General features: G+C 69.1%; 53 protein-coding genes and 5 tRNA genes (2 of these 58 only partly in view). 41 read left to right on the forward strand and 17 right to left on the reverse strand.

The genetic code is table 11. From position 1 onward, the window contains the following. The 8 genes from AB0436_RS20310 to AB0436_RS20345 all read left to right on the forward strand — a co-directional run. On the forward strand, positions 1-814 hold the 3' portion of the coding sequence (locus AB0436_RS20310; protein WP_366469295.1) for a LacI family DNA-binding transcriptional regulator. The gene continues 161 nt to the left of window position 1, outside the view; the window shows 814 of its 975 coding nt (coding positions 162-975); the start codon falls outside the window, past its left edge; its stop codon occupies positions 812-814. Between the two features lie 57 nt (positions 815-871). Next, on the forward strand, positions 872-2,557 hold the full coding sequence (locus AB0436_RS20315; protein ID WP_366469296.1) for an ABC transporter substrate-binding protein: 1,686 nt from the start codon (positions 872-874) through the stop codon (positions 2,555-2,557). A gap of 14 nt (positions 2,558-2,571) precedes the next feature. After that, a complete protein-coding gene (locus AB0436_RS20320) occupies positions 2,572-3,660 on the forward strand; it encodes an ABC transporter ATP-binding protein (RefSeq protein ID WP_366469297.1) in 1,089 nt (362 codons plus the stop codon). Continuing rightward, a complete protein-coding gene (locus tag AB0436_RS20325) occupies positions 3,657-4,637 on the forward strand; it encodes an ABC transporter permease (RefSeq protein ID WP_366469298.1) in 981 nt (326 codons plus the stop codon). The genes AB0436_RS20320 and AB0436_RS20325 overlap by 4 nt, the downstream gene beginning before the upstream one ends. A gap of 5 nt (positions 4,638-4,642) precedes the next feature. Then, on the forward strand, positions 4,643-5,692 hold the full coding sequence (locus AB0436_RS20330; protein ID WP_366469299.1) for an ABC transporter permease: 1,050 nt from the start codon (positions 4,643-4,645) through the stop codon (positions 5,690-5,692). Next, on the forward strand, positions 5,689-6,699 hold the full coding sequence (locus AB0436_RS20335; protein ID WP_366469300.1) for an ABC transporter ATP-binding protein: 1,011 nt from the start codon (positions 5,689-5,691) through the stop codon (positions 6,697-6,699). Before AB0436_RS20330 ends, AB0436_RS20335 begins: the two co-directional genes overlap by 4 nt. Before the next feature lie 115 nt (positions 6,700-6,814). Beyond that, a complete protein-coding gene (locus tag AB0436_RS20340) occupies positions 6,815-8,236 on the forward strand; it encodes a GH1 family beta-glucosidase (protein WP_366469301.1) in 1,422 nt (473 codons plus the stop codon). Between the two features lie 52 nt (positions 8,237-8,288). Next, the gene (locus tag AB0436_RS20345; RefSeq protein WP_366469302.1) at positions 8,289-11,354 is read left to right on the forward strand and encodes a glycoside hydrolase family 3 N-terminal domain-containing protein; all 3,066 of its coding nucleotides are present in this window, start codon (positions 8,289-8,291) and stop codon (positions 11,352-11,354) included. 83 nt (positions 11,355-11,437) lie between these two features. On the opposite strand, the gene AB0436_RS20350 is transcribed toward AB0436_RS20345, so the two are convergent. Next, complete coding sequence (locus AB0436_RS20350; RefSeq protein ID WP_366469303.1) at positions 11,438-12,046, reverse strand: YceI family protein; 609 nt, start codon at positions 12,044-12,046, stop codon at positions 11,438-11,440. Positions 12,047-12,357: 311 nt separating this feature from the next. Here AB0436_RS20350 and AB0436_RS20355 point away from each other — a divergent pair, with 311 nt between their 5' ends. The 3 genes from AB0436_RS20355 to AB0436_RS20365 all read left to right on the forward strand — a co-directional run bounded on the left by AB0436_RS20355 (position 12,358) and on the right by AB0436_RS20365 (position 16,622). Next, entirely contained in the window at positions 12,358-14,649 is a 2,292-nt protein-coding gene (locus AB0436_RS20355) for a polysaccharide lyase 8 family protein (protein ID WP_366469439.1), read from the forward strand. A gap of 152 nt (positions 14,650-14,801) precedes the next feature. After that, complete coding sequence (locus AB0436_RS20360; RefSeq protein WP_366469304.1) at positions 14,802-16,385, forward strand: acyl-CoA carboxylase subunit beta; 1,584 nt, start codon at positions 14,802-14,804, stop codon at positions 16,383-16,385. Positions 16,386-16,403: 18 nt separating this feature from the next. Further along, a complete protein-coding gene (locus AB0436_RS20365; protein WP_366469305.1) occupies positions 16,404-16,622 on the forward strand; it encodes an acyl-CoA carboxylase subunit epsilon in 219 nt (72 codons plus the stop codon). A gap of 115 nt (positions 16,623-16,737) precedes the next feature. On the opposite strand, the gene AB0436_RS20370 is transcribed toward AB0436_RS20365, so the two are convergent. The 8 genes from AB0436_RS20370 to AB0436_RS20405 all read right to left on the reverse strand — a co-directional run bounded on the left by AB0436_RS20370 (position 16,738) and on the right by AB0436_RS20405 (position 27,090). Then, entirely contained in the window at positions 16,738-17,319 is a 582-nt protein-coding gene (locus AB0436_RS20370) for an ATP/GTP-binding protein (protein WP_014048542.1), read from the reverse strand. Then, the gene (locus AB0436_RS20375) at positions 17,300-17,842 is read right to left on the reverse strand and encodes a DUF742 domain-containing protein (RefSeq protein WP_366469307.1); all 543 of its coding nucleotides are present in this window, start codon (positions 17,840-17,842) and stop codon (positions 17,300-17,302) included. The genes AB0436_RS20370 and AB0436_RS20375 overlap by 20 nt, the downstream gene beginning before the upstream one ends. A gap of 90 nt (positions 17,843-17,932) precedes the next feature. Further along, positions 17,933-18,346 carry a roadblock/LC7 domain-containing protein gene (locus tag AB0436_RS20380; protein WP_164260062.1) on the reverse strand — a complete coding sequence of 138 codons (414 nt, stop codon included), beginning with the start codon at positions 18,344-18,346 and terminating at the stop codon, positions 17,933-17,935. Between the two features lie 10 nt (positions 18,347-18,356). Continuing rightward, the gene (locus tag AB0436_RS20385) at positions 18,357-21,566 is read right to left on the reverse strand and encodes a nitrate- and nitrite sensing domain-containing protein (RefSeq protein WP_366469308.1); all 3,210 of its coding nucleotides are present in this window, start codon (positions 21,564-21,566) and stop codon (positions 18,357-18,359) included. A 353-nt stretch (positions 21,567-21,919) separates the two neighbouring features. Beyond that, positions 21,920-22,504, reverse strand: coding sequence for an ATP/GTP-binding protein (locus AB0436_RS20390; protein WP_365849001.1), 585 nt, complete (start codon positions 22,502-22,504; stop codon positions 21,920-21,922). Further along, a complete protein-coding gene (locus tag AB0436_RS20395) occupies positions 22,485-22,892 on the reverse strand; it encodes a DUF742 domain-containing protein (protein WP_365849000.1) in 408 nt (135 codons plus the stop codon). The genes AB0436_RS20390 and AB0436_RS20395 overlap by 20 nt, the downstream gene beginning before the upstream one ends. Positions 22,893-23,010: 118 nt before the next feature. Continuing rightward, positions 23,011-23,424 (reverse strand): roadblock/LC7 domain-containing protein, encoded by a 414-nt coding sequence (locus tag AB0436_RS20400; protein ID WP_365849840.1) that lies wholly within the window; start codon positions 23,422-23,424, stop codon positions 23,011-23,013. A 9-nt stretch (positions 23,425-23,433) separates the two neighbouring features. Next, positions 23,434-27,090: a nitrate- and nitrite sensing domain-containing protein gene (locus AB0436_RS20405; protein WP_366469309.1), complete on the reverse strand. Its 3,657-nt coding sequence runs from the start codon at positions 27,088-27,090 to the stop codon at positions 23,434-23,436. A 615-nt stretch (positions 27,091-27,705) separates the two neighbouring features. On the opposite strand from AB0436_RS20405, the gene AB0436_RS20410 reads away from it, so the two are divergent. From AB0436_RS20410 to AB0436_RS20450, 9 genes are all read left to right on the forward strand, one after another. Next, the gene (locus AB0436_RS20410) at positions 27,706-27,900 is read left to right on the forward strand and encodes a hypothetical protein (RefSeq protein WP_366469311.1); all 195 of its coding nucleotides are present in this window, start codon (positions 27,706-27,708) and stop codon (positions 27,898-27,900) included. 104 nt (positions 27,901-28,004) lie between these two features. Next, positions 28,005-28,790 (forward strand): fumarylacetoacetate hydrolase family protein, encoded by a 786-nt coding sequence (locus tag AB0436_RS20415; RefSeq protein ID WP_366469313.1) that lies wholly within the window; start codon positions 28,005-28,007, stop codon positions 28,788-28,790. Next, entirely contained in the window at positions 28,783-30,309 is a 1,527-nt protein-coding gene (gene gltX, locus AB0436_RS20420; RefSeq protein ID WP_366469314.1) for a glutamate--tRNA ligase, read from the forward strand. Before AB0436_RS20415 ends, gltX begins: the two co-directional genes overlap by 8 nt. 106 nt (positions 30,310-30,415) lie before the next feature. Then, entirely contained in the window at positions 30,416-31,135 is a 720-nt protein-coding gene (locus AB0436_RS20425) for an HAD family hydrolase (protein ID WP_366469315.1), read from the forward strand. Between the two features lie 85 nt (positions 31,136-31,220). Beyond that, positions 31,221-31,292: transfer RNA gene (locus AB0436_RS20430), tRNA-Gln, on the forward strand. Positions 31,293-31,330: 38 nt separating this feature from the next. Further along, positions 31,331-31,403 (forward strand) — tRNA-Glu (locus AB0436_RS20435). Positions 31,404-31,464: 61 nt separating this feature from the next. After that, a tRNA-Glu gene (locus AB0436_RS20440) sits at positions 31,465-31,537 on the forward strand. 8 nt (positions 31,538-31,545) lie between these two features. Next, positions 31,546-31,617: transfer RNA gene (locus tag AB0436_RS20445), tRNA-Gln, on the forward strand. 35 nt (positions 31,618-31,652) lie between these two features. Next, a tRNA-Glu gene (locus AB0436_RS20450) sits at positions 31,653-31,725 on the forward strand. A 201-nt stretch (positions 31,726-31,926) separates the two neighbouring features. Here the strand turns inward: AB0436_RS20450 and ndgR are convergent. Beyond that, entirely contained in the window at positions 31,927-32,643 is a 717-nt protein-coding gene (ndgR, locus tag AB0436_RS20455) for an IclR family transcriptional regulator NdgR (protein WP_365848990.1), read from the reverse strand. Between the two features lie 173 nt (positions 32,644-32,816). Here ndgR and leuC point away from each other — a divergent pair, with 173 nt between their 5' ends. The 4 genes from leuC to AB0436_RS20475 all read left to right on the forward strand — a co-directional run bounded on the left by leuC (position 32,817) and on the right by AB0436_RS20475 (position 35,924). Further along, positions 32,817-34,241: a 3-isopropylmalate dehydratase large subunit gene (leuC, locus tag AB0436_RS20460; RefSeq protein ID WP_366469316.1), complete on the forward strand. Its 1,425-nt coding sequence runs from the start codon at positions 32,817-32,819 to the stop codon at positions 34,239-34,241. Between the two features lie 5 nt (positions 34,242-34,246). Further along, entirely contained in the window at positions 34,247-34,840 is a 594-nt protein-coding gene (gene leuD, locus AB0436_RS20465; RefSeq protein WP_366469317.1) for a 3-isopropylmalate dehydratase small subunit, read from the forward strand. A 104-nt stretch (positions 34,841-34,944) separates the two neighbouring features. After that, entirely contained in the window at positions 34,945-35,190 is a 246-nt protein-coding gene (locus tag AB0436_RS20470; protein ID WP_365848986.1) for a hypothetical protein, read from the forward strand. A gap of 125 nt (positions 35,191-35,315) precedes the next feature. After that, positions 35,316-35,924 (forward strand): HU family DNA-binding protein, encoded by a 609-nt coding sequence (locus AB0436_RS20475; protein WP_366469318.1) that lies wholly within the window; start codon positions 35,316-35,318, stop codon positions 35,922-35,924. A 94-nt stretch (positions 35,925-36,018) separates the two neighbouring features. Here the strand turns inward: AB0436_RS20475 and AB0436_RS20480 are convergent, their stop codons facing one another. Further along, positions 36,019-36,222: a hypothetical protein gene (locus AB0436_RS20480; RefSeq protein WP_366469319.1), complete on the reverse strand. Its 204-nt coding sequence runs from the start codon at positions 36,220-36,222 to the stop codon at positions 36,019-36,021. 9 nt (positions 36,223-36,231) lie between these two features. Continuing rightward, positions 36,232-36,906, reverse strand: coding sequence for a 2-phospho-L-lactate guanylyltransferase (cofC, locus tag AB0436_RS20485; protein WP_366469320.1), 675 nt, complete (start codon positions 36,904-36,906; stop codon positions 36,232-36,234). 138 nt (positions 36,907-37,044) lie between these two features. Here cofC and AB0436_RS20490 point away from each other — a divergent pair, with 138 nt between their 5' ends. The 3 genes from AB0436_RS20490 to AB0436_RS20500 are packed head-to-tail and all read left to right on the forward strand — an operon-like array spanning position 37,045 to position 39,987. Then, positions 37,045-37,797 carry a lysophospholipid acyltransferase family protein gene (locus AB0436_RS20490; protein ID WP_366469321.1) on the forward strand — a complete coding sequence of 251 codons (753 nt, stop codon included), beginning with the start codon at positions 37,045-37,047 and terminating at the stop codon, positions 37,795-37,797. Further along, the gene (locus tag AB0436_RS20495; protein ID WP_366469322.1) at positions 37,794-38,795 is read left to right on the forward strand and encodes an NAD(P)H-dependent glycerol-3-phosphate dehydrogenase; all 1,002 of its coding nucleotides are present in this window, start codon (positions 37,794-37,796) and stop codon (positions 38,793-38,795) included. The genes AB0436_RS20490 and AB0436_RS20495 overlap by 4 nt, the downstream gene beginning before the upstream one ends. A gap of 34 nt (positions 38,796-38,829) precedes the next feature. Next, entirely contained in the window at positions 38,830-39,987 is a 1,158-nt protein-coding gene (locus AB0436_RS20500; RefSeq protein WP_366469323.1) for a D-alanine--D-alanine ligase family protein, read from the forward strand. 12 nt (positions 39,988-39,999) lie between these two features. Here the strand turns inward: AB0436_RS20500 and AB0436_RS20505 are convergent, their stop codons facing one another. Further along, positions 40,000-40,470, reverse strand: a complete 471-nt coding sequence (locus tag AB0436_RS20505; protein WP_366469324.1) for a DUF3515 domain-containing protein — start codon at positions 40,468-40,470, stop codon at positions 40,000-40,002. Between the two features lie 35 nt (positions 40,471-40,505). Beyond that, complete coding sequence (locus AB0436_RS20510) at positions 40,506-40,739, reverse strand: Lrp/AsnC ligand binding domain-containing protein (protein ID WP_366469325.1); 234 nt, start codon at positions 40,737-40,739, stop codon at positions 40,506-40,508. A gap of 222 nt (positions 40,740-40,961) precedes the next feature. Here AB0436_RS20510 and AB0436_RS20515 point away from each other — a divergent pair, with 222 nt between their 5' ends. Next, on the forward strand, positions 40,962-41,927 hold the full coding sequence (locus AB0436_RS20515) for a thiamine-phosphate kinase (RefSeq protein WP_366469326.1): 966 nt from the start codon (positions 40,962-40,964) through the stop codon (positions 41,925-41,927). Then, a complete protein-coding gene (gene thiD / locus AB0436_RS20520; RefSeq protein WP_366469327.1) occupies positions 41,924-42,712 on the forward strand; it encodes a bifunctional hydroxymethylpyrimidine kinase/phosphomethylpyrimidine kinase in 789 nt (262 codons plus the stop codon). The genes AB0436_RS20515 and thiD overlap by 4 nt, the downstream gene beginning before the upstream one ends. Positions 42,713-42,810: 98 nt before the next feature. On the opposite strand, the gene rpmB is transcribed toward thiD, so the two are convergent. Further along, positions 42,811-42,996: a 50S ribosomal protein L28 gene (gene rpmB / locus AB0436_RS20525; RefSeq protein WP_015036441.1), complete on the reverse strand. Its 186-nt coding sequence runs from the start codon at positions 42,994-42,996 to the stop codon at positions 42,811-42,813. 234 nt (positions 42,997-43,230) lie between these two features. On the opposite strand from rpmB, the gene AB0436_RS20530 reads away from it, so the two are divergent. From AB0436_RS20530 to mutM, 9 genes are all read left to right on the forward strand, one after another. Continuing rightward, positions 43,231-44,859 carry a DAK2 domain-containing protein gene (locus AB0436_RS20530; protein ID WP_366469328.1) on the forward strand — a complete coding sequence of 543 codons (1,629 nt, stop codon included), beginning with the start codon at positions 43,231-43,233 and terminating at the stop codon, positions 44,857-44,859. A gap of 52 nt (positions 44,860-44,911) precedes the next feature. Beyond that, positions 44,912-47,104: an ATP-dependent DNA helicase RecG gene (gene recG, locus AB0436_RS20535; protein WP_366469329.1), complete on the forward strand. Its 2,193-nt coding sequence runs from the start codon at positions 44,912-44,914 to the stop codon at positions 47,102-47,104. Between the two features lie 67 nt (positions 47,105-47,171). After that, positions 47,172-47,756 carry a 16S rRNA (guanine(966)-N(2))-methyltransferase RsmD gene (gene rsmD / locus AB0436_RS20540; protein ID WP_366469330.1) on the forward strand — a complete coding sequence of 195 codons (585 nt, stop codon included), beginning with the start codon at positions 47,172-47,174 and terminating at the stop codon, positions 47,754-47,756. A gap of 26 nt (positions 47,757-47,782) precedes the next feature. Then, positions 47,783-48,262, forward strand: a complete 480-nt coding sequence (coaD, locus tag AB0436_RS20545; RefSeq protein WP_366469440.1) for a pantetheine-phosphate adenylyltransferase — start codon at positions 47,783-47,785, stop codon at positions 48,260-48,262. Between the two features lie 99 nt (positions 48,263-48,361). Then, a complete protein-coding gene (locus tag AB0436_RS20550; protein ID WP_366469331.1) occupies positions 48,362-49,459 on the forward strand; it encodes a cell division initiation protein in 1,098 nt (365 codons plus the stop codon). Between the two features lie 197 nt (positions 49,460-49,656). Beyond that, a complete protein-coding gene (locus AB0436_RS20555) occupies positions 49,657-50,310 on the forward strand; it encodes a YceD family protein (RefSeq protein ID WP_366469441.1) in 654 nt (217 codons plus the stop codon). A 2-nt stretch (positions 50,311-50,312) separates the two neighbouring features. Beyond that, positions 50,313-50,486 carry a 50S ribosomal protein L32 gene (gene rpmF / locus AB0436_RS20560; protein WP_030753522.1) on the forward strand — a complete coding sequence of 58 codons (174 nt, stop codon included), beginning with the start codon at positions 50,313-50,315 and terminating at the stop codon, positions 50,484-50,486. Between the two features lie 19 nt (positions 50,487-50,505). Next, the gene (gene rnc / locus AB0436_RS20565; RefSeq protein WP_366469332.1) at positions 50,506-51,318 is read left to right on the forward strand and encodes a ribonuclease III; all 813 of its coding nucleotides are present in this window, start codon (positions 50,506-50,508) and stop codon (positions 51,316-51,318) included. A gap of 112 nt (positions 51,319-51,430) precedes the next feature. Beyond that, positions 51,431-52,291, forward strand: a complete 861-nt coding sequence (mutM, locus tag AB0436_RS20570) for a bifunctional DNA-formamidopyrimidine glycosylase/DNA-(apurinic or apyrimidinic site) lyase (RefSeq protein ID WP_366469333.1) — start codon at positions 51,431-51,433, stop codon at positions 52,289-52,291. On the opposite strand, the gene AB0436_RS20575 is transcribed toward mutM, so the two are convergent. Together AB0436_RS20575 and AB0436_RS20580 are read right to left on the reverse strand one after the other, a co-directional pair. Next, the gene (locus tag AB0436_RS20575; protein WP_366469334.1) at positions 52,264-52,710 is read right to left on the reverse strand and encodes a helix-turn-helix domain-containing protein; all 447 of its coding nucleotides are present in this window, start codon (positions 52,708-52,710) and stop codon (positions 52,264-52,266) included. The genes mutM and AB0436_RS20575 overlap by 28 nt on opposite strands. Before the next feature lie 77 nt (positions 52,711-52,787). Continuing rightward, positions 52,788-53,699 (reverse strand): CAP domain-containing protein, encoded by a 912-nt coding sequence (locus tag AB0436_RS20580; RefSeq protein WP_366469335.1) that lies wholly within the window; start codon positions 53,697-53,699, stop codon positions 52,788-52,790. A gap of 132 nt (positions 53,700-53,831) precedes the next feature. Between AB0436_RS20580 and AB0436_RS20585 the strand changes: the two genes are divergently transcribed. The 3 genes from AB0436_RS20585 to smc form a co-directional block, all read left to right on the forward strand. Next, a complete protein-coding gene (locus AB0436_RS20585) occupies positions 53,832-54,113 on the forward strand; it encodes an acylphosphatase (RefSeq protein WP_365848956.1) in 282 nt (93 codons plus the stop codon). Positions 54,114-54,491: 378 nt separating this feature from the next. Beyond that, complete coding sequence (locus AB0436_RS20590; RefSeq protein ID WP_328536446.1) at positions 54,492-54,707, forward strand: hypothetical protein; 216 nt, start codon at positions 54,492-54,494, stop codon at positions 54,705-54,707. A gap of 220 nt (positions 54,708-54,927) precedes the next feature. Continuing rightward, positions 54,928-57,501: the 5' portion of a chromosome segregation protein SMC gene (gene smc, locus AB0436_RS20595; RefSeq protein ID WP_366469336.1), read on the forward strand. 1,098 nt of this gene lie beyond the right edge of the window; only the first 2,574 of its 3,672 coding nucleotides appear in the window; it begins with the start codon at positions 54,928-54,930; its stop codon lies off the right edge, out of view.

Raw genomic sequence — 57,501 nt, forward strand, 5'->3', positions numbered from 1 at the left:
TCTGGCCCGCGGGAACAGCCGGACGGTGGGCATGCTGGTGCCCTCGCTCGCCTGGCCCTGGATGGCCGAGGTGCTCCAGGGAGTCGTCGACACCGTGGAGGCGGCGGGCTACGGGCTGTTGCTCTTCACGGTCAGCCGGGGCGCCGAGTCGGTGGAGCACTTCATCGGCCAGGTCTCGGCCCGTGCCTTCGACGGGCTCCTTGTCGTCGAACCCGAGAACACGCTGCACCGCATCACCGAACTGCACCGAAAAGGGCTGCCGGTCGTGTTGATCGACGACCGGGGGCACCACCCGGAATTCCCCTCCGTCGTGACCACCAACCGCGAGGGAGGAGCTTCCGCCGCCCGCCATCTGCTGGCCGCCGGACGCACAAAGCCCCTGGTCATCACCGGCCCGCTGCACTTCGGGTGCACGCGGGAACGCAGCGCCGGGTTCTGTGCCCTGCAGCCTGGAGCCATCGTCGCCACGGGCGACTTCACGGAACCGGTCGGCTACCGCGCGGTCGAGGAACTCATCGCGTCCGGTACCGCCTTCGACTCGGTTTTCGCGCACAACGACATCAGCGCCGCCGGGGCGCTGCGGGCGTTGCGTGCCGCGGGCCGGAGCGTTCCCGACGACGTGGCTGTCGTGGGATTCGACGACATCCCGATGGCCGAGCACACCGTGCCCCCGCTCACCACCGTCCGCCAGCCCACCCGGCGGATGGGCGAGACGGCGGCGCGGATGCTGCTCGGGCACCTCGGCGGGGTGCCCACGCCGGCCGAACCGGTCGTGCTGCCCACCGAGTTGGTCGTCCGCAGCTCGGCGCCTTAAAGCCTCGAACCTTCCTCCTTCATCTCCCTCCCTTCGCAGTCCCTCGATGGAGTCGCCATGTCCGTAATCAGGCCGAACCGGAAATTCCGGGCGCTCGCCGCAGCGATAGCCGTGGCCGCGCTTGCCGCAGGCTGCTCAGACGCCAACAGCAAGAACAACTCGAAGGGCGGGGCGGGCGCCGCATCGGGGGTCCTCACCATCGGCATGCCGAACGGACCGCAGACCGACAACAGCAACCCGTTCCTGGGCACGTCGGCCGGCGCCTCGCTCGGCTACCGCTTCCAGATCTATGAGCCGCTGGTCATGACGAACGGGATCCGCCCCAGCGAGAAGGGCCAGCCCTGGCTGGCCTCCGCCTGGAAGTGGGAGTCCAACTTCACCAAGGTCACCTTCACCATCGACGCCAGGGCCAAGTGGTCCGACGGCAAGCCGCTCACCGCCCAGGACGTGGCCTTCACCTTCAACCTGATCAAAAAGAACAAGGCGCTCAACGGCAACGCGATCCCCTACGACGGCATCCAGGCCCAGGGCGACAAGGTCGTGCTGACCTTCAAGGAATCGCAGTTCGTCAACCAGAACAAGATCGTCAACACCTTCGTCGTCCCCCAGCACATCTGGTCCACGGTCAAGGACCCGGCGACCTTCGCCAACCGCAAGCCGATCGGTTCCGGCCCGTACGTCCTCAAGTCGTTCACCCCGCAGACCACGACGCTCACTGCGGCGCCCACCTACTGGAAGGGCAAGACGCAGGTCAAGGAGTTGCGCTACACGTCGTACAACGACAACAGCGCGCAGACCACGGCGCTGGCCGGCGGCAAGTCAGAGTGGTCCTTCGTCTTCATGCCGGACTACAAGAAGCTGTACGTCGCCAAGGACCCCGAGAACAACAAGCTGTGGTTCCCCTCCGGGCTCGGCATCCACGGACTGTGGTTCAACACCGCCCGCAAGCCGTTCGACAACCCGGCGCTGCGTAAGGCCATGGCGATGGTCATCGACCGCAAGGCGATCTACGTCCAGGCCGAGTCGACGCTCTACCCGGAGATAACCAACCCGACCGGTATTCCGCTGCCCGCCGGTGCTTCCTTCCTGGCGCCGGAGTACAAGGACGCCACCACGAAGCCCGACCTCGCGGGGGCCAAGAAGCTGCTGTCCAACGCCGGGTTCAAGCTCAACGGCGGTGTGCTAAAGGACCCGAGCGGCAAGGCCGTCAAGCTGACGATGAGCGACCCGGCCGGCTGGAACGACTACATCACCGGTCTGTCGATCATCAAGGACAACGTCAAGCAGCTCGGAATCGACGCCGCGGTGAAGACCCAGACCGCCGACGCCTGGACCGCCGACGTCTCCAACGGCAACTTCGACGCCGTACTGCACTGGACCAACAGTGGTCCGACGCCCTACGACATGTACCAGAACATCATGGACGGCGCCCTGCTCCAGCCCGTCGGCAAGTCTTCGCCGCTCGGCAACTTCGGCCGCTTCGACAGCCCGGAAGCGACGAAGGCGCTCAAGGAGTACGCCAACGCGACGACCGATGCGATCCGCACCACGGCCATGAACACGCTGCAGAAGATCATGGTCGACCAGGCGCCGATGGTGCCCACCGCGGCCGCACCCATCGGGGCCGAGTACTCCACCAGGAACTGGGTGGGCTGGCCCACCGAATCCGACCCGTACGGCCCGCCGCAGCCCACCCAGCCGAACGCGCTGGACGTCGTGCTGCACCTCAAGCCCGCCAAGTAACACGGGGACCGGCCATGACCGAACAGACCGAAACAGTGCCACCGGCGCATGACGTCGCGCGTGACATCGTGCTCGAGGCGCGCGGAGTCTCCAAGCACTTCCGGGTCCGGCACAACGGCGGTGATCTCCTCGCCCGCAGGCAGCGCGCCGTCCACGCCGTCGACGATGTCTCGCTGCAGCTCCGGCGCGGCACCGTCACGGCCCTGGTGGGGGAGTCGGGCTCCGGTAAGTCCACCGTCGCCAGGCTGCTCGCGCAGTTGTATCCGCTCACCGGGGGCGAGATCCACCTGGCGGGCAAGGCGGTGAAGGCCGGAAGCGGCCGGTCCTTCCGCAGATACGTACGCCAGGTCCAGCTGATCTTCCAGGACCCCTTCGCCTCGCTGAACCCGGTGCACACCGTGCGCTACCACCTCGCCAGGTCGTTGAAGATCCACGGCAGGGCGGGCAGCGGCGAAGCGGAACTCGAAGCCGGACTGACGGCTCTGCTCGAACGCGTACAGCTCACGCCTCCCCAGCGGTTCCTGGACAAGTTCCCGCACGAGCTGTCGGGCGGTCAGCGCCAGCGCGTGGCCATCGCCCGCGCGCTGGGCGCCGATCCGCAGGTACTGCTCGCCGACGAACCGGTGTCGATGCTCGACGTCTCGATCCGTCTCGGTGTCCTCAACCTGCTCAAAGACCTCAAGGACCGGCTGCACCTCGCCATCCTCTACATCACCCACGACATCGCGTCGGCCCGCTACTTCGCGGACACCACCCTGGTGATGTACGCGGGCCGCATCGTCGAGGGCGGTGACAGCGAGACCGTCACCCAGCACCCCGCCCATCCCTACACCCAGTTGCTCATCGCATCGGCACCCGACCCGGACCGGGCCGTCGCGCCGGAGGAGCAGCAGGAGTCCGGCAGCGGCGAGCCTCCCTCGCTCATCGCCCCGCCGGCCGGCTGCCGCTTCCACCCCCGCTGCCCCCGGGCGATGGAGCGCTGCCGCACCGAACTGCCGCCGCGCTTCGACCTCGACGACGGCCAGTGGGCGGCCTGCTGGCTGTACGCAGATACGACCGTCACCACCGAGGCGACCGGTACGAAGGAGGCGACGGACAAGTGAAGTATCTGCTGCAACGGCTCGCCTTCTACACCGTCACCGCCTGGGCAGCGATCACCATCAACTTCTTCATCCCGCGGCTGATGCCCGGCGACCCCGTGCAGTCCCTGATCGCCCGCTTCCAGGGCCAGCTCGACACCAAGGCCATCGATTCGCTCCGGGCGCTCTTCGGTCTCGACAAGCACCAGACGCTCTGGCAGCAGTACACCAGCTACTGGTCGCATCTGCTCGACGGCGACCTCGGACTCTCCTTCACCTTCTTCCCGACACCGGTGAGCGACGTCATCGCGCAGTCGCTGCCCTGGACCCTGGCACTCGTCGGCGTCACCACACTGATCAGCTTCCTGCTGGGTACCGGTATCGGCGTCTTCTCCGGCTGGCGGCGCGGCTCCTGGATGGACAGCTTGCTGCCGGTCACCACCTTCATCTCCGCCATCCCGTACTTCTGGCTCGGCCTGATCGCCATCGCGCTGTTCGCGGTCAAGTGGCCGTGGTTCCCGGCGGCCGGCGGTTATGACCCCTCGCTGGTCCCCGCCTTCGACTGGCCGTTCGTCTCCAGCGCGCTCTACCACGCGGCTCTGCCCGGACTCACCATCGTGCTCAGCGCGGTGGCCGGCTGGATCCTCGGCATGCGCAACATGATGGTGACGGTGTCCTCCGAGGACTACGTGATGGTCGCCCAGGCCAAGGGGCTCCCGGAGCGACGGGTGATGTTCAGCTATGCCGCCCGCAATGCGATCCTCCCCAACATCTCCGGATTCGCGCTCTCGCTCGGCTTCATCGTCGGCGGCACCCTCCTGGTGGAGATGGTCTTCTCCTATCCGGGCATCGGCTTCCAGCTCTTCCAGGCCGTCGGCGCCAAGGACTATCCGCTCATGCAGGGCGTCTTTCTGATCATCACGCTCTCGGTCCTCGCGGCGAACCTGCTCGCCGACGTGATCTACATGGTCCTCGACCCCCGCACCCGAAGGGAGGCCTGAGGGACATGGCCGTCACCGCTGCCGAGGTCGCCGTGCTCGACGCGACCGACACCCCGGCGCCCAACAAGCGCAAGCTCCGCTTCCTGCGGGGCCGCAAGACCGTCGTCGGACTGGCCATCCTGGCCTTCTTCGTGCTGCTCGCCATCGCCGGTCCGTGGCTCGCGCCGTACGACCCGGACAAGATGAGCAACGCGATCCTGCAATCACCCTCCGGCGCCCACTGGTTCGGCACCACCCAGACCGGCCAGGACGTGCTCTCGCAGATCCTGGTCGGCACCCGCGGCGTGCTGGTGGTGGGGTTCATCGCCGGGATCTTCGCGACGGTGTTCTCGGTGCTGATCGGGGTCAGTGCCGGCTTTCTCGGAGGAGTCGCCGACGAGCTCCTCTCGGCGCTCTCCAATGTCTTCCTGGTCATCCCGGGACTGCCGCTGATCATCATCATCGCCAGCTTCGTCTCCGACGCCGGCGACCTGCTCATCGCCGGTGTCATCGCCCTGACCTCATGGGCCTGGGGGGCGCGGGTGCTGCGCGCCCAGACCCTGTCGCTGCGCCGCAGGGACTACGTCGAGGCGGCCCGCGCCACCGGGGAGTCCACCTGGCGGATCATCCTCTTCGAGATCCTGCCGAACCTGACCGCCGTCATCGCCTCCGGCTTCGTCGGCACGGTCATCTTCGCCATCCTCTCCGAGATCACCCTCGCCTTCATCGGCGTCGCCGACATCTCCGACTGGAACTGGGGGACCGTCCTCTTCTGGGCCCAGTCCAGCCAGGCCCTGGCCCAGGGCGCCTGGTGGTGGTTCGTGCCCGCCGGGCTGTGCATCGCGCTGCTCGGCATGTCGCTCGCGCTGATCAACTTCGGCATAGACGAATTCGTCAACCCGCGCCTGCGTACGGAGACCGGCGCGACGAAGCACGTGCGGATGCGGGTCGGCTTCACGCCCGTCGTGCGCGGTACGCACGACGGTCGGTCGTCCGGCCCGGCCGTGCCCGGGCCCGAACCTGATCCCGTCGCGCCCACGGTGCGCGCCACACACGACAAGGAGCCCAGCTCATGAGCGAGCCCGTCCTCACCATCAGCGACCTCCATGTCGACTACGGCACCGGCGACGACGCCGTGCACGCGCTGCGCGCCATCGACCTCACCCTGCACCGGGGTGAAGTACTGGGTCTGGCAGGGGAGTCGGGGTCGGGCAAGTCCACGCTGGCCTACGCGGTGACCCGGCTGCTGTCACCGCCGGGCGTCATCACCGGGGGCGATGTCCACTACCACCGGCGCGACGGCGAGAAGATCGACATCCTGTCGCTCTCCGCCCCCGAACTGCGGGGCTTCCGGTGGGCCGAGCTGTCGATCGTCTTCCAGGGCGCGATGAACTCGCTCAACCCGGTGCACACGGTCCGCAGCCAGCTCACGGACGTACTCAAGGCGCACCGCCCCGAGATGAAGCGGGTCGAACGTACCGACCGCGCCAGGGAGTTGCTCGCCCTGGTCGGAATATCGGCGGACCGGCTCGGCGCCTATCCACACCAGCTCTCCGGTGGCATGCGGCAGCGGGTGATGATCGCGATGGCGCTGGCCCTGGAGCCGGAGATCGTGATCATGGACGAGCCGACGACAGCCCTCGATGTCGTCATGCAGCGCCAGATCCTGCGCCAACTGGTCAAGCTGCGCGAACAACTGGGCTTCTCCGTCGTCTTCATCACGCACGACATATCGCTGCTGATCGAGTTCTCCGACCGCATCGCGATCATGTACGGCGGCCGCATCGTCGAGGAGGCCGGCGCAGCCGACATCTACCGGGACGCACGACATCCGTACAGTGACGGACTGCTGCACTCGTTCCCCGCTCTGCACGGTCCGCGCCGGGAACTCGCCGGAATCCCCGGATCACCGCCGCACCTGGCGGCGATGCCGGCCGGATGCGCGTTCCACCCCCGCTGCCCCCAGGCGTTCGATCCTTGTACGAGCCGGGTGCCGATGCTCACGCGGCCGGCCGGTGAGACGGCTCAGCCCCGCACGGTGGCGTGCTGGCTGCATCACACAGCGCCGACGGGGGTGAGGTGACCGCGGCCCGGTTTCCGTCGGATCGGTTCCTGCCCGCCCACGGGCAGTCGTTGCTCTCCGGGCTCCGGCCCGATTCGTTGCCGGGCCCGTGCCCGGCACCCATCTCAGGAGACTCATGAAGCTCATCACCCCCCAGGCCTACGCCCGCTCGATCACCCCCAGGGCGGTCACCGGTCTGCCCGCCGATTTCCGCTGGGGTGTCGCCACGGCGGCCTACCAGATCGAGGGCGCGGCCGCCGAGGACGGAAGGACCGCTTCGATCTGGGACACCTACTGCCGGGTGCCCGGCGCGGTGGTGCGCGGTGAGAACGGTGACGTCGCCTGCGACCACTACCACCGGATGCCCGAGGATGTGCAGCTCATCGCCGACCTCGGGGTCGACACCTACCGGTTCTCACTCGCCTGGCCACGCATCCAGCCCGGCGGTCGCGGGCCCGCGAACCAGCGGGGCCTCGACTTCTACAAGCGGCTGATCGACGAGCTGGACGCCAAGGGCGTCACCCCGTGGATCACCCTCTATCACTGGGACCTCCCGCAGGAGTTGGAGGACGCCGGGGGCTGGCCCGCCCGCGACACCGCGTACCGCTTCGCCGAGTACGCCCAGCTCGCCTACGACGCGCTGGGCGACCGGGTCACCCACTGGACCACGCTGAACGAGCCCTGGTGCTCCGCCATGCTCGGTTACGCCTACGGTGTCCAGGCCCCCGGCCGCAAGGACTTCGGCCAGGCGCTGGATGCCGTACACCACCTGCTGCTCGGCCACGGACTCGCCGCGCGGTGTCTGCGGGGCGCAGCGGGAGACCATCCCCTCGAACTCGGCATCACCCTCAACCTCGGCACCGCCACCCCCGAGACCGACAGCGAGGCCGACCGCGAAGCGTGCCGGCGGGCCGATGGACTCGGCAGACGGCTCTATCTGGACCCCATCGTGTACGGCCGATACCCCGAGGACGTGCTCGACGACCTGGCAGCCACGGGCAACCGACTGCCGGTGCAGGACGGTGACCTGGAGGCGATCTCCACACCACTGGACGTCCTCGGCGTCAACTTCTACCGGGGAACCCTCTTCTCCGGCGCCGACGAGAACGGTTCACCGGTGGACGCAGACGGGCGGCCCGTCACCCGGGCGGTGGAGCGGGATCTGCCGCGTACCGGCATGGGCTGGGAGATCATCCCGTCCGAACTCACCGAACTCCTGCTGCGCCTGGAGGACGACTACCACCTGCCGACCGTGATCACCGAGAACGGCGCGGCCTTCGCGGACACCGTCGCCGAGGACGGTGCGGTGCACGACGCGGACCGCACCACCTATCTCGCCGACCACATCGACGCGGTGGCTGCCGCGCGCGCCCAGGGAGCTGATGTGCGCGGCTACTTCGCCTGGTCGCTGATGGACAACTTCGAGTGGTCCTACGGCTACGACAAGCGCTTCGGCATCGTCCGCGTCGACTACGCCACCCAGGAGCGCACCCTCAAGGACAGCGCCAAGTGGTACCGCGACACCGTCCGCCTCACCAGGAACGGCGCGACCCAGTAGCTCGTCCCCGCAAGCCTTCCCGCACGTTCTCCCTGCTACCAAGGAGCCGTAAGTGCCTCGTGCCCGGACACGTACAGGAGCGAGACCCAGAACCGCGGCGCTCGCCGCAGCCGCCGTACTCGCCGCGTTGCTGCCGTTCGCCGGAGCGGGGGCGAGCGCCGCAGCCGACGACCCTGCCCCGGTGCCTGTCGACCGCTTCGAGGGTGAGGTGCCCTTCGCCGGTCAGCCCGCCGACGGCATCTTCACCTGGGGCGGCGACAGTGACGACAGCCCCACTCTGGCGCTGACGGACCGCAGCGACGCCCCCGAGGGCGCCAAGGTCCTCGAAGGCTCCTACGACATCAGCGGATACGGCGGCTTCTCGCACGACTTCGCGGCCGCCGAACCCGCCCACGACTGGTCGGCCGGCAAGGGCATCCGCTTCTGGTGGTACGGCCAGAACACCGCGCCGCTGCCGCCCGGCTCCGGCAGGAAGATCTCCTTCGAGATCAAGGACGGCGGCGCCAACGGCGAGGCGTCCGAGCTGTGGACCACGTCCTTCACCGACGACTGGGAGGGATGGCACCAGGTCGAGATCCCGTTCGCGGACTTCACCTACCGCACCGACTACCAGCCGGTCGGCGGCATCGACCAGGTACTCGGCCTCAACGAGATGTGGGGATACGCACTCACGCTGCCCACCGGCGTCAAGGGCCGGTTCGCGATGGACGACGTCGAGCTGTACGGAAAGGCCGACCCGGCGCTCTCGGCGAAGGTGACGACCGACGCGGCGGTCTACCCGGTCAAGGAGGGCGGCAGCGCCGCCGTGAAGATCGGGCTGGCCACCACGGCGTCCGCACCGATCACCGAGCCCGTCACCGTCGACTACACCACCGAGGGTGGCACCGCCGAATCCGGCACAGACTACCCGCCGGTCTCCGGCACGGTGACCTTCCCCGCCGGAACGCCGTCGGGCGCGTCGCAGACCGTCACGGTCACCACCACGAAAGACAAGGCCGCCGAACCGGCCGAGACCATCCCGGTCAAGCTCACGGTCACGGGAGCCAAGGCCCCCACGGAGACCCCGCAGGTCGTCATCGACGCCCACGGACTCCCGTACCTCAATCCCCGGCTGCCGGTGAAGAAGCGGGTCGCCGACCTGCTCTCCCGGATGTCACCCGAGGAGAAGGCCGGTCAGATGACCCAGGCGGAGCGCAACGCGCTCTCCTCGCAGGGCGACATCGCGTCCTACGGCCTCGGCTCGCTGCTCTCCGGCGGCGGCTCGGTACCCACCCCCAACACCCCCGCAGCCTGGGCCAGGATGGTCGACGGCTACCAGCTGCGCGCCCAGGCGACCCGCTTCCAGATTCCGCTGATCTACGGGGTGGACGCGGTGCACGGCCACAACAACGTGGTCGGCTCGACGATCTTCCCGCACAACATCGGCATCGGCGCGACCCGTGACCCCTCGGTCGCCGAGAAGGAGGGCGCGGTCACCGCGTCCGAAGTCCGGGCCACCGGCATCCCATGGGACTTCGCGCCCTGCCTGTGCGTCTCGCGCGACGAGCGCTGGGGCCGCACCTACGAGTCCTTCGGCGAGGACCCGGCCCTGGTCTCCTCCATGGAGACGGTGATTCAGGGCATGCAGGGCGCCGCCTCCGGCAAGGACCTGGACCGCAACGACAAGGTGCTGGCCACCGCGAAGCACTTCGTGGGTGACGGCGGCACCGAGTACGGCTCGTCCACCACCGGCTCGTACACCATCGACCAGGGCGTCACCAAGGTCACCCGGCACGAGCTGGAAGCCGTCCACCTGGCGCCCTTCGGCGACGCGGTCAAACGCGGTATCGGCACCGTGATGCCGTCCTACTCCTCGCTCGACATCATCGGCGACGGCAAGCCCGCAGTGAAGATGCACGCCGATGCGGCGATGATCAACGGCGTCCTCAAGGAGAAAATGGGCTTCAAGGGCTTCGTGATCAGCGACTACGCGGCGATCGACCAGATCCCCGGCGACTACGCGAGCGACGTCCGTACGTCGATCAACGCCGGACTCGACATGATCATGGTCCCGACCAACTACAAGAACTTCACCTCGACCCTGGAGAGCGAAGCAGCCGCGGGCCGCATCCCGCAGTCCCGCATCGACGACGCGGTCTCCCGCATCCTGACCCAGAAGTTCCAGCTCGGCCTCTTCGAGAAGCCGTACGCGGACACCTCGAACGCCGGCCGGATCGGCTCGCCCGAGCACCGCGCGGCCGCCCGTGACGCCGCCGCCAAGTCCCAGGTCCTGCTGAAGAACGCGGGCGGCGTGCTGCCGCTCAAGTCCTCGCAGAAGGTGTACGTGGCGGGTTCCAACGCCGACGACATCGGTAACCAGGCGGGCGGCTGGACCGTCTCCTGGCAGGGGTCGTCCGGCGACATCACCACCGGCACGACCATCCTGGACGGCATGAAGAAGGACGCCTCGTCGGTGACCTACTCCAAGGACGCCTCGGCCTCCACGGACGGTTACGACGTGGGCGTCGTGGTCGTCGGCGAGACCCCGTACGCGGAGGGCGTCGGTGACGTCGGCAACGGCAACGACCTGGAACTCACCCCGGCCGACAAGGCGGCGGTGGACAAGGTCTGCGCCGCGATGAAGTGCGCGGTGCTGATCGTCTCGGGCCGCCCGCAGCTCATCGGGGACCGGCTCGGCGACATCGACGCGCTCGTCGCCTCCTGGCTGCCCGGCACGGAGGGCGACGGCGTCGCCGACGTGCTGTACGGGAAGCAGCCGTTCACCGGCCAACTGCCGCTGACCTGGCCCAAGTCGGAATCGCAGCTGCCGATCAACGTCGGCGACGCGACGTACGACCCGCAGTTCCCGTTCGGCTGGGGTCTCACCACACGGGAGCCGGTCCCGCACGGCGGCCAAGCCGCCCTGACCGTACTGTCGCTGGCCGCACACCTGGTGAAGGCCGACTCGCCCGCGGGGCGGGCCATGGCAACGGCGGCCCGCCGGATCGTCCAGCAGAAGATCGGCGACCACATCACCGCCGCCTCGTCCAAGCCGTTCGCCGAGGCGGACCATCTGCTGCTGACCGGCGACCTGAAGGGAGCGATCGCCAAGCTGACAGCGGCCTACCGCGCGGCCTGACCCGCGTCCCCGGACAGCATGGGGCGGCACTCCCTCGGGAGCGCCGCCCCACCTTCTTGTGCCGGGTGACAGGTGGCCCGGTGTCAGGCAGACCTGATCGCCGAGATGTCGAAGGTGAGCTTGACCTTGTCGCTGACCATGACGCCACCGGTCTCCAGCGCGGCGTTCCAGGTCAGACCCCAGTCGGAGCGCAGGATCGCGGCAGTGCCCTCGAAGCCGACGCGCTGGTTGCCGTACACGTCGGTGGCCGCGCCGTTGAACTCGAGGTCGATGGCGAGCGGCTTGGTGACGTCCTTGATGGACAGGTCGCCCGTCATCCGGTACTTGTCGCCGCCCAGGTACTCGGCGTGCGTCGAGCGGAACCTCATGTGCGGGAACTGCTCGGCGTCGAAGAAGTCGCCGCTGCGCAGATGGCCGTCGCGGTCCGCCATACCGGTGTCGATGCTCTCGATCTTGACGTCAATGACCGCAGTGGAGTTGGCCGGGTCGGCGCCGTCGAGGTGCAGTCGGCCCTCGTGCTCGGCGAAGGAGCCGCGGACATTGGTGACCATGGCGTGCCGGACGACGAAACCGATGCTGCTGTGCGCCGCGTCGATCGTGTAGTCACCGGAGAGCGCGGCCAGTGCGGGGTCCACCTCGGGAGTGGTGGCAGTGGCCTCGGCGGTCGGGTTGCTGCGGTTGAACAGAGCCATGGCTCCTCCGTAGGTTGTTGGGCGGCCCGGGTGGCGACCGGCAAGGTTGTTTAACCTTCAATGACAGCCACCATAGACCCCTCTCGTTCAAAATTCAACAACTTCGGGAGGCGTGGACTGGCAAGCGCTTTCTAAATCCGGTGTTCGGACCATTGATCAGGCCCCGGTGCCGCTGCTAGACCGGCGGTAGCCGATCGTCGCCCCTGCGTCCCCAGGAGTCCGCTGTGCCCCTGCTGCCCCCGTGGTCCAGCCACTGGTCCCGCCGTACCTTCCTCGCCACGGCGGGGGCAGGCATCCTCACCCTCGGCGCCGTGTCGCAGGCCGCAGCCGCCCCGGGATCGGCGGCGGCTGCGGGCGACGACGCGTACGCGGCGCTGCGGGCCCGGTGGCTGGACCTCTCGCTCGGTACGGGCTACGACGCGTCCACCGAGCCGTATGCGACACGGCTCAGGGCGACCGGCGAACTCGCCACCTCGTTCCGGGACTCCATGGCCCCGGCGGCCAACTCGCTGTGGGCGGACTACCCGTTCGATCCGCCGTCCGGAATCACCCAGAGCTACAGCCGGCTGTGGACGATGACCCAGGCCTGTCTGCAGGACGGCACCGGCCTCACCGGCGACGCGGGGCTACTCGCCGACGTCATCGCCGGGATGGACCACCTCGCCGCGACGATCTACCGCCCCACGACCAAGCCGTACGGTAACTGGTGGGAATGGCAGATCGGCAGCCCCCGGCTGCTGATGGACCTGGTCACCGCGCTGTACGACCGGCTCAGCGACGCGCAGATCCAGCAGGCCTGCGCGGCCGTCGACCACTTCATCCCCGACTCGGTCCTCGCCGACTACTCGGGGACGTCGACCGGCGCCAACCGCGTCGACCTCTGCCGCTCGGTCGCCATGCGGGGCGTCAACGGGCGCGCACCGGAGAAGATCGCGCTGGCCCGCGACGCGCTGTCCCCGGTCTTCCCTTACGTGGTCACGGGGGACGGGCTCTACACCGACGGCTCCTTCATCCAGCACACGTCGATCGCCTACTCCGGTACGTACGGACAGGTCATGCTCGACGGTCTGGGCAGGCTCTTCACCCTGCTCGCCGGCTCCAGCTGGGCCGTCACCGATCCGAACCGGCAGATCATCCTCGACAGCGTCGAGCACGCCTACGCACCGATGATCTACAACGGCCTGGCGATGGACAGCGTCAACGGCCGGGCGATCAGCCGGGGTTACCTCAAGAGCGACGACCAGCACGTGATGCGCAGCGACCACTTCCACGGGAAGGCACTGATCGCCGCCATGGCCGTCATCGCAGGCGGTGCGTCCGAGGCCGAGCGACTGCGCTGGCAGGGCATGATCAAGGGCTGGATCGAGCGGGACAAGGTGACTCCGATTCTCACGTCGCCCCAGTTCGGCGTGGCGGACCTGTCCCGGCTCCAGGCGGTTGCCGACACCGCGGTGGCGCCGGCCCCCGAGCCGGTCGGGCACCGCCTCTTCGCTTCCATGGACCGGGCGGTGCACCGGCGTCCGGGCTGGGCCGCCAACATCTCCATGTGTTCGGAACGGATCTCGTACTACGAGTGCGGCAACGGTGAGAACCCGCACGGCTGGCACACCGGGGCCGGAATGCTCTACTGGTGGCCTGGCGCACAGGCCAACGACCAGTACACGGACTGGTTCTGGCCGACCGTCGACCCCTACCGGCTGCCCGGAACGACCGTATCGACCAAGCGACTCGCCGACCGGGCAGGTGGCGAGTGGGGCGCCGCCAAACCCGCCGTGCAGTGGGTGGGCGGGGCGAGCGACGGAGAGTTCGCGGCCGTCGGCCAGCACGTGAAGGGGCTGAACTCGACCCTCCAGGCCCGCAAGTCGTGGTTCTGCGCGGCAGACGCCGTGATCTGTCTCGGCGCGGGGATCACGGCTGCCGACGGGGTCCCGGTCGAGACGGTCGTCGACAATCGCAATCTCGGCGCCGGGGGGACCGGTGCGCTCACCGTCGACGAAGGCCACCGCCCGCGCTGGGCGCACCTGGAGGGGCACGGCGGCTGGGTCTTCCCCGGCGCCACCGATACCCTGCGCACGCTGCGCGACACGCGCACCGGGGCATGGAGCGACATCAACACCACCAGCTCCACCGAACGGCAGACCCGGACCTACCAGACCCTCTGGCTCGACCACGGCACGGATCCGACGGACGCGGCCTACGCGTACCTGCTGATGCCCGGCGCCGCCCGGCGTACAGTGGCTGCCCGAGCAGCCGACCGCGGCTGGTTGGAGATCCTCGCCAACACCGCGGAGCAGCAGTCCGTCGCCATCCACTCACTGGGGCTGACCGCGGCGAACTTCTGGCAGGCCGGTACGGTGGGCCCCCTCACCGCCACCGCACCGGCGAGCGTGCTGCTCAGGCGCAGCGGGCGCACAGCCACCCTGCACATCAGTGAGCCGCCCCGCACCGGCCGGCCGCTGGACATCACCTGGAATCACCCGGTGCACCGGGTGGTCAGCGCCGACCCGTCGGTACAGGTGCTGTCCACCGGACGCTCGCTGCGGCTGCGGATCACCCCGGGGACGGCAGGCGGTACCCATGGCTGTGAGGTAGCCCTCGGCTGACGTGTTGTAGGACCTCCACAACGCACACCGGCCCTGGACTGGTACTTAGGCTGAACGGCAGGGGTCTTCTGTCCATGGCTGCCAGGAAACTGGTCAGGAGACTGTGCGAAGTCCACTGCGTTTTTTCTTGGTGGAGTTCGTAAGGTCGATCCATGACCGTTTTGGACGAGACCGCGGGTGACCCCTCCGACACGCGTGGCCGGGTGGCCGAGCTGCTGGCGCTTCGCGAGCAGGCGCGCCGCGGGCCCAGCGAGCGGGCGACGGAGGCCCAGCACGCGAAGGGCAAGCTGACCGCCCGGGAGCGTATCGAGCTGTTGGTGGACCCGGGATCGTTCAAGGAGGTCGAGCAGCTGCGCCGGCACCGGGCGACCGGGTTCGGCCTGGAGGCCAAGAAGCCGTACACCGACGGTGTGATCACCGGATGGGGGACCGTCGAGGGCCGGACGGTCTTCGTCTACGCGCACGATTTCCGGATCTTCGGCGGGGCGCTGGGTGAGGCCCACGCCACGAAGATCCACAAGATCATGGACATGGCGATCTCGGCGGGTGCGCCGCTGGTGTCGCTGAACGACGGCGCGGGCGCCCGCATCCAGGAGGGCGTCTCCGCGCTGGCCGGGTACGGCGGGATCTTCCAGCGCAACACCCGCGCCTCGGGGGTGATCCCGCAGATCTCGGTGATGCTCGGCCCGTGCGCGGGCGGCGCGGCCTACAGCCCGGCGCTGACCGACTTCGTGTTCATGGTCCGCGAGACCTCGCAGATGTTCATCACCGGCCCGGACGTGGTCCGTGCGGTGACCGGTGAGGAGATCACCCAGAACGGGCTCGGCGGCGCGGATGTGCACGCCGAGACGTCGGGGGTGGCGCACTTCGCCTATGACGACGAGGAGACCTGTCTCGCCGAGGTCCGGTACCTGATCTCGATGCTGCCGTCGAACAACCGGGAGAACCCGCCCGCGCACCCCAGTGAGGACCCGGTCGACCGGCGCTCGGAGGTGCTGCTGGACCTGGTCCCGGCCGACGGGAACCGCCCGTACGACATGCACCAGGTGATCGAGGAGCTCGTCGACGACGGCGACTACCTGGAGATCCATGAGCGCTGGGCGCGGAACATCATCTGCGCGCTGGCCCGGCTGGACGGCCAGGTCGTGGGTATCGTCGCCAACCAGCCGCAGGCGCTGGCCGGGGTACTGGACATCGAGGCGTCCGAGAAGGCCGCCCGCTTCGTGCAGATGTGCGACGCGTTCAACATCCCGATCGTCACTCTTCTGGACGTACCCGGATTCCTGCCCGGCGTGGACCAGGAACACGGCGGAATCATCCGCCACGGCGCGAAACTGCTCTACGCGTACTGCAACGCCACCGTGCCCCGGATCTCGCTGATCCTGCGGAAGGCCTACGGCGGTGCTTACATCGTCATGGACTCGCAGTCCATCGGCGCCGACCTCACCTACGCCTGGCCGACCAACGAGATCGCGGTGATGGGCGCCGAGGGCGCCGCCAACGTCATCTTCCGCAAGCAGATCGCCGAGGCCGAGGACCCCGACGCCATGCGTGCCCGCATGGTCAAGGAGTACAAGGCCGAGCTGATGCACCCCTACTACGCCGCGGAACGCGGTCTCATCGACGACGTGATCGACCCGGCCGAGACCCGTGAGGTACTCATCGCCTCGCTGGCGATGCTGCGGACCAAGCACGCCGACCTGCCGTCCCGCAAACACGGCAACCCGCCCCAGTAAGTCACCGGGAGACACCCCTTGAGCATCCCCACACCTGGCGCCACCGCTTCGCTGCTGCGGGTCGAGAAGGGCCACGCGGAGCCGGAGGAACTGGCCGCGATCACCGCCATCCTGCTGGCCCGCGCCGGCAACCGGCCGGAGGCCGGGATCCCCGCCTTCTCGGTCCGCTCCACGGCGGGCTGGCGACGACTGGAGCGGACACCGGGCTTCCGGGCACCCCACTCCTGGCAGGGCTGACGGCCCAGCACGCCCGCCCGACGGTGCCCGCTCATCCGGCGGCCGTACCCGCCGACGCGAAGGCCCGCGCTCCGTAGTGAGCGCGGGCCTTCGCGTCGGCTGTGGGGGCGCGGGTCTACCGCAGGCGTGCCATCAGTGCGTGCTCGACGAGGGTGATCAGCGCGCTCTTGGCGTCCGCGCGGTGGCGTGCGTCGGTGGTGAGGATGGGGGTGTCGGGGCCGATCTGCAGGGCTTCGCGGACTTCGTCGGGGGTGTAGGGCTGGTGGCCGTCGAAGCCGTTGAGGGCGATGACGAAGGGCAGGCCCGAGTTCTCGAAGTAGTCGACCGCCGGGAAACAGTCGGCGAGGCGGCGGGTGTCGACCAGGACGACGGCGCCGATGGCGCCGCGGACCAGGTCGTCCCACATGAACCAGAAGCGGTCCTGGCCGGGGGTGCCGAACAGGTACAGGATGAGGTCCTGGTCCAGGGTGATGCGGCCGAAGTCCATGGCCACCGTCGTGGTGGTCTTGTCCCCGGTGTGCGTGAGGTCGTCGATGCCTGCTGAGGCCGACGTCATGACGGCCTCGGTACGCAGCGGGTTGATCTCCGAGACGGCGCCGACGAACGTGGTCTTGCCCACGCCGAAGCCCCCTGCCACCACGATCTTCGCGGAGGTAGTGGAGCGGGCTGCACCGCCGCTAGAGCTTGCGAAGTCCACTGAGCACCCTTTCGAGCAGTGTCACATCTGGCTGGCCGCCGGCGGCATCGTCGCCACCGGGCTGATGAATGGCGACAAGACCGGCCTCCGCCAGATCGGCGACGAGGATCCGGGCGACGCCGAGGGGAATCGTGAGAAGCGCCGAGATCTCGGCAACCGACTTGATCTCGACACAGAGACGGCAGATCCGCTGATGCTCGGGCAACTGCCCTTGCAGCCGGGACGGATCGGTGGTGGTGCTGACCAGTGCCTCGATGGCGAGCTGGTAACGCGGCCGGGTCCGGCCGCCGGTCATCGCATACGGGCGCACCAGCGGATTGTGGGTCGCCCGCTGCGGCTCCGGAGCCTGGCGGGGCTGCACGGGCATGATGCGGGGCGGTTGGTCGTACGGTGACGGCGGCTCGGGCTGCGGCCGGTAGGGCTGCTGGACCTGTCTGCCGGGCGTGGAGGGAAAGTTGAAGCGGTCCCGGTCGTATTCTCCCGGTCCACCGTGGTAGGGGTAACCGCCTGGGGGTGTTGCCACGTTTCCTCCTCCGACTGCCGATCGCTGTTCCTGTGGAGCCGCGCCACCGCACCATATGGTGCGGTGACGAGAAACGCACCGTCTGTATTGCTAGTTGAGAAGACTTCCCTGGAGCTCGGCGCGCAGGTCCGGGGTGAGGACGCTGCCCGCACGATCCACCAGAAGGGCCATTTCGTACCCAACCAGACCGATGTCGGCCTCCGGATGTGCGAGTACGGCCAGGGAGGAGCCGTCCGAGACGGACATGATGAAGAGGAATCCTCGCTCCATCTCCACAACGGTCTGATTCACATGACCGCCTTCGAAGATCCGGGACGCCCCCGCGGTGAGCGAGGTCAACCCGGAAGCAACCGCCGCCAACTGGTCGGCGCGGTCACGCGGGAACCCCTCGGACATCGCCAGAAGAAGTCCGTCGGCGGAGACCACCACGGTGTGGGACACCCCGGGGGTGTTGTCCACGAAGTTGGTGATCAACCAGTTCAGGTTCTGCGCCGCCTGGCTCATCGGGCTCACACTAACGCTCCTGGTTGTAGGTGCTGCTGTCAGGACCACCGTGGTGATTCCCCGTGGCCTGACCGTTCGTGTCACTACCTGCGTTACGCCCCCGCAGCACACCTCGGTGCAGGTTGCTCAACCTGCCCCGGACGTCCTCGGGTGCGCGGGAGACCTGGGGGCCGCCCTGGGGGGTCTGCTCGGCCTTGCCCTCGACCAGGTTGGCCTTGGGCACCCGCCGGGGGAGACCGGAGGGGGTGACCCCGCCGGCCTTCGGCTCGCGCAGCTTCTCGGCCCGGTGCCAGCGCTCGTCGTTGGACGAACGCCAGTCCTCGGGTCCGCTGCCGTTCCCGTTCGCGCTGCTGTTCCCGTTGCCGGTGCCGTCCCCGCTGCCGTTCTGCTCGGCGGGCGCCGCCTTCGGTGCCTGCGGCTGTCCGCCGCGACGGGGAAGGCCGGCGTCGGTGAGTTCGTGGGAAGTGCTCGGAGACGGTCCCGGTCGATCAAAGCCTACGCGTTCCGAGGCGTCAGCGGGAGCGCTCGGAACAGATTCCGCTTCCGGACGGTAAGCCGCCTCGTAGCCGTCCTGGTAAGCCGCCTGACCTGGCCAGTCGTCCTGGTGGGGCTGGGGGTCGAAGGCGTTCCCGTATCGCGGCTGCGAGGGCTCCCGATCCGGGTAGCCGGATTCCGGATAGGTCGGCTCGGGGTAGCCGTCAGGGGCCTGGTAGCCGTTCTGCTCGTACGACGCCTGCTGGGGCTGCGGAGTCTCCGGCGGGTACGGCGCGTACCGCTCTTCCTGGTTGTACTGCTCCGCCTGGTTGTACTGCTCGTACTCGGCCTGCCCGTAGGGCTGTCGCGACCCGGTGGGCAGTTCGTCACGGAACAGCGGCTGCTCGCCCGCCGAGGTCTGCGCGCCGAGCGCCGCCCGGCGTTCCTCGCGCATCAGCGAACGGTTGACCGGGTCCAGATCACTGGCATCGGAGTCGCCGTACTGAGTGTCGTCGAAGCCGAGTTCGGCCGCCGTGCGCAGCGGCGCGGTCTCGAAGGACGCCTGCTCGGGGATGATCGAGGAGACCGTGAAGTTGTCCGCGGGCAGCGGCTCGCCGCCGCCACCGTGGGTGATGGCGTCGGGAAGCATCACCAGCGAGGTGGTGCCCGCCTGTTCGCCCGAGGGGCGCAGCTGGACCCGTACGCCGTGCCGGTCGGCGAGGCGGCCGACCACGAAGAGGCCCATCCGCTGGGAGATGGCCGCGTCCACGGTGGGCGGATTGGCCAGCTTGTGGTTGATGTCCGCGAAGTCCTCGGCGGTGAGGCCGATGCCCTTGTCGTGGATCTCGATCATCACCCGGTTGTCGGGGAGGCGGGTCGCGGTGACGCGCACCCTGGTCTGCGGCGAGGAGAACGTCGTGGCGTTCTCCAGCAGCTCGGCCAGCAGGTGCACCAGGTCGGTCACCGCCTGGCCGTGGATCTCCGTCTCGGGCACCCCGGTCAGCTCGATGCGTTCGTACGACTCGACCTCGGAAGAGGCGGCGCGGAGCACGTCGACCAGCGGAACCGGCTGGTTCCAGCGGCGTCCCGGCTCCTCGCCGGCGAGCACCAGGAGGTTCTCGCCGTTGCGGCGCATCCGGGTCGCCAGGTGATCCAGCCGGAAGAGGCTCTCCAGCTGTTCCGGGTCGGCCTCGTTGTTCTCGAGGTCGGTGATCAGCGTCAGCTGGCCCTCGATGAGGGACTGGTTGCGACGCGACAGGTTGGTGAAGATCGCGTTGACGTTGCCCCGGAGCATGGCCTGCTCGGCGGCGAGCCTGACGGCTTCCCGGTGGACCTGGTCGAAGGCCCTGGCGACCTCGCCGATCTCGTCCTGGGTGTTGATCGGGATGGGCTGTACGCGGGTGTCCACCCGGCCCGGCTCGGTGCGCGAGAGCTGGTCGACGAGCATCGGCAGCCGCTGCTCGGCGATACCGAAGGCGGCGGTCCGCAGCTGACGCATCGCGCGGCTCATCTGCCGCGCCATCATGCCGGCCAGCACGAAGGCGGCGAGCAACGCGACCAGGACGATGGCGCCGTTGGTGATGGCGTCGTTCTTGGCGTTGCTGGAAATGGCTCCTGCGTCCGCCACCGCCTTGTTGACGAGTCCGTTCTCGATGTCGGTGTAACCGTCGAACTTGGCGGTCGCGGCGGCCATCCAGGTCTGTGGCGTGATGCCCTCGTGCATCAGGGCGTCGGGGGTCTGGCCCTTGCCGATCTCCGCGGCCATTCCGTCGAAGACCGAACCGCCCTTGGACGGCGGAGCCACGAACGGCACGCCTGCCGCCGCGGCCTTCTTCTTGGCGGCCGCGAGCTGCTTCTGGCCTGCGGCCGCCTTGCCGGCCATGACCGTCTTCAGCGTGTCGCTGTCCGCCTGCGTGCCACCCGAGACGTACTCGCCGAGGGCGATCTGCTCGAGGTAGTTGTAGGAGTTGAAGGCGACGGCCTGCGCGCGGAACTTCGTGGTGTCCTGGCTGGGCCGCACCAGCAGGTGCATGCCGATGGACCGCTGGAGCGACTCCGCGGCCTTGGCCAGCTGGATGGCGTAGACCGTACGGCCGTAACTGGTGATGTTGCCGGTGCCCAGACCGAGCTCGTTGGAGAACTCCATCAGCGAGTGCTGGACCGAGACGTAGCCCTCTTCGGTCTTCACCGGGTCGAGGGCTTCGGCGTACGCGGTCTTGCGTATCCCGGCGAGGTTGGGCTCCTCGTCGCGGAAGAGCTTCAGACGACGGGTGAGGCGCTCGGTTTTCGGGAGGTTCTTCACCGCCGCGTCGAACTTCTGCGCAGCGGCGTCGGTGTCGGCGTAGGCGTTGGTGACGACCTGGCTGTCGCGTTTGTTGGACAGCAGCGGCTGGGCGGTGAGGTCTCGCTCATTGAGCAGCGCCTGGCTGTATCCGGACGCGGCACGCACGACGAGTGCGACGCGCTCCGCGTCCTGTGCCTCGTTCCAGGTGTCGACGGAGCTCTTGACCTGGAAACCGCCCATGACCAGGCCGACGACCACGGGAATGAGCAGAATCGCGTTGAGCTTGGTCGGTACACGCCAGTTGCGTGGCGACATCCGGCTGCCGCTGCCCCTGCTGCCGGCACCGCTCGTGACGGGGGGCACGGCTCCGGTCCGGTCGGCAGGAGACGTCGTTGTCCGCGACGGCGGGGTGAAGTTACCCCTTGACTGCTCCGCCGCGGAGCTGTTTTTGCTTCGCCTCACTCGACCAACAACCTCTCGGCGTCGGCACCAACGCTGTGCCGATTTATCGTTCAGAGCCGTATCTACTCGCGGGTTCGTCGAATTCCAGCACGTCGAACGGCATCGCTCCAAACAGGTGGAGCAAGCCGTTACGAGTGGTGTACGCCTCAGATAAAACGGTCATAAAGAGCGAGCCCCGCCAAAAGCAGAGGCCGATGTGAGCACAGCGGCACCGATCGAGTGCGAGGGGTATCCGCAGCTGATGAATTCTCTGTCGAAACGTTATGAACACGGGGGCGGATCGTGTCAAACGACACAGCCCGTCCCGGTCCGCCCGCTTCGACCTGCCTATCTCAACTTCCGTAGATCAACAGCTACTTGAGGCGTGCCATCAGTGCGTGCTCGACGAGGGTGATCAGTCCGCTCTTGGCGTCCGCGCGGTGGCGTGCGTCGGTGGTGAGGATGGGGGTGTCGGGGCCGATCTGCAGGGCTTCGCGGACTTCGTCGGGGGTGTAGGGCTGGTGGCCGTCGAAGCCGTTGAGGGCGATGACGAAGGGCAGGCCCGAGTTCTCGAAGTAGTCGACCGCCGGGAAACAGTCGGACAGCCGGCGGGTGTCGACCAGGACGACGGCCCCGATGGCGCCGCGGACCAGGTCGTCCCACATGAACCAGAAACGGTCCTGGCCGGGGGTACCGAACAGGTACAGGATGAGGTCCTGGTCCAGGGTGATGCGGCCGAAGTCCATGGCCACCGTCGTGGTGGTCTTGTCCCCGGTGTGCGTGAGGTCGTCGATGCCTGCCGATGCCGACGTCATGACGGCCTCGGTACGCAGCGGGTTGATCTCCGAGACGGCGCCGACGAACGTGGTCTTGCCCACGCCGAAGCCCCCCGCCACCACGATCTTCGCCGAGGTGGTCGCTCTCGCCGCCCCGCCGTCGCTAGAGCTTGCGAAGTCCACTGAGCACCCTTTCGAGCAGTGTCACGTCCGGCGTACCGCCGGCCTCTCCATTGCCCGGCTGGTGGATGGCCACCATGCCGGCCTCGGCCAGGTCGGCGACGAGGATCCGGGCAACACCCAACGGCATCGACAACAGCGCCGACACCTCCGCCACCGACTTGACCTCACGGCACAGGTGGCATATCCGCTGGTGTTCGGGGAGCAGACCCGCGAGGTGCACCGGGTCGGCCGTGGTGCTCACCAGCGCCTCGATGGCGAGCTGGTAACGCGGCCGGGTCCGGCCGCCGGTCATGGCGTACGGACGTACCAGTGGCTGGTCGCCCTCACTGTCGTACGACGCGTCGTGCAGGGCACCGTACTGATCGTGCGAGGCGGGGGGCGGGGTCATTGATCCTCCGGGCGTGACAGCGGTTGGTCGAATGCCGTCTGAACTGGGCCGGTGGGGGGGTCGGTATGCGGCCGGGCGGTAGGTAGGAACGTACGGGCAGAAACCTGGGAGGCGCTGACTAGTGGAGCAGGCTCCCTTGGAGCTCGGCGCGCAGGTCCGGGGTGAGGACGCTGCCCGCACGGTCGACCAGGAGGGCCATCTCGTAACCCACCAGACCGATGTCGCACTCCGGGTGGGACAGAACGGCCAGGGACGAGCCGTCGGAGACCGACATCAGGAAGAGGAAACCACGCTCCATCTCGACCACGGTCTGCGCGACATCACCGCCTTCGAAGATCCGGGACGCGCCCGCGGTGAGCGAGGTCAGCCCGGAAGCAACCGCCGCCAACTGGTCGGCACGGTCCCGCGGAAAGCCTTCGGACATGGCCAGAAGGAGTCCGTCGGCGGAGACCACCACGGTGTGGGACACCCCGGGGGTGTTGTCCACGAAATTGGTGATCAACCAGTTCAGATTCTGCGCCGCCTGGCTCATCGGGCTCAACTAGTGCTCCTGCTGGTGAGAGGGGCCGGTTCCGGCTTGGCGACCCTGTTGGATACCGCGCCGGAGATTGGTCAGCCGGCCGCGTACGTCGTCGGGCGCACGCGAAACCTGCGGACCGGCCTGATGGGCCTGCTGTTGTGCGGTACCGGGCACCAGGTTGGCACGCGGTACGCGTCGGGGCAGACCGGATGTGGTGACACCACCGGCCGCGGGCTTCTTCGCCCGCTCGGCCTGCCGTACGAGTTCGTCATTGGGCGACGAGCGCCATGCGGTGCTCGGGCCGCCCTGATTGACGGGCTCACGCCGTGGTGCCTGGGGAGCGGCCGCCGTCGGCTGCTCGGGTACGGAGGGCGCCTGCGGCTCGGCGTTCCTCGCGGACTGCGCGCCGTGGAACCAGTTGGTCTCCAGCGTGTCGTACAGCGGCGTGCGACCGTCGCCCGGGTCGGACGCCGGCGGCAGCGCCTCGTAGTCCGGCTGCTGCGGCAGGCTGTGGGGAGCCGGTGGCCGCGGAGCGCCGAAGTCTGAGCCGTCGAGCCGGGGTGCGCCCCCGGGGGCGTCCGACGGGGCGGGCGGACGCGGAGCGTTGAAGTCGGGCCGCGGGAACTGCGTCGTGGACGCGGCATCCTGCGACGGGGGCTCCTGACGCTGGGGCTCCTCGTACGGCGGTTCCTGGTACCGGGGCTCCTGGTACCGGGGCTGCTGCGGGCCACGGACGTCCGGACGCTCGAACAGGTCGGACCGCTGGAACTGGCCCGGCCGCTGGAACTGGCCGGTGTCCTGCTGCGGCGGCGGTGCGTTGAAGTCCGGACGCTGGAACTCGGCGGTGGAGCCCGGTCCCTGTCGGTCGGTGCGGTCGTCGCTGCCGTTCATCGGGCGTCGCGGCTGCAGCGGCTGCCGGTACTGAGGGCTGGAACCGGAGTCCGCCTCCTCGTGGCCCCGCGGGGCGTCCGGCGACCGCGGCGGCAGGGACGGCTGCTCGCTGCCCCAGCTCGTGGTCTGCGGACGCTGGGGTGCCTGCGGCTGTGGATTGCCGCCCGGCAGTTCGGCCCGGGGGCCGGTGGGCGGCAGCTGCTGCTGGCGGCCCGCCGGGGGCGGGAAGTCGCCGCCGTGCTGCGGCTGCTGCGGGCGCGGCCGGCCGGAGCCCGGGGTGCCGGGGTTCTGGGCGTCCTGATTCTGGATTCCCGGGTTCTGGATTCCCGGGTTCTGGCGGCCCGGAGCGTCACTGCCCGGACCGGACCGGCGAGGCATGGGCGCGCCCGCGCCGAACGCGTTCATCGCGGGCGCGGGGGCCGGAGCGCCCTGCGGCAGACCGCGCTGCGGTGCGCCGCCCTGCGGCTGCGGGCCGCCGGGCTGGATCGACCGGTCGCCGTCCCGGGCAGGCAGTGCCGCACGCGGACCCGGACCGGAAACCTGGCCGTGCTGGGCGCCGGCGTTCAGCCGTCCCGCGGAACCGGCGGGCTGCTGCGGCATCTGCTGCTGTGCGGGACCGCCGGGCTTGGCGGGCGCCTTCTTGCCGCCCTGGGCGACATCCACGGGAAGCATGACCAGCGCGGTCGTACCACCGGAGTCGGACGGCCTCAGCTGGATACGGATGCCGTGTCGCAGGGACAGCCGGCCGACCACGAACAGACCCATCCGGCGCGAGACGGAAACGTCCACGGTGGGTGGCGATGCGAGCCGCTCGTTGATCGCGGCCAGGTCCTCGGGGGAGAGGCCGATACCGGTGTCGTGGATCTCGACCAGCACCCGTCCGTCGGGCAGCGCATGACCGGTGACCCGCACCTTGGTCTGCGGCGAGGAGAACGACGTCGCGTTCTCCAGCAGCTCGGCGAGCAGATGGACGAGGTCGTTGACGACGCGGCCGGCGACCTCGGTCGCGGGGACCGCGGCCAGTTCGATGCGCTCGTACTGCTCCACCTCGGACGCCGCGGCACGCAGCACGTCGACCAGCGGCACCGGTCGGGTCCACCGGCGGCCCGGCTCCTCGCCGGCGAGGACGAGGAGGTTCTCACCGTTCCGGCGCATACGGGTCGCCAGGTGGTCGAGCTTGAAGAGCGAGGACAGCTGGTCCGGGTCGGCCTCGCGCGATTCGAGTTCCGAGATGAGCGACAGCTGACGCTGGATGAGTCCCTGGCTGCGGCGCGAGAGGTTGGTGAACATCGCGTTGACGTTGCCCCGCAGCATGGCCTGCTCGGAGGCGAGCCGGACCGCCTCGCGGTGCACGTCGTCGAAAGCCGCGGCGACCTGTCCGATCTCGTCCCGGCTGTGCACACCGACGGACTCGACGGAGGTGTCGACGTCCTGCGGGTCCGAGTCGGAGAGCTGCTTGACCAGCTCGGGCAGCCGATCACCGGCGACCTTGGTCGCGGTGTCCTGCAGTCGGCGCAGCGAGCGGATCATGGACCGGGCGACAACGAAGGCACCGACCAGCGAGACACCCAGGATCAGCACGATCAGCGCGGCGTTGATGATCGCGGCGCGCTCGGCGTCGTTGCGCAGCGAACGGGCCTTCTGCTCCATCTCACCGAGCAGTGTGGCCTCGATGGTGTTCATGGCCGTGATGCGGTTGGTGTCCGCGTCGTACCAGTCCTTGTACGAACGCGGGGCCTGGCTGGCCAGCCCGTTCTTGTTCTCCAGCACGTGCTTGGCGTAAAGGCCGGCGGCGGTGATCTCCGGGTTACCGGTGTCCAGGGGGGCGGTCAGCGCCTCGGGGTCTCCCGAGTAGCGGTACACCTGGCTGAACGAGTCGAGCGCGTCGCCCTCACTCTGCAACGCGGATTCCGCGAAGAGCCGGTCACTCTCGTCGAGATGACCGTGGTCCTTCTTGTTCGGCGGCAGAGCGGCGGAGATGACCGCGCGCTGCTCCGACGCGTACTCCTTGGCGGACGAGAAGGCGGCCAGCGCACGGGTGCGCTTGATCATCTCAGGGTTGGCGGTCGCCTGTGCCATGTCCTGCGAGAGGCCGAGCAGCGAGTTGATCAACTCGCTGTACTCGGTGACCGTCTGCGAGATGGTGGCATCGCCCCGGTACGCGGTGCTGCGGATGCCCTTGAGGCGGCCGAGCTTGGTGGCGATGGCGCGGAGGCTGTTGCGGATCGACTCGATCGAGTCGTCGCGCTTGGCGTTGTCGAAGTTCGACGTGCCGTCGATGAACGAGGTGTAGGCGAGGTCGGTCTTCTTGCGCGGCTCGGCGACGTTGAAGTCGTTGACGCTCGCGCCGTGGGCCAGCGGACCGGCCGACTTGTCCCGCTCCTCCTGGAGCGCGGCGGCGAGCTCCGTCGCCTGCTTCGTCATCTGGGTGAGCAGCTGCATGTGATCCAGCTGCTGCATGTTGTTCAGCGACTCGTTGATCTTCAGGCCACCCAGGGTGGCCGAGGCGACCACGGGGAGTGTCAGCAGAGCGACGAGCTTGGTACTGATGTGCCAGTTGCGCAGCGCTATTCGGGAGCCGGTGTTCACCGGACCCGCCGGTTTCGGCGAAGCCGACGGCGCGGTCCTGGGCGCCTTGGGGGCCTTCGACTCACCGGCCCCGGCCGAGGCCGGGCCGTGGTTCTGCTGGGCCTGGGCGTGCTGGGGCGAGGAACCGCGGTCGGTCCCGCCGCGCGGCTCTTGCGCCGCAGCTTCCCCTCGGCCCTGGTGGGCCTGGGGAGGCCCCATGCCATCCCTCTTGAAACGTCCCTGCACTAGCGTCGCAACCTCTGGACCAGGCGTTCCGCCGCCGGGCGGTGGAACGGTGTCGAGTCGTGGGGCGCGGCGCGCCCCATGGTGGTCGTAGGTGACCGGCGTTGTTCCCCCTTCACCGCCGCCACTCGGCGCGGTTCTGCGCCCCTCGTGCGCCGGCCTGGCTGTGATGGTCACAACGACTGCGCGGCAGTGCGTGGAATTCCAGCACAGTGCCGGATCTCCAACAAGGCCCGTGTGCTGGCCTGTGACCTTTCTGACACGGTGTGAGCACCTTGTCACGAGCCGTAGAAAGGGTTCTTGGATGAAAGCGACATTACCTTATGAACTACTTACGGCCCGGGGGTGTCCCAGTCGGGATGATCAGGAGCGGAATGAGTAGTTCAACCGCGTAATGTCCGAATTCGAAGTCCGCATCCGACGCCAGATATGTCCGTAATATTCACCTCGTGGTGAGGAAACTCACACCTAGATCGTTGGCTTGCCCACCGGTCTGCGGGGAATCGGATGTTTAGCCTGACGGTTTACAGGGATGGCGAATCCGACAACCGGCGCTCACGGCGCCGCCGATCGACAGGACCGAACAAGCAGATGAAAACGACGCCGCTGTTCCGCAATATTGCCAACCCGCGCCGCACCACGCTGGCCCATCTCGCGGACGCCGCGAAGCTGCAGCGGCCGGCGCAGCCGGAGCACGCCGCCACTCTGCCCACCGTAACGGCCAACCCGCGCCGCACCATTCTGATGGACGTACCGGAGCAGACGCAGGTCGCCGCGGGTAAGTGACCGCCGGCGGTACCACCGAGTAATAGCGCGGCCGCCCCTCCCTGCCCGCGCTAGCCTGGAGCGTCAGACTCCAGCCAGCCAGTAAGTGAGGGGCGACAGCACTCGTGCGCATCGCCAGATTCTCCATCGACGGCAATGTCGCCTTCGGCGTGGTCGAGGACGAAGGGACCGGCGGCACCGCCGGCCCGGTCCTCGACATCATCAAGGGCATTCCGTACGCCGACTTCGAGCGCTCCGGCACGAAGGTTCCGTTGAGCAAGGTCCGGCTGCTGCCCCCGGTGCTGCCCAACAAGGTGGTGGCCTTCGGCCGTAACTACGCGGAGCACGCGGCGGAACTCGGGAACGCGGTTCCCGACGCCCCGTTCGCCTTCTTCAAGCCCACCACTTCGGTGATCGGCTCCGGCGACGCCATCGAGTACCCGACCTTCTCCGCCGAACTGCACCACGAGGCCGAGCTCGCCGTGGTCATCGGCCGGATGTGCCGGGAAGTCCCGCGCGAGCGCGTCAAGGACGTCATCTTCGGCTACACCTGCGCCAACGACGTCACCGCCCGGGACGTGCAGAAGCGTGAGAAGCAGTGGGCCAGGGCCAAGGGTTTCGACACCTCCTGCCCGCTCGGCCCCTGGGTGGAGACCGAACTCGACCCCTCCGACGTCACCATCCAGGCCACCGTCAACGGTGAACAGCGCCAGCTCGGCCGCACCAGCGAGATGATCAACTCCATCGAGGATCTGATCGTCAACATCTCCGAGGCCATGACGCTGCTCCCCGGGGACGTCGTCCTGACCGGCACTCCGGCCGGAGTCGGACCGCTCAACGTCGGCGACGAGGTCGCCGTCACCATCGAAGGCATCGGCACTCTCACCAACAAGGTTGTCAAGCGTGGCTAGCGCATCCGGCTCCCCTTCCCCCAAGTCGTCGACTCCGCTCGGACAGGGGGCGCCCCCACGCGTCCGCTTCTGTCCCTCGCCCACCGGTAACCCGCATGTGGGCCTGGTCCGCACCGCCCTGTTCAACTGGGCGTTCGCCCGGCACACCGGCGGCACCATGGTCTTCCGCATCGAGGACACCGACGCGGCCCGCGACTCCGAGGAGTCGTACCAGCAGCTGCTCGACTCCCTGCGCTGGCTCGGCCTCGACTGGGACGAGGGCCCCGACGAGGTCGGCGGTCCGCACGCGCCGTACCGCCAGTCGCAGCGGATGGACATCTACGCGGACGTCGCGAAGAAGCTCCAGGACGCGGGCCACGCGTACGACTGCTACTGCACCACCGCCGAGCTCGACGAGCGCCGTGACGCAGCGCGCAAGGCCGGCCGCCCGTCGGGCTACGACGGCCACTGCCGCGCGCTCACCACCGAGCAGACCGAGGCGTACCGAGCCGAGGGCCGTACGTCCATCGTCCGCTTCCGGATGCCCGACGAGACGATCACCTTCACGGACCTGGTCCGCGGCGACCTGAGCTTCGCCCCGGAGAACGTCCCGGACTTCGGCATCGTCCGCGCCAACGGCGCGCCCCTCTACACGCTCGTCAACCCGGTGGACGACGCGCTGATGGAGATCACCCACGTGCTGCGCGGCGAGGACCTGTTGTCCTCGACCCCGCGCCAGATCGCGCTCTACAAGGCACTGATCGAGATCGGTGTCGCCCAGGGCATCCCGCTCTTCGGTCACCTCCCGTACGTCATGGGCGAGGGCAACAAGAAGCTGTCCAAGCGCGACCCCGAGGCCTCCCTGAACCTCTACCGCGAGCGCGGCTTCCTCCCCGAGGGCCTGCTCAACTACCTGTCCCTGCTGGGCTGGTCGTTCTCCGCGGACAAGGACATCTTCACGGTGGCCGAACTGGTCGAGAAGTTCGACATCGCGGACGTCAACGCCAACCCGGCCCGCTTCGACCTGAAGAAGGCCGAGGCGATCAATGCCGACCACATCCGGCTGCTGGACGTGAAGACGTTCACCGAGGCCTGCACCCCCTGGCTGCGCGCCCCGCACGCCAACTGGCCGGAGGAGAACTTCGACCAGGCCGCCTGGGAGGCCATCGCCCCCTATGCCCAGACCCGCCTCACCGTCCTCTCCGACATCACGGTCAACGTGGACTTCCTCTTCCGCGATACGCCGGTCGACGACGAGGCGTCCTGGGCCAAGGCGATGAAGGGCGACCCGATCGCCCTCCTCACCACCGCCCGCGCCAACCTGTCCGACGCCGACTGGAGCACTCCCGAGGCGCTCAAGGCGGCCGTCCTGGCCGCAGGCGAGCAGCACGGCCTGAAGCTCGGCAAGGCCCAGGCCCCGGTCCGTGTCGCGGTCACCGGCCGCACGGTGGGCCTGCCGCTCTTCGAGTCCCTCCAGATCCTGGGCCGCGAGCGGTCACTGGCCCGGATCGACGCCGCATTGGCGAAGCTTTCCGCCTAGCCCCCCGCTCAGCCACGGAGTCCCCTGTGATGTCGCGAAGTCAGGCTGGAAGCGGCACCCCCAGGGGGCTCTGCGCGCGGCGCCCTCCCCGCGGTACGTTCGGGGTATGCCGATCCGCGCGGTCCTCTGGGACATCGACGACACGATCTTCGACTACACCAGCGCCGACCGCACCGGTATGCGCCGGCACCTGCGGGCCGAGGGGTTGCCCGACGGATACGCCTCGATCGAGGAGGCCCTCGTCCGGTGGCGCGAGATCACCGAGGTGCAGTGGGCGCGGTTCTCCGCGGGGGAGACGGACTGGGAAGGGCAGCGTCGGGAGCGGGTCCGCTCGTTCCTGGGCCGGGATCTGAGCGACGCCGAGGCCGACCGCTGGTTCGCTCGTCACCTCACGCACTACGAGGCCGCGTGGGCGCTCTTTCCCGACTTCCTGCCGGCGCTGGAGCTGCTCGCGGCCGACTACCGCCATGCGGTGCTCTCCAACTCCTCCACCCACAACCAGGACCGCAAGCTGCGCACCCTCGGCGTGCGGGACCGGTTCGAGGCCCTGCTCTGTGCGGCCGAACTCGGGGTGTCCAAGCCGGACCCGGGGGCTTTCCACGCCGCCTGTGACGCGCTTCACCTGGCGCCGGCCGAGGTGTTGTACGTAGGGGACCATCCGGACATCGACGCGGCCGGTGCGCTCGCGGCCGGGCTGTCAGCGGTCTGGCTCGACCGGGCGGGACTCGGGGGCCGGCCGGAGCTCCTCCGGATCAGCGGTCTCGACCAGCTTCCGGCCCTGTTGCGGGGCGATACTCGTTTTGGAGCGCCGTCCACCTTCAGGTAATGTTCTTCCTGCGCCGCCCGAGCGGGCCGAAAGATCCGGCCGGGAAGCGCAGACAGAAACAAAACCTCCAGGGGTTGCGTTTCAGTGGGCTATGGTGTAATTGGCAACACAACGGTTTCTGGTACCGTCATTCTAGGTTCGAGTCCTGGTAGCCCAGCGCAAGATCAGTAGTAACCCACCTTGCATGCAGTACAAGCCCCCGTTGTGTAGCGGCCTAGCACGCTGCCCTCTCACGGCAGTAGCGCCGGTTCGAATCCGGTCGGGGGTACAGATCCTTCCCGCGAGATCATCAGGGTCGCACCCGATGGACTTGATGCAGGATCGCCAGGGCCCCCGTTGTGTAGCGGCCTAGCACGCTGCCCTCTCACGGCAGTAGCGCCGGTTCGAATCCGGTCGGGGGTACTCCACCATGGGCTATGGTGTAATTGGCAACACAACGGTTTCTGGTACCGTCATTCTAGGTTCGAGTCCTGGTAGCCCAGCGCAACCTGTGTACATCTAACAGTTGTTCACACAAGCCCCCGTTGTGTAGCGGCCTAGCACGCTGCCCTCTCACGGCAGTAGCGCCGGTTCGAATCCGGTCGGGGGTACGCATACGGAAGGTCCTTCACTTCGGTGAGGGGCCTTTTCTGCGTGTGCGATGGTGCCCTGCGTGCGGAGTGCCCGGTGTGCTGTGGGGCCAAGTCAGGCTGCCGCAAGGCCCGTTGAGGCGGAAGACCGAGTGTGTTGCGGTGGAAGGGGGCCGCCACGGCGCTGGGGCGGCCTTGAGGACAGGGGAGGGAATGTCCGGGTCAGCCGGCGCGGCGAAGGGCCTCGGACAGGCGGCCGGCCGCGTCGATGACCGCCTGGGCGTGCATCCGGCCCGGGTGGCGGCTCAGCCGCTCGATCGGCCCGGAGACGGAGACGGCCGCGACCACGCGGTTCGAGGGCCCGCGCACCGGGGCGGAGACCGAGGCGACACCCGGTTCGCGCTCGCCGATCGACTGGGCCCAGCCCCTGCGCCGTACGCCGGAGAGGGCGGTCGCCGTGAAGCGGGCGCCCTGCAGGCCCCGGTGCAGTCGCTCGGGTTCCTCCCAGGCCATCAGGATCTGGGCGGAGGAGCCGGCCTTCATGGTGAGCGTGGAGCCGACCGGCACGGTGTCCCGCAGGCCCGACAGCCGCTCGGCCGCCGCCACACAGATCCGCATGTCGCCCTGGCGCCGGTAGAGCTGGGCGCTCTCACCCGTGACATCGCGCAGATGCGTCAATACCGGCCCTGCGGTGGCCAGCAGCCGGTCCTCACCCGCCGCGGCGGCGAGTTCCGAAAGCCGCGGGCCGAGAATGAACCGGCCCTGCATGTCCCTCGCCACCAGTCGGTGGTGTTCCAGTGCCACGGCAAGCCGATGTGCCGTGGGTCGTGCGAGCCCGGTCGCCGCGACCAGCCCGGCGAGGGTGGCCGGGCCGGACTCCAGAGCGCTCAGTACCAGAGCTGCCTTGTCGAGAACGCCGACGCCGCTAGAGTTGTCCATGCAACGATACTCGCGTCTCACTCTGTGAAACGCAAGTTCAATTTTCCACGGACCTTGCGACCCTGTAGGGGCGGCCGTACAACGGCCCGCAGTTTTCCGCCCGGTACGGGGGTTCGGACGGGAACGCCCGACGTCTAGTTGGGTCGGCGAGCATGCCGGCCGGAGGGAAAGCGATGGGTAGGACACTCGCGGAGAAGGTCTGGGACGACCATGTCGTCAGGCGCGCCGAAGGCGAGCCGGACCTCCTCTTCATCGATCTGCACCTGCTGCACGAGGTGACCAGCCCGCAGGCGTTCGACGGCCTGCGTCAGAACGGCCGGCCGGTGCGGCGCCTCGACCTCACCATCGCCACCGAGGATCACAACACCCCGACGCTCGACATCGACAAGCCGATCGCGGACCCGGTCTCCCGGGCTCAGCTGGAGACGCTGCGCAAGAACTGCGCGGAGTTCGGTGTCCGGCTGCACCCGCTCGGCGACGTGGAGCAGGGTGTCGTGCATGTCGTGGGACCGCAGCTGGGCCTCACCCAGCCGGGCACCACGGTGGTCTGCGGCGACAGCCACACGTCCACCCACGGCGCCTTCGGCGCGCTGGCGTTCGGCATCGGCACCTCGCAGGTCGAGCACGTGCTGGCCACCCAGACGCTGACGCTGGACCGCCCCAAGACGATGGCCATCACGGTGGAGGGTGAGCTGCCCGATTCCGTCACCGCCAAGGACCTGATTCTGGCGATCATCGCCCGGATCGGTACCGGCGGCGGCCAGGGCTACATCCTGGAGTACCGCGGATCCGCCATCGAGAAGCTCTCGATGGAAGCCCGCATGACCATCTGCAACATGTCGATCGAGGCCGGCGCGCGGGCGGGCATGATCGCTCCCGACCGGACCACCTTCGACTACCTGGAGGGGCGCGACCACGCCCCGAAGGGCGCCGAGTGGGATGCGGCGGTCGAGTACTGGAAGACCCTGCGCACCGACGACGACGCGGTCTTCGACGCCGAGGTGTTCATCGACGGCGCCGAACTGGCCCCGTTCGTCACCTGGGGCACCAACCCCGGCCAGGGCGCACCGCTCACCGCCAGCGTCCCCGACCCGGCTTCCTACGAAGACGCTTCGGAGCGCCTGGCCGCCGAGAAGGCCCTGGAATACATGGGGTTGACGGCCGGACAGCCGCTGCGTGACATCAAGGTCGACACGGTCTTCGTAGGTTCCTGCACCAACGGCCGTATCGAGGACCTGCGCAACGCCGCCGCCCTGCTCGAGGGCCGCAAAGTGGCCGACGGCGTGCGGATGCTCGTCGTCCCCGGCTCGGTGCGGGTGGCGCTGCAGGCCGTGGCGGAGGGGCTGGACAAGGTCTTCACCGCTGCGGGCGCCGAATGGCGGCACGCGGGCTGCTCGATGTGCCTGGGCATGAACCCCGACCAACTCGCGCCCGGCGAGCGTTCCGCCTCCACCTCCAACCGTAACTTCGAGGGCAGGCAGGGCAAGGGCGGCCGTACGCACCTGGTCTCCCCGCAGGTGGCCGCGGCCACCGCGGTGCTGGGTCATCTGGCCTCGCCGGCCGACCTGTCCGACGCTCCGTCCCTCGTGGAGGCCTGATCACCATGGAAGCTTTCACCAAGCACACCGGCCGAGTCGTTCCGCTGCGCCGCTCGAACGTCGACACCGACCAGATCATCCCGGCGCACTGGCTGAAGAAGGTCACCCGGGACGGCTTCGAGGACGGGCTCTTCGAGGCCTGGCGCAAGGACCCGCAGTTCGTCCTCAACCGCCCGGAGCGCGAGGGCGCATCGGTGCTGGTCGCAGGGCCCGACTTCGGTACGGGTTCGTCCCGCGAGCACGCTGTCTGGGCTCTGCAGAACTACGGCTTCAAGACCGTCATCTCGTCCCGGTTCGCCGACATCTTCCGCGGCAACTCGCTGAAGAACGGTCTGCTGACGGTGGTCCTCGACCAGAAGTCCGTGGACGCCATCTGGGAGCTGACCGAAGCCGACCCCACCGCGGAGATCACCGTGGACCTGGAGCAGCGGAAGGTGCTGGCGGAGGGAATCAGCGCGGACTTCGACCTCGACGAGAACGCCCGCTGGCGGCTGCTGAACGGTCTGGACGACATCAGCCTCACCCTTCAGAACGAAGCGGACATCACGGCTTACGAGGCGGCGCGCCCCGCCTTCAAGCCGCGTACAATTGACGCCTGAGCAGCGCTTTTTCAGGACTGCGCCCCCTGCCGACCGGCAGGGGGCGCAGTCGCTTGTTGAGCCCCCGTCGGGCGACAACTCGCCCCAGATGGCACAATCGGTGCATGGGAAGCGACAACCAACTCAAGCTCTACGCGGAAGTCGCCGAACAACTGAAACAAGCACACACACGGGTGCGTGAACTGCAAGTCCCGGAGGGCGTAAGGATGGCGCTGTCCCGGAAGCTGTTGGTCATCACGGCCGCGGCGAAGCACGATCTCACCGATGCGGCAACGCGGCTGGATCGGTTGATGAAGGACCTCGACGAGGGTCGATTCCCCGATGGCAACTCCCTTGATGGGTCTCCGTAACGGTTCAGTTCGTTGCGGCACAAGGGTGATTAGACCGTTTCGTGTTTGATTTGCGGTATATATCTGCCTAACGTGCGAAAAAGCCTGAACAGTTTCGTTCTGGCAATGTCTCCGAAGGGGAAGACGTGAACAAGGCGCAGCTCGTAGAGGCCATTGCCGACAAGCTCGGTGGCCGTCAGCAGGCCGCAGACGCGGTGGACGCGGTACTGGACGCGCTCGTCCGTGCGGTGGTCGCCGGCGACCGGGTCTCGGTCACCGGCTTCGGTTCGTTCGAGAAGGTCGACCGCCCGGCCCGTTACGCCCGCAACCCGCAGACGGGCGAGCGGGTGCGGGTCAAGAAGACCTCGGTGCCGCGGTTCCGTGCGGGTCAGGGCTTCAAGGACCTGGTGAGCGGCTCGAAGAAGCTCCCGAAGAACGATGTGGCCGTGAAGAAGGCTCCCAAGGGCAGCCTCTCCGGGCCTCCCCCCACCATCTCCAAGTCGGCGGCCAAGAAGGCGGCGACCAAGAAGGCGGCGGCCAAGAAGACGACGGCGAAGAAGGCCACGCCGGCCAAGACGGCCGCTGCGAAGAAGACCACGGCCAAGAAGACCACGGCGAAGAAGGCCACGCCGGCCAAGACGGCCGCTGCGAAGAAGACCACGGCCAAGAAGACAGCCCCGGCCAAGAAGGCGCCTGCGAAGAAGACCACGGCGCGCACGACCACCGCCAAGAAGGCCACCGCGCGGAAGAAGTAAGCGGCACGGCCACCAACGCGTCGGGCCGGTCTCCCCTGGGGAGCCCGGCCCGCGGTGCGTTCGGTGCGCTGTTCCGAGTGTTTCGTGATCCAGGTCAGAACGTCTGCAGGGTCACCAGGGTGATCTGCCGGGTATCGCCCTCGCCGGAGATCTCGATCCGTACCCGCTGACCGGGCCGCAGCAGTCGCAGCCCCCCCGCATCGAAGGCCGGGGCGTCGAAATCCACCGGGGTGCCGTCGTCGAGCAGCACGCTGCCGCTGCGGGTATCGGGGTCGTACGTGTACGCGGTCGCCTGCATGACGGCAGCTTACGGCCTGGCGGGCGGCAGCCGGAGTCCGGCGACCACCGGGTACCGCCGGGAGGTGTACCGGCCGAGCCCGAGCACGGCAGCGGCCCGCAGATCGTCGCCGGTGTCCACGTCCTGGCGTACCGAAGCGACACCGTCGAGCACGATTTCCACCGCCCCCGACGCGGAATGCCGGGCCCGTGATCTGCCGCCGAAAGCGGGGCGCAATTCCACCCCGGGTCCGGACGTCAGCAAAGTGGTGCCGATTCCGGTGGCGTCCGCCAGGAATGCCCGCGGAAAATCAACTGCCCGCTCGAGCACCCGTCGCAATTCGGCGGGGCGCAGCGCGGGAAGATCCGCATTGAGTGCGGCCACCGGCGCTCCGGGGCGCCGGGCGCGGACCGCGCGGGCACCGTGCGCCAGCGCGCCGTTGAGGCCGGTCTCGGAAAGATCGGGCACAATCCGGGCACCCAGTGCCGCCAGTTCCTCCGAGGCGCGTACGTCATTGGTGACTACGGCCACATCGCCAACGACAGAACAAGCCAGTGCTGCGGCCACGGTGTCCTGGGCGAATGCGAGGGCCAGCCCGGGGCGTACCGCGTCGTCCGCCGTCGGAGCGAGTCTGCTCTTCGCCAGCGCCAAGGGCTTCAGGGGTACGACCAGGGACCAGTTGGCGTCCCGATCCATGTTCCGCATCGGTCCTATTGTGGCCCGAGCCCGCGATACCGGCCGGGCCGGGCCGGGCGTACGGTGTTGTCGACAGCGCAGGGGCCTGGGGCCGGACTTGACGTTCGGTAACCGGGCGGCCATGTGGTCCTAGAGGAAGGTGTCCGAGTGTCCCGCCGCAGAATCGGCTTCTGGTACCGCCTGGCGGCGGTCATCGCAAAACCGCCGTTGCTGGTTCTGTTCAAGCGGGACTGGAGCGGAATGGAACACATTCCGGCGGACGGCGGATTTATCACCGCCGTCAACCACAATTCCTATCTGGACATGTTTTCGTACGGACACTTCCAGTACAACACGGGCAAGGTCCCCCGCTTCCTGGCCAAGGCCGCGCTCTTCGACGTGCCGGTCGTCGGGGCGCTGCTGCGCGGGACCGGGCAGATTCCGGTGTACCGCGAGTCGTCCAACGCGTTCGGTGCCTTTCGGGCCGCCGTTGACGCGGTCGAGCGCGGTCAGTGTGTCGCCTTCTACCCCGAAGGCACCCTGACCCGCGATCCCGGACAGTGGCCGATGACCGCCAAGAGCGGAGTCGCGCGGGCCGCGCTGCTCACCAAGGCCCCGGTGATCCCCGTGGCCCAGTGGGGCGCCAACCTGGCGATGCCGCCGTACGCCAAGGAGAAGAAGTTCCGCTTCTTTCCGCGCAAAACCCTTCAGGTCAAGGCGGGGCCACCGGTCGACCTCGCGCGCTTCTACGGCATGGAGCCGACACCCGAGGTGCTGCGCGAGGCGACCGCGGTCATCATGGCCGCTGTCACCTCCCTGTTGGAGGAGTTGCGCGGAGAGCAGGCCCCCGCCGAGCCCTACGATCACCGCAAGGCCCGGACGGAAGAGCGGCGCAGGGCCGCAGGGGAGGGCACCAAGTGACGCGAGCAGCCATCTTCGGCAATGGATCCTGGGGCACGGCATTCGCCATGGTCCTCGCCGACGCGGGATGCGAGGTGACCCTCTGGGGCCGCCGCGCCGGGCTCGTGGACACCATCAACACCACCCGTACCAACCCGGACTATCTGCCCGGGATCGTGCTTCCCGCCTCGGTGCGTGCCACCACCGATGCTGCCGAGGCCGCGCGCGACGCCGATTTCACGGTGCTCGCCGTGCCGTCGCAGACAGTGCGTGCCAACCTCGCCGACTGGGCGGAACTGCTGGCGGCCGACACCGTGCTGGTCTCGCTGATGAAGGGCGTCGAACTCGGCACGGCGAAGCGGATGAGCGAGGTGATCGAGGAGGTCGCCAAGGTCCCCGCCGATCGCGTCGCCGTCCTCACCGGGCCCAACCTGGCCAAGGAGATCGCCGGCCGGATGCCGGCCGCGGCCGTGGTCGCCTGCCGGGACGAGGCGGTCGCCCAGCGCCTCCAGGCCGCCTGCCACACCTCGTACTTCCGCCCCTACACCAACACCGACGTGGTCGGCTGCGAGCTGGGCGGCGCCGTCAAGAACGTGATCGGGCTCGCCGTCGGCATCGCGGACGGCATGGGCCTCGGCGACAACGCCAAAGGATCACTGATCACCCGTGGTCTGGCCGAAACCACCCGGCTCGGCCTGGCGATGGGGGCGGACCCGCTGACCTTCTCCGGTCTCGCCGGTCTGGGCGACCTGGTCGCCACCTGCTCCTCACCGCTCTCGCGCAACCACACCTTCGGCACGAACCTCGGCCGGGGCATGACCCTCTCGCAGACCATCGCGGCCACCAGCCAGACGGCCGAAGGCGTCAAATCCTGCGAATCGGTGGCCGATCTGGCCCGTCGGCACCACGTCGAAATGCCCATCACCGAAACCGTCGTGGACATCGTGCACAACGGGAAGGCGCCGGTCGTCGCGCTGAAGGAGCTCATGGCGCGCAGCGCCAAGGCCGAGCGTCGCTGACTGAATTCGTACCAGCAGGTACGCTCAACGCGATATGAGCAGCGAGAACTCCCCCCAGAACCCTGAGCAGCAGCGTCGTAAGCCGCGTGTGGCGGTTGTCTTCGGCGGACGCAGCTCCGAACACGCCATCTCGGTGGTCACCGCGGGCGCGATCCTGCGCGCCATCGACCGCACCAAGTACGACGTGCTGCCCATCGGCATCACCACGGACGGCCGCTGGGCGCTGACCGCGGATGATCCCGAGCGGATGGCGATCCAGGACCGCACACTGCCGACCGTGGCCGCGCTCGCCGAGCGCACCGACGGCACCGTGGTGCTCTCCGTCGACCCCGGCAACCGTGAAGTCGTCTACAGCGAGCCGGGATCGGTGCCCAAGGCGCTGGGCGACGTCGACGTCGTCTTCCCGGTGCTGCACGGTCCCTACGGTGAGGACGGCACGCTGCAGGGGCTCCTCGAACTCTCCGGTGTGCCCTACGTCGGCGCGGGCGTGCTGGCGTCGGCCGTCGGCCAGGACAAGGAGTACATGAAGCGGGTGTTCATCTCCTACGGGCTGCCGGTCGGCCCGTACGAGGTGATCCGCCCCCGCGAGTGGAACCGCGACCCGGCTGCCGCACGCAAACGGATCGTGGACTTCGCCGGCGAGCACGGCTGGCCGCTCTTCATCAAGCCCGCACGTGGCGGCTCCTCGATGGGCATCTCCAAGGTCGACTCGCTCGCGGGTCTCGACGAGGCCGTCGAGGAGGCGCAGCGCCACGACCCGAAGATTCTCGTCGAGTCGCTGCTGCGCGGCCGGGAGATCGAATGCGGGGTGCTGGAGTTCGACGACGGGCCGCGGGCGAGCGTGCCCGCCGAGATCCCGCCGGTCACCTCCTGCGACTTCTACGACTTCGAGGCGAAGTACATCGACGCGGCGAACGGCATGGTGCCGGCGCCGCTGACCCCGGAGCAAACCGCGGAGGTGCAGCGTCTGGCGGTGGCCGCGTTCGACGCGACCTCCTGCGAGGGCCTGGTGCGCGCCGACTTCTTCCTCACCGAGGACGGCGGGTTCGTCATCAACGAGATCAACACGATGCCGGGCTTCACACCGATCTCGATGTACCCGCGGATGTGGCAGGAGAGCGGGATCGGTTACCCGGAACTGGTGGACCGGCTGATCCAGGCAGCGCTGCACCGGCCGACGGGGCTGCGCTGAGCAAGCTGCCCTTCACAGGACGGACGGGTCCGTCCTCTTGACGGCGTTCGCGAAGTCGGAGAGCGGGGTGACGTCATGGGCGTACTCCGGGCCCATGGTCACCTCGACGTAGGCCTTGCGATAGGTGGTCGTGAACCGGGGGCCGCTCTTCCGCTGCTCCACCATCCAGTTCACGCCGTTCGCGTCGACCGCCTGCGCGTTCGGGTCGTCCATCTTGTCGGGCCGGGGGACGCCGCAGCGCAGTACGATCGCCGCGTCCCCCCATCCGGCGGTGAGTTCCGAAGCGGGCGAGGGATCGCTGCGAGCATGCCCGGCCACGGTCTTCGGCAGTTTCTTGTCGAGCGCCTTGCACACGGCGACCTGGTCCGCGGGCGGCTCGGGAACCGCGACGGAGGCCGCGTCGTCCCCCGACGAGCAGCCCGCGGCGGCCAGCAGCAACGCGCAGACGGGCACAGGCAGGAACCGGTGGCGGGAGGACTTCACCGGCTCAGCGTAGACGGGTCGGTTTCGGACGGGAGCTACAGGTGCACGACCGGGCAGGTCAGGGTGCGGGTGATGCCCTCCACTTGCTGGATTGTCGCGACCACCATCCGGCCGAGTTCGTCAACGGTGTCGGACTGGGCGCGCACGATCACGTCGTAGGGTCCTGTCACGTCTTCGGCCTGGATGACTCCGGGAATCTTGCCGACGAGCTCGGCGACGGTTGTCGCCTTGCCCACTTCGGTCTGGATAAGGATGTACGCCTGTACCACGGAACCTCCAAGGCGGCCACGAGGATCATGTGGGGACAAGATCAGGTGGGGGACGAAGGGACGCCACGGTATCGCGTCGTTCCGCGCCACGGGGAGACCCGCGCATCCGGCAGTCGCCGCGTTCGGGGCGTATGAGGAACAGAGTTGACGTACGTATTGACGGTACCTACAGCAGTGATGGCTCGCGACCGCAAGCGCACTGGGGCAGAAGGGGCAACAACCATGAAGGGCACCGTGGGGGAACTCGGAGAGTTCGGGCTGATCAGAGAGCTCACCTCCCGGCTCACCACCACCCCGGCGGTACGACTGGGACCGGGCGACGACGCCGCGGTCGTGGCCGCACCCGACCGGCGGGTGGTGGCGAGTACGGACATCCTGCTCGAGGGCCGGCACTTCCGCCGCGACTGGTCCACGGCATACGACGTGGGCCGCAAAGCCGCAGCGCAGAACCTCGCGGACATCGCGGCGATGGGCGCAGTCCCCACGGCGATACTTCTGGGCCTCGTCGTGCCCGCCGAACTCCCGGTCACCTGGCCGACCGAGCTGATGGACGGGATCCGCGACGAGTGCCAGGTCGCGGGGGCGGCCGTGGTCGGCGGCGACGTCGTACGCGGGGAGACCATCACCGTCTCCATCACCGCACTCGGCGATCTGCGCAACCACGAGCCGGTCACCAGGGCCGGCGCCCAGCCCGGCGATGTCGTCGCCGTCACCGGATGGCTGGGCTGGTCCGCAGCCGGATACGCCGTGCTCTCCCGGGGTTTCCGCTCGCCGCGCGCCTTCGTCGAGGCCCACCGCCGCCCCGAACCGCCGTACCACGCCGGCCCCGCCGCCGCCGGGCTCGGCGCCACCGCCATGACGGATGTCAGCGACGGTCTGGTGGCCGACCTGGGGCACATCGCCGAAGCGAGCAAGGTACGTATCGATCTGCGGGCCGGACTCATCGAGATCCCCACCCAGATGAACGACATCGGGCAGGCGGTCGGTGTCGATCCGCTGCAGTGGGTGCTCACCGGCGGAGAGGACCACGCGATGGTCGCCACCTTCCCCCCCGACGCGAAACTGCCCGCCCGCTGGAAGGTGATCGGCGAGGTGCTCAACCCCTCGGCGCTGCCCCAGGTGACCGTCGACGGAGCGCCGTGGACCAGCAAGGGCGGCTGGGACCACTTCGGGGAGGACCCGGCATGACACCGCCCCTGGTCCTGACCGTGGCCGGCTCCGACTCCGGTGGCGGCGCCGGCATTCAGGCCGACCTCAAGACGATGCTGGCGCTCGGCGTGCACGGAATGAGCGTGCTCACCGCCGTCACCGCGCAGAACTCCCTGGGGGTGCACGGGGCCTGGGAGCTGCCCGCCGACGCCGTACGGGCCCAGTACCGTGCCGTCGTCGACGACATCGGTGTGCAGGCCGTGAAGACCGGCATGCTGTCGTCGGTGGAACTCGTGGAGACCGTCGCCGCCCTGCTCGCCGAGACGGATGCGCCGGTGGTCGTCGACCCGGTGGGCGTCTCCAAGCACGGCGACCCGCTGCTCGCCGCCTCCGCACTCGACGCCGTACGGACGAAGCTGCTGCCGAGAGCCACCGTCGCGACACCGAACCTCGACGAAGTCGCCCAGCTCACCGGTGTACAAGTGCGGACCGAGACCGATCTGCCGCGGGCGGCGGCCGCGGTGCTGTCGTACGGACCGCGCTGGGCGCTGATCAAGGGCGGTCACCTGACGGGCGAGGCGGTGGACCTGCTGACCGACGGCACCGAACAACACTGGCTGCGCGCCCCCCGGCACGACAACCGTCACACCCATGGCACCGGATGCACCCTGGCCTCTGCGGTGGCCTCCTACCTGGCCCGCGGGCTCACCGTGCCGGAGGCGGTCACTGCGGCCAAGGAGTATGTGACCGGCGCCATCGCTGCGGGCTTCGCGCTGGGCGGCGGCATCGGCCCGGTCGACCACGGCTGGCGCTTCCGCCCCTAGGACGGTGCCGGCCGGGCATGCGAAAAAGCCGGTCCACCGAGGTGGACCGGCTTTTCAAGGCAACCGCAAGGGGCTGCGCAACGACGAAACGTCCGGCGTTAGCGCGAGACCTTGCCGGCCTTGATGCACGAGGTGCAGACGTTGAGCCGCTTCGGCGTCCGACCGACCACGGCACGCACGCGCTGGATGTTGGGATTCCAGCGACGGGGCGTACGGCGGTGCGAGTGCGAAATGTTGTTGCCGAAGCCCGGCCCCTTGCCGCAGACGTCGCAGTTGGCAGCCACGGGTCACTCCAAAGACTTCAGGTGCACTTACAGTGAAATCCGGCGCGCCGGAATCATTATCTGAAGTGGCGAACCGGGGGAATGGCCCGATTCTCATCGGGCAACCGAAGCAGCATACAACGACTGCTTCGGAGATACGAAACTACCATGGCCGCCGCTGCCCCCTTCCCGGCCCCCGGCCCCCGGGCCGGGTCTACCCTGCGGTGCAACCCCGCTGTTCAAGGAGGACGCCAGGTGCCGCAGCCCCCCGACGATATCGACGCCGTCGCGGTGCGCACCTGGTGCTCACTGGCCCTGGAGGCACTGGGCAGGGACCGCGAGGCGATCGACGCGATCAACGTCTATCCGGTCGCCGACGGGGACACCGGCACCAACCTCTATCTGACGGTGGAGTCGGCGGCCGCCGCGGTGGAAGCGGTCTTCGCCGCACACGAGACCGTCCGCGGAGCCTCGGCCCCGGCGCTCGCCGACGCGGTCCGGGCCATGGCGCACGGTGCGCTGATCGGAGCCCGCGGCAATTCGGGCACGATCCTCGCTCAATTGCTGCGCGGCATGGCCGAGGTGTTCGGCGCCGCATCAGGTGACGATGATCACGCCGAGCTGCTGCGCGAAGCCCTGCGCCGGGCGGCCGAATCGGCCTACCGGGCGGTCGCTCGCCCCGTGGAGGGAACCGTGCTCACGGTGGCCACCGCGGCGGCGGACGCCGCCGCGGCAGACCCGGGCCCCGGCAGCACGGCCGTCGCGCGCGCGGCGTACGCGGGGGCGTGCACGGCGCTGGACGCGACTCCGGGGCAGTTGTCCGTACTCGGCCGGGCCGGGGTGGTCGACGCGGGCGGGCGCGGTCTGGTCGACGTCCTCGCCGCGCTGGTCGGCGCGCTTTCCGGGGAGGTGCCGGCGGCCGTCCGGCGGCGGACCGCCCCCGTGCTGCCGCCGCACTTCACCGACGAGTGCCCGGCCGACGGCGGTCCGGCCTTCGAGGTGATCTACCTCCTGGAGGCGGACGAGGATGCGGTGACCCGGCTGCGTACCCGGCTCGATGGGCTCGGAGACTCCCTGGTGGTCGTCGGCGGCGACGGCCTGTGGAACGTCCATGTGCATGTGGACGACGCCGGTGCGGCCGTCGAGGCGGGTCTCGAGGCGGGGCGGCCGCACCGGATCCGGATCACCCACTTCGGGCCGGCGACCCGGCCGGCGGAGCAGGCGCAGCGCGCGGTGGTCGCCGTGGTCCCCGGCGAAGGCCTCGCGGGCCTCTGCGCGGAGGCCGGTGCGACGACCGTGCTCGCGCGCCCGGGTGAGCTGCCGGCCAGCGGAGAACTGGTCGACGCGATCAGGCGGGCGCACGCCCGGGAGGTGGTGCTGCTCCCCAACGACGCGGAGCTCCGGCACACGGCAGCGGCGGCGGCCGAGCAGGCCAGAGTGGAAGGCGTACGGGTCGCGCTGATCCCCACCCGCTCTGCCGTCCAGGGCATCGCGGCGCTGGCCGTCCACGAACCGGAGCGCCGTTTCGACGAGGACGTGGTCGCGATGACAGCGGCCGCGGGCGCCACCCGTTACGGCGAACTCGCCGCGGCCGAGCGGCAGTCCTGGACGACCGCCGGTGTCTGTCAGGCGGGCGATGTGCTCGGCCTGATCGACGGCGACGTGGCGGTGATCGGCACGGACCTGGCCGGCACGGCGGAGACGGTGCTCCAGCGGATGCTGGCGGCCGGAGGCGAACTGGTCACCCTGGTGCTGGGGGACGGCGCCCCCTCCACGCTCGCCGACCGGCTGGAGGCGTTCGTCAGGGAGGGGCATCTGGCCGTGGACACGGTGGTCTATCGCGGCGGCAGCCAGGCGGCGCCGCTGCTGATCGGCGTGGAGTAGCTCCGCACCGGACAGACCATCGCCCCGCAGTCGGACCCGTGCTGTCGGACCCATGGTGTGCAATGGTTCCGTGGCCGCTCTTGACGCACCCCTGAAGAACACGCTCGGCGCCCCCACCGCCAAGGTGCTGGCCGAGCAGCTCGACCTGCAAACGGTCGGCGATCTGCTGCACCACTACCCCCGCAGATACGCCGAGCGGGGCGAGCTGACGCCCCTCGCCGAACTGCCGCAGGACGAGCACGTCACGGTCTTCGCCCGGGTGGCCGACGCCCGCGTCCTGACGTTCAACCAGGGCCGCGGCAAACGCCTCGAGGTCAACATCACCGACGGCAGCGGCCGGCTGCAGCTGGTGTTCTTCGGCAAGGGCATCCACAAACCGCACAAGGACCTGCTGCCCGGCCGCCGCGCGATGTTCGCCGGCAAGGTGTCGAGGTTCAATCAGAAGCTGCAGCTGGCCCACCCGACGTACGAGTTGCTGGACGACGACACCGAGGCGGGGACCGTCGAGGCCTGGGCGAACGAACTGATCCCGGTCTACCCCGCCTGCAAGGGGCTGGAGTCCTGGAAGATCGCCAAGGCGGTCGACGCGGTACTGCCGAGCGCCCCGGAGGCCGCCGACCCCCTGCCGCCCGCGCTGCGGGAGGGCCGCGGGCTGACCACGCTGCCCGACGCGCTGCGGAAGGTGCACCGCCCGCAGACCAAGGCGGACATCGGGACGGCGCGGGACCGGCTGAAATGGGACGAGGCGTTCGTCCTGCAGGTCGCCCTCGCCAGGCGGCGGCACGCGGAGACCCAACTCCCCGCGGTGGCAAGGAAACCCGTACCGGGCGGCTTGCTCGACGCCTTCGACGCGACGCTGCCGTTCACCCTCACCGAGGGCCAGCAGAAGGTCTCTAAGGAGATCTTCGACGAATTGGCGACCGAGCATCCGATGCACCGGCTGCTCCAGGGCGAGGTGGGCAGCGGCAAGACGCTGGTCGCACTGCGGGCCATGCTCGCGGTCGTCGACGCCGGCGGTCAGGGAGCGATGCTCGCGCCCACCGAGGTGCTCGCCCAGCAGCATCACCGGTCCATCACCGAGATGATGGGCGAGCTCGCCGAGGGCGGCATGATCGGCGGCTCGGAGCTGGGCACCAAGGTGGTCCTGCTCACCGGTTCCATGGGGGTTGCCGCCCGCCGCCGAGCGCTGCTGGACCTGGCCACCGGCGAGGCCGGTCTGGTGATCGGCACCCATGCGCTCATCGAGGACAAGGTGCAGTTCCACGACCTCGGGCTTGTCGTCGTCGACGAGCAGCACCGGTTCGGCGTGGAGCAGCGCGACGCCCTGCGCGGCAAGGGCAAGCAGCCCCCGCACTTGCTGGTCATGACCGCGACCCCCATCCCGCGTACGGTCGCGATGACCGTCTTCGGCGATCTGGAGACCTCGGTCCTGGACCAGCTCCCCGCCGGCCGCTCGCCGATCGCCACCCATGTCGTACCGGCCCGGGACAAGCCGCACTTCCTGTCCCGGGCGTGGGAGCGAGTGCGGGAGGAGGTCGACCAGGGCCACCAGGCGTACGTCGTGTGCCCGCGTATCGGGGACGGCGAGGACGAGCCGAAGAAGAAGCAGGCGGCGGAGGAGGCGGACAAGCGGCCGCCGCTGGCCGTGGTGGAGATCACCGAGCAGCTCACCAGGGGTCCGCTGGCCGGCCTCCGCATCGAGATGCTGCACGGCCGGATGACGCCCGACGACAAGGACGCGGTGATGCGCCGCTTCACGGCGGGCGAAGTGGACGTTCTGGTCGCCACGACGGTCATCGAGGTGGGCGTCAACGTGCCCAATGCGACCGTCATGGTGATCATGGATGCTGACCGGTTCGGCGTATCGCAGCTGCACCAGTTGCGCGGCCGGGTGGGCCGTGGTGCGGCGCCCGGTCTCTGCCTGCTGGTCAGCGAGGCCCACGAGGCCGGTCCGGCGCGAGCCAGACTCGGCGCGGTGGCCGACACGCTGGACGGCTTCGAGCTCTCCCGTATCGATCTCGAACAGCGGCGGGAGGGCGACGTGCTGGGCCAGGCCCAGTCCGGTGTGCGGTCGTCGCTGCGGATGCTCGCCGTCATCGACGATGAGGAGGTCATCGCGGCCGCCCGCGAGGAGGCCGCCGCGGTCGTCGCGGCGGACCCCGGGCTCACGCACCTGCCGGAGCTGCGGATCGCGCTGGACGCCTTGCTGGACCAGGAGCGCGAGCAGTATCTCGACAAGGGCTGAGAGACTGACCGGGACAGACCCGATCGCACAGCGCTACGAATCGCTCAGCTCACCGAGAAGGATCGAGATGACCCGCGTGATCGCCGGCACGGCAGGCGGACGGCGTCTGGCCGTCCCGCCGGGCAATGGCACCCGCCCCACGTCCGACCGTGCGCGCGAGGGGCTCTTCTCGACCTGGGAGTCACTTCTCGGGACACTCCGGGGGACCAGGATCGCCGACCTGTACGCGGGGTCCGGCGCCGTCGGCCTGGAGGCGCTGTCCCGCGGTTCGGTGCACGCTCTGCTGGTCGAGGCGGACAGCCGGGCCGCCGCCACAGTCCGTGCCAACGTGCGCACGCTCGGTCTCCCCGGCGCGGAAGTGCGGACCGGCAAAGCGGAACAGATCGTGACAGGTCCCCCGCCCTACGAGCCGTACGACGTGGTTTTCCTCGATCCGCCCTACGCCGTCACCGACGAAGATCTCTGCGAGATCCTGCTCACACTCCGCGCCCAGGGGTGGCTGACGGACGATGCCGTCGCCACGGTGGAACGGAGCACGAGAAGCGGAGAATTCAAGTGGCCCAAGGGTTTTGAGCCTTTGCGGGCCCGTCGTTACGGCGAGGGCACGCTTTGGTACGGTCGCGCCGCCTCTACGTGCGAAGACGCACGATGACCGGACCCGGGAGCGAGGGACTTCAGTTGCGCCGCGCCGTATGTCCGGGGTCATTCGACCCCATCACCAATGGCCACCTCGACATCATCGGCAGGGCCTCGAAGCTGTACGACGTCGTACACGTGGCCGTGATGATCAACCAGTCGAAGCGGGGCCTGTTCTCCGTCGAGGAGCGGCTCGACCTGATCCGTCAGGTCACCGCCGATTTCGGAAACGTCGAGGTCGAGTCGTTCCACGGCCTGCTCGTCGACTTCTGCAAGCAGCGCGACATCCCGGCCATCGTGAAGGGCCTGCGGGCGGTCAGCGACTTCGACTACGAGCTGCAGATGGCCCAGATGAACAATGGCCTCTCGGGGGTCGAGACACTGTTCGTACCGACCAATCCGACCTACAGCTTTCTCTCCTCGAGCCTGGTCAAGGAGGTCGCGACCTGGGGCGGAGACGTCGCGCATCTGCTGCCACCGGTGGTCCACGACGCCTTGACGCAGCGGCTCGGCGAGAAGTGACGAACTGACTGGCCGTCACCAGGTGTCGGGCGGGCGCCGACTGGCCGTACAGTCGTCCCCGTCCGTCTCCAGGCCGGAAGAACAGGTGGCGAGCTCACGGTGGACGTGCAGAAGAAGATCGACGAGATCGTCGACACGGTCGGCAGCGCCAGGTCCATGCCCATGTCGGCCTCCTGCGTGGTCAACCGCGCCGAGTTGCTGGCGATGCTCGAAGACGTGCGGCAGGCCCTGCCGGGATCGCTGGCGCAGGCCCAGGAACTGATCGGCGGCCGTGAGCAGCTGGTCGAGGAGGCCCGGGCCGAGGCCGAGCAGATCATCGAGGCCGCTCATGCCCAGCGCGGTTCGCTGATCTCCGACACCGAGGTCGCCCGGCAGTCCCAGGACGAGGCGGACCGGCTGCTCGCCGAAGCCCGCCGGGAAGCCGACGAGATCCGCGCCGAGGCGGACGATTACGTCGACTCGAAGCTGGCGAACTTCGAGGTCGTCCTCACCAAGACCATCGGATCCGTCGACCGCGGCCGCGAAAAGCTGCTCGGCCGTGGCCCCGGACTGGACGACCAGGGATACGAGGACCCCGAGGCGCCGGAACGGAGCCACGATCCGGAGACACTGCGGGTCCGGGCCGACGAATACGTCGACACCAAACTGGGCGCCTTCGAGGCCGTGCTGGCCAAGACGCTGGAAGCGGTCGGGCGCGGCAGGCAGAAGCTGCACGGCCGGGTGGCCACGGACGAGCTCGGCGTGCACATGGCCGAGCAGGACGAGCTGGGCCGGCAGCACAGCAGCGACGCCGACTTCCTCGCGGATCTGGCCGAGCCGCAGGTGCCGATGATGCGGGCCCCGATGGCGCAGTCCGCGCTGCATCCCGATGCCGTCCGGCCCGAGACCGTGCAGTCCGAGGCCATGCAGCAGCCCGGGGTGCCGGTCCAGCAGGGTTACGACCCGTACGGCTATCAGCAGCCCCAGCAGCAGGATCCGTACGGCTACCAGGATCCGTACGGATATCAGCAGGACCCCTACGCGTATCAGCAGCCGCTGGACGCCTACGGGTACCCGCCGCAGCCCGACGGGTTCCCGCCGCAGGCACAGCAACAGCAGCAGCCCCAGCCTCAGCAGAGTGCCCTGGACGAGACGAGTCTCTTCGACACCAGCATGATCAACCTCGATCAGCTGCGTGAATACGAGCAGGGCCGCTAGCGGACCGAGTCGCGGCCCGGGCGCCGCAGGGCCGGCGGAGGGCCGAAGGGGCCGATTGGGTCTACGGCGGCCGGTCCAGTATCCTGGCTCTTCGGTCGCCTTGTATCCGCGATCATCGCTGCCCGTTTTGAACGTTTCCGATGTGGTAGCGCCCACATTCCCAGCAGTTTCCCAGTGATCCGAAAGCAGGAAGAGCCCTGAACGCCCGCCTCGACCACCGCAACCCCCTCGTGTTCGACACGCACGAGCTGGGTCGGCGTCCCGGTGCGCTCCAGCGGCTGACCCGCTCGGTCGCGGCCCCCAGGGACCTCGGCCTCGACGGGATCATCGGAGTGCCGGAAGGCACCCCCGTGGAACTGCAGCTCCGCCTCGAGTCGGTCATGGACGGGGTGCTTGTCACAGGCACCGCCCGTTCGACCGCCCAGGGGGAGTGCGTAAGGTGTCTGGAGCCGCTGGAGCGCGAGCTCGAAGCGGATTTCCAGGAGATGTTCTCGTACCCCGACGCCGATGACCGGGGCCGCAGCAAGAAGGCGGACCCCATCGACAGCGCCGACGACGAGGACGAGGAAATCACCCCCCTCGAGGACGGCTTGTTCGACCTCGAACCCGTGCTGCGTGATGCGGTGGTGCTCGCACTGCCGATGCAGCCGGTGTGCCGGGAGGATTGTGCCGGTCTGTGTTCCGAATGCGGAATCAGGCTGGACGACGAACCGGGCCACCACCATGACGCCGTCGACGCTCGATGGGCGGCGCTGCAGGGACTCGTCGGGACCGGCCAGGTCGACGAGAAGGACAACGTGAACGACGCTGCGTCTCAAGTGGAGCGCGGCGCCGAGAAGCAGGAGAAGTAGCCGTGGCTGTTCCGAAGCGGAAGATGTCGCGCAGCAACACGCGCCACCGCCGGTCGCAGTGGAAGGCTGCGGTCCCCACCCTGGTTGCGTGCGAGCGCTGCCAGGAGCCGAAGCTCCAGCACATCGCGTGCCCGAGCTGCGGCACCTACAACAAGCGCCAGGTCCTCGAGGTCTGAGCGGCTGGTGAGAGGCGCAATGTCTGACGTCAACAAGACGGACAATGCCTCGTCCCACACGCTTCTGGAAGGGCGGCTCGGGTACAGACTCGAGTCCGCCCTTCTGGTGCGTGCACTGACCCACCGTTCCTACGCATACGAGAACGGCGGTCTGCCCACCAACGAGCGACTGGAGTTCCTCGGGGACTCCGTGCTCGGTCTGGTGGTCACGGACACGCTGTATCGCATCCACCCTGATCTTCCGGAGGGCCAACTGGCCAAGCTCCGGGCCGCGGTGGTCAACTCGCGTGCGCTCGCAGGGGTGAGCCGTGGGCTCGAACTCGGTCTCTTCATCCGGCTCGGCCGGGGCGAAGAAGGCACGGGCGGCCGGGACAAGGCGTCCATTCTCGCCGACACGCTGGAAGCGGTGATCGGCGCCGTTTATCTCGATCAGGGCCTTGAAGCGGCATCGGAGCTGGTGCACCGGCTCTTCGACCCGTTGATCGAGATGTCATCCAACCTCGGTGCGGGCCTGGACTGGAAGACCAGTCTTCAGGAACTCACCGCGAGCGAAGGTCTCGGGGTCCCGGAGTACCTGGTCAGCGAGACCGGACCGGACCACGAGAAGACCTTCACTGCTGCTGCCCGCGTCGGTGGTGTCTCGTACGGCACCGGCACCGGCCGCAGCAAGAAGGAAGCGGAACAGCAGGCCGCGGAATCCGCCTGGCGTGAGATCAGCGCCGCGGCGGAGCAGCGCGCGGTGGTGGCCGATGGAGTCACCGGAGCATCCGCGGAGCCCGAAGAGGACGCCGACGCCCCTTCGGCCCCGGCTGCCGACACGGCTTCGGCCTGACGCCGCCCGTCCCCTCCGGGGGCGGGCGGTCCCCGTTCGCCGGCCGTCCCGCACTGTCGGCTGCCCGAACCACCGGCCGTCCCCACCCCTGGCCGCCCTGCCGAGGAGTACCGTGCCCGAGTTGCCCGAGGTCGAAGTCGTCCGGCGTGGACTCGAGCGCTGGGTGACCGGCCGCACCGTCGCCGACGTGCAGGTGTTGCATCCTCGTGCGGTGCGCCGCCACACCGCCGGCGGGGCGGACTTCGCGGCTGCCCTCAAGGGCCATCGGTTCGGCGCCGCCCGCCGGCGGGGCAAGTATCTCTGGCTGCCGCTGGCGGACAGCACCTTCTCGGTCCTCGGTCACCTCGGCATGAGCGGCCAACTGCTCGTCCAGCCGGAAACGGCACCGGACGAGAAGCACCTGCGGATCCGTATCGGCTTCGACGACGCCGAGGGCACCGAACTGCGCTTCGTCGACCAGCGGACCTTCGGCGGGCTCTCGCTGCACACGAACACCGCCGACGGGCTGCCCGACGTCATCGCTCATATCGCGCGTGACCCGCTGGACCCGGCCTTCGACGACGACGCGTTCCACTCGGCGCTGCGGTTGCGCCGTACCACCATCAAACGCGCGCTGCTCGACCAGTCGCTCATCAGCGGGGTGGGCAACATCTACGCCGATGAGGCGCTCTGGCGCGCCAGGCTGCACTACGAGCGCCCCACCGCGTCCTTCACCCGCCCGCGCACCGCCGAACTCCTCGGTCATGTACGCGACGTCATGAACGCAGCGCTGGCGGTCGGCGGCACCAGCTTCGACAGCCTCTACGTCAATGTGAACGGCGAATCGGGTTACTTCGACCGGTCACTGGACGCCTACGGGCGCGAGGACGAGCCCTGCCGCCGCTGCGGCACCGCGATGCGCCGACGCCCCTGGATGAACCGCTCCAGCTACTTCTGCCCCCGCTGTCAGCGACCGCCGCGCGCCGCGTCGTAACGCTCGCGGGCCCGGAGCACCTCGTCCATCCGCCCCTCGACGAGATGGATCAGCTGCAGCAGTCGCTCCGCGACCTCGCTCCCCAGCGGGGTGAGTTCGTAATCGACGCGGGGTGGATTGGTGAGCTGTGCTTCCCGGTGCACCAGACCGTCACGTTCCAGTGCGTGCAGTGTCTGGGAGAGCATCTTCTCGCTGACGCCGTCGACGCGCCGGCGCAGTTCGTTGAAGCGCAGTGTGCCGTCGTACAGGGCGCCCAGCGTCAGGCTGCCCCAGCGTCCGGTGGCGTGTGCCAGCGTGGCGCGCGACGGGCAGGCCTTGGCGAACACGTCGAACGCGAGCTCTTCGACGCAGTCGGCCCGCTCGGTGGCGGGCTTCTCGGCTGAGGCCTGCTGGCCGTCGGTCGGCGCGGTGGAGTCCATGAACCGAGCGTACTGCGGCGCAGCGCCGACCTTTCGGTTGCGCTGTCGCCAGGTCAGCGCACTCCCGGCGGGACGGTTCAGAAGCCGAAGTCCTGCGTCCACCAGGGGCCGCCGCTACCGAAGTGCACGCCGACGCCCAGTGTCCGGTAGTCGCAGTTGAGGATGTTGGCGCGGTGACCCGGGCTGTTCATCCAGGCCTGCATCACGGCCGCCGCATCGGCCTGGCCGCGCGCTATGTTCTCGCCGCCCAGTCCCTTCACGCCCGCCTGGTCGGCCCGGTCCCATGGGGTGTCCCCGTCGGGATCCGTGTGGTCGAAGAAATCGCGGGCGGCCATATCGTCGCTGAACGCGCGGGCCAGCGCCGCAAGATCGGCGTTCGCCTGCACCGGCCGGCAACCGGCGGTCGCCCGTTGCTGGTTGACCAGGCTCAGCACCGCGGCTGCCGCCGCGGTCTCGGAGCTGGTGGCGGGTGACGTCCGTGCGGAGCCCGAGCGCTCGGGGGTCGCGGTGGCCGTGGCGGTACGGGTCGGCGACACGCTTCGGGTGGCGCCGCGGTCCGCCGGTGCCGTTGCCCGGTCCGACGTCGGAGCGGAGGCCTTCGGCTTGCTCTTCGACGCGTGGCCCGATCGGCCGGGGGAGGGCGAGACCGACGGGGCGTGCGCCGGCGCGGGGGCGGAGCCCGTGGGGGCCGCCGAGGTGTCCGCGGTGGGGGTGACCGACGCACCGCCCTGGGTCTGCAGATCCGGCACCCCGTCCGCGCGTATCCGGTCGCCGTCGACCGAACCACCGACCGTGTACTGGTTCCCGCCGGGCACCAGACCCGAGGCCATCGCCACAGCTCCCACCGCGACGGCGGCGGAGACACCCAGCAGGCCGGTGCGCACCGGCGCTGCCACACCGCGCCTGCGGCGGCCCCGGTGCCTGCGCTCCGGCACCGCTTCCCGGGAAAGGGCGGCAGGTACGGCGGCGGAGCGACCGTGGCGTCCCATGTGCGGTGCCTTCCTCATGCTCGACAACAACGAAATTCACCCGTAAGGGTGAGGTTTATTGGGTCGGGACTGTAGCCCATGGGGCCTGAGGGCGACGTGCCTCGCGAGCAATTGGCCAGTTAGCGTGCACACATGAAAGAAGATGTACGTCTCACCGCCTGGGTACGAGGCCAGGTCCAGGGTGTCGGCTTCCGCTGGTTCACCAGGGCAAACGCCTTGCAGATCGGTGGACTCAGCGGCTTCGCCCTCAATCTCGAGGACGGCAGGGTGCAGATCGTCGCCGAGGGCCGCCGAGAGAACTGCCACCTTCTGCTGGAGTGGCTGAGATCCTCCGACACACCCGGGCGCGTCGACGGTGTCACTGAGATCTGGGACACTCCGCGCGGTGGTTATCAGGGCTTCGCGATCCGCTGACGGAGCAGTCGGAAAGAGCTGCAGAACGGTCATGTGATGCGCTTCTGGCATATGCGTTCGGCAGAAAGGGCCTGGTGGTTGCCAAGAAACGCGCTCCGTGCCAGGCTGCCCCGTAGCGATGATCTCCACGCCCCCGGGCCCCGCAGGAGAGTCGCACCGCAGGGTCCTCTGCTGTGCGCCCCCGGGTCTGCCCGTCGATACGGGGTGTGATCGTGTTGACCGTCAAACTTTTTGGTGAGACTCTGGAAGCCCCGCGCACCTCAGCTGTTCGGCAGTGGAAAACGCAGTGAAATCCGGGGCTGCCGAGCACCGCGGGTGCGATTCCCCCTACGACCACCACCTCGTCGGTCGGTCACTCAGTGTGGAGGACCATCCATCATGGCAAAGGCGCTTCTCGGTTACGTCGGCGGTTCCGACCCGCGACTTCTCTCCGAGATGCGACGGCTTCAGCAGCGCGTCCAGGACCTCGAGTCCGAGCTTGTACGGATTCAGTCCGAGAACGACGCGCTGGCCGCCGCTGTTCAGCACCACGGAGACTCGCTGCTCGACGGTATCGACATGGACGTACCCCACGCGGAGCCTGCGCTCACCTGACCTCAGCCCCCACAAGGGACCGGTCGGGCTGATCCGTCAGCCGCTTGAGATCCAATGCGCAAGGATATGCAAGGGACGCTTCTGCGTCCCTTCTTTCTGTCCGCTTCCGCTGCCGACTTCCCGGATGCCGGGGCCGAGGTGCGGATGACCTTCCTTTAACGTCTGATGTGCCCTGCACCTTCATGGGCCAAACCGACGGTGAAAGGTAGAGTCCGGCGGCGTGCACCTCAAGGCCATGACCCTTCGCGGGTTCAAATCCTTCGCCTCGGCCACCACGCTGCGGTTCGAGCCGGGCATCACCTGTGTGGTGGGCCCCAACGGATCCGGCAAATCCAATGTGGTCGACGCGCTTTCCTGGGTCATGGGGGAGCAGGGCGCCAAATCGCTGCGTGGCGGCAAGATGGAAGACGTGATCTTCGCCGGTACCACCGGCCGCCCGCCACTCGGCCGGGCCGAGGTCTCGCTCACCATCGACAACTCCGACGGCGCGCTGCCCATCGAGTACGCCGAGGTCACCATTACGCGGATCATGTTCCGCAACGGTGGCAGCGAGTACCAGATCAATGGCGATACCTGCCGGCTTCTCGACATCCAGGAATTGTTGTCGGACTCCGGTATCGGCCGTGAGATGCACGTCATTGTCGGCCAGGGCCGGCTCGACTCCGTGCTGCACGCCGACCCGATGGGGCGCCGGGCGTTCATCGAGGAAGCCGCAGGCGTTCTGAAGCACCGCAAGCGCAAGGAGAAGGCGCTGCGGAAGCTGGACGCGATGCAGGCCAACCTCGCTCGGGTGCAGGACCTGACCGATGAACTGCGGCGCCAGCTCAAGCCGCTGGGGCGGCAGGCAGCGGTGGCCCGGCGCGCGGCTGTCATCCAGGCCGATCTGCGCGATGTCCGGCTTCGGCTGCTCGCCGACGATCTGGTGACCATGCGGGAGGCACTGCGTGCCGAGGTCGCGGACGAAGCCGCGTTGAAGCAGCGCAAGGAAGCCGCCGAGGCCGCGCTGAAGGCGTCGGCCTCGCGCGAGGCCGCTCTGCAGGACGAAGCGCGCCGGCTGGCGCCACGGCTCCAGCAAGCCCAGCAGACCTGGTACGAGCTGTCCCAGCTGGCCGAACGGGTCCGGGGCACAGTTTCGCTCGCGGACGCCCGGGTGAAGAGCGCGACGGCGACCCCCGACGAGGAGCGCCGGGGCCGCGATCCGGAGGACATGGAGCGGGAGGCGGCCCGGATCCGCGAGCAGGAGGCGGAGCTGGAGGCCGCACTGGAGTCGGCCGAGCGCGCGCTGGAGGACACCGCGGCGCACCGGGCCGAGCTGGAGCGTGAGCTGGCGGCCGAGGAGCGCAGACTCAAAGATACGGCCCGGGCCATCGCGGACCGGCGCGAGGGCCTCGCCCGGCTGAACGGCCAGGTCAACGCGGCCCGCAGCCGTGCGGGTTCGGCCCAGGCGGAGATCGACAGGCTCGCCGAAGCGCGGGACGGCGCCCAGCAGCGGGCCGCCGTCGCCCAGCAGGAGTACGAGCAGCTCAGGGCCGAAGTGGACGGTCTCGACGCCGATGACCAGGAGCTGGCCGAACAGCACAGCGCGGCGAAGTCGGCGTTGGCCGAGGCGGAGTCCGCGCTCACCGCCGCGCGCGAAGCGGCCACCGGGGCCGAACGCCGTCGCGCCGCTCTGTCGGCACGGCATGAGGCGCTGGCGCTCGGCCTGCGCCGCAAGGACGGCAGCGGAGCGCTGCTCGCCGCGAAGGACCGGCTCTCAGGCCTGCTGGGCCCGGCCGCCGAGCTCATCACCGTGACACCCGGGTACGAGATCCCGGTGGCAGCTGCTCTGGGAGCGGCGGCGGACGCCATCGCGGTGACCGACACGGCCACGGCTGCCGACGCGATCCGGCTGCTGCGCAAACAGGACGCCGGGCGGGCCACGCTACTGCCGGGCGCGGGTGCGGGTATCCCCGGCCAGGTCTCGGCCCCCGGCGATCCGGCGGCAACCCACGCGGCAGTCACCGCCGCCGAGCAGCCCACCTCCGACATCCAGGTGGCCCGCCCCCGGCGCACCGCCGTGACCTCCGCGGCCCCGCTCGCGGTCGACCTGGTGCGCGGGCCCGCCGAGTTGCTGCCCGCCGTGCGCAGACTCCTGCGTGACATCGCCGTCGTAGGGACGCTGGAGGATGCCGAAGAATTGATCGCGGCCCATCCCGGTCTCACCGCCGTCACCGCCGAAGGCGACGTCCTGGGGGCGTACTTCGCGCACGGCGGGTCCGCAGGGGCGCCCAGCCTCATCGAGGTGCAGGCATCCGTGGACGAGGCGCTCGCCGAGCTGTCCGAACTCGTCGTGCGGTGCGAGGAACTGGCCGTCGCTCAGCATGAGGCGGCGGAGCGGCGCGGAGCGACCGCCGCGCTCGTCGAGGAACTGGGGGAGCAGCGCCGGGCCGCCGACCGGGAGAAGTCGGGGGTCGCTCAGCAGCTCGGACGGCTGGCCGGGCAGGCCCGTGGCGCCGCAGGCGAGGCCGAGCGGTCGGCCGCCGCCGCCGCCAAGGCCCAAATGGCCCTGGAGCGGGCGACCGAGGAGGCCGAGGAACTGGCCGAGCGGTTGTCGGTGGCCGAGGAAGCACCGGTCGAGGAGGAGCCGGACACCGCCGCGCGGGACAGGCTGGCCGCCGACGGGGCCAATGCCCGGCAGACCGAGATGGAGGCCAGGCTCCAGGCCCGCACGCACGAGGAGCGGGTGAAAGCGCTGGCCGGGCGGGCCGAAGCACTCGACCGGGGGGCGCGTGCCGAGCGCGAGGCGCGGGCGCGC

This window comes from Streptomyces sp. NPDC051322 (assembly GCF_040689485.1).
Taxonomy (GTDB): Bacteria; Actinomycetota; Actinomycetes; order Streptomycetales; family Streptomycetaceae; genus Streptomyces.

Coding starts and splice junctions, on each gene's coding strand:
- AB0436_RS20410 (WP_366469311.1), top strand. CDS start 27,706: ATGAAAACGACGCCGCTGTTCCGCAATATTGCCAACCCGCGCCGCACC.
- AB0436_RS20315 (WP_366469296.1), top strand. CDS start 872: ATGTCCGTAATCAGGCCGAACCGGAAATTCCGGGCGCTCGCCGCAGCG.
- AB0436_RS20395 (WP_365849000.1), bottom strand. CDS start 22,892: ATGACCCCGCCCCCCGCCTCGCACGATCAGTACGGTGCCCTGCACGAC.
- AB0436_RS20590 (WP_328536446.1), top strand. CDS start 54,492: ATGGCAAAGGCGCTTCTCGGTTACGTCGGCGGTTCCGACCCGCGACTT.
- AB0436_RS20330 (WP_366469299.1), top strand. CDS start 4,643: ATGGCCGTCACCGCTGCCGAGGTCGCCGTGCTCGACGCGACCGACACC.
- AB0436_RS20480 (WP_366469319.1), bottom strand. CDS start 36,222: ATGCAGGCGACCGCGTACACGTACGACCCCGATACCCGCAGCGGCAGC.
- AB0436_RS20335 (WP_366469300.1), top strand. CDS start 5,689: ATGAGCGAGCCCGTCCTCACCATCAGCGACCTCCATGTCGACTACGGC.
- AB0436_RS20360 (WP_366469304.1), top strand. CDS start 14,802: ATGACCGTTTTGGACGAGACCGCGGGTGACCCCTCCGACACGCGTGGC.
- AB0436_RS20585 (WP_365848956.1), top strand. CDS start 53,832: ATGAAAGAAGATGTACGTCTCACCGCCTGGGTACGAGGCCAGGTCCAG.
- AB0436_RS20500 (WP_366469323.1), top strand. CDS start 38,830: ATGAGCAGCGAGAACTCCCCCCAGAACCCTGAGCAGCAGCGTCGTAAG.
- leuD (WP_366469317.1), top strand. CDS start 34,247: ATGGAAGCTTTCACCAAGCACACCGGCCGAGTCGTTCCGCTGCGCCGC.
- AB0436_RS20470 (WP_365848986.1), top strand. CDS start 34,945: ATGGGAAGCGACAACCAACTCAAGCTCTACGCGGAAGTCGCCGAACAA.
- rnc (WP_366469332.1), top strand. CDS start 50,506: ATGTCTGACGTCAACAAGACGGACAATGCCTCGTCCCACACGCTTCTG.
- recG (WP_366469329.1), top strand. CDS start 44,912: ATGGTGTGCAATGGTTCCGTGGCCGCTCTTGACGCACCCCTGAAGAAC.
- ndgR (WP_365848990.1), bottom strand. CDS start 32,643: ATGGACAACTCTAGCGGCGTCGGCGTTCTCGACAAGGCAGCTCTGGTA.
- AB0436_RS20580 (WP_366469335.1), bottom strand. CDS start 53,699: ATGGGACGCCACGGTCGCTCCGCCGCCGTACCTGCCGCCCTTTCCCGG.
- AB0436_RS20515 (WP_366469326.1), top strand. CDS start 40,962: ATGAAGGGCACCGTGGGGGAACTCGGAGAGTTCGGGCTGATCAGAGAG.
- rsmD (WP_366469330.1), top strand. CDS start 47,172: ATGACCCGCGTGATCGCCGGCACGGCAGGCGGACGGCGTCTGGCCGTC.
- cofC (WP_366469320.1), bottom strand. CDS start 36,906: ATGCGGAACATGGATCGGGACGCCAACTGGTCCCTGGTCGTACCCCTG.
- AB0436_RS20320 (WP_366469297.1), top strand. CDS start 2,572: ATGACCGAACAGACCGAAACAGTGCCACCGGCGCATGACGTCGCGCGT.
- AB0436_RS20575 (WP_366469334.1), bottom strand. CDS start 52,710: ATGGACTCCACCGCGCCGACCGACGGCCAGCAGGCCTCAGCCGAGAAG.
- AB0436_RS20425 (WP_366469315.1), top strand. CDS start 30,416: ATGCCGATCCGCGCGGTCCTCTGGGACATCGACGACACGATCTTCGAC.
- AB0436_RS20350 (WP_366469303.1), bottom strand. CDS start 12,046: ATGGCTCTGTTCAACCGCAGCAACCCGACCGCCGAGGCCACTGCCACC.
- AB0436_RS20380 (WP_164260062.1), bottom strand. CDS start 18,346: ATGAGCCAGGCGGCGCAGAACCTGAACTGGTTGATCACCAACTTCGTG.
- AB0436_RS20400 (WP_365849840.1), bottom strand. CDS start 23,424: ATGAGCCAGGCGGCGCAGAATCTGAACTGGTTGATCACCAATTTCGTG.
- leuC (WP_366469316.1), top strand. CDS start 32,817: ATGGGTAGGACACTCGCGGAGAAGGTCTGGGACGACCATGTCGTCAGG.
- thiD (WP_366469327.1), top strand. CDS start 41,924: ATGACACCGCCCCTGGTCCTGACCGTGGCCGGCTCCGACTCCGGTGGC.
- AB0436_RS20340 (WP_366469301.1), top strand. CDS start 6,815: ATGAAGCTCATCACCCCCCAGGCCTACGCCCGCTCGATCACCCCCAGG.
- AB0436_RS20405 (WP_366469309.1), bottom strand. CDS start 27,090: ATGGGGCCTCCCCAGGCCCACCAGGGCCGAGGGGAAGCTGCGGCGCAA.